Source organism: Streptomyces olivochromogenes (assembly GCF_001514115.1).
GTDB classification, from domain to species: domain Bacteria; phylum Actinomycetota; class Actinomycetes; order Streptomycetales; family Streptomycetaceae; genus Streptomyces; species Streptomyces olivochromogenes.
On sequence record NZ_KQ948460.1, the window covers coordinates 1 to 56,830 of the forward strand.

Annotated in this window: 50 protein-coding genes (1 of these 50 cut by a window edge); 19 read left to right on the plus strand and 31 right to left on the minus strand. The window is 70.9% G+C overall.

Annotation, left to right across the window (positions count from 1 at the left end):
• The first annotated feature begins 415 nt into the window (after positions 1-415).
• Positions 416-1,414 (plus strand): tryptophan--tRNA ligase, encoded by a 999-nt coding sequence (trpS, locus tag AQJ27_RS25830; RefSeq protein WP_067373580.1) that lies wholly within the window; start codon positions 416-418, stop codon positions 1,412-1,414.
• A gap of 63 nt (positions 1,415-1,477) precedes the next feature.
• Here the strand turns inward: trpS and proC are convergent, their stop codons facing one another.
• From proC to AQJ27_RS25845, 3 genes are all read right to left on the minus strand, one after another.
• A complete protein-coding gene (gene proC, locus AQJ27_RS25835) occupies positions 1,478-2,287 on the minus strand; it encodes a pyrroline-5-carboxylate reductase (protein WP_067373583.1) in 810 nt (269 codons plus the stop codon).
• 251 nt (positions 2,288-2,538) lie between these two features.
• On the minus strand, positions 2,539-3,339 hold the full coding sequence (locus AQJ27_RS25840) for an ABC transporter permease (RefSeq protein ID WP_067373585.1): 801 nt from the start codon (positions 3,337-3,339) through the stop codon (positions 2,539-2,541).
• Positions 3,336-4,187 (minus strand): ABC transporter ATP-binding protein, encoded by an 852-nt coding sequence (locus AQJ27_RS25845; RefSeq protein WP_067373588.1) that lies wholly within the window; start codon positions 4,185-4,187, stop codon positions 3,336-3,338. The genes AQJ27_RS25840 and AQJ27_RS25845 overlap by 4 nt, the downstream gene beginning before the upstream one ends.
• 294 nt (positions 4,188-4,481) lie before the next feature.
• Between AQJ27_RS25845 and AQJ27_RS25850 the strand changes: the two genes are divergently transcribed.
• Positions 4,482-5,918 carry a SulP family inorganic anion transporter gene (locus AQJ27_RS25850; protein ID WP_067373590.1) on the plus strand — a complete coding sequence of 479 codons (1,437 nt, stop codon included), beginning with the start codon at positions 4,482-4,484 and terminating at the stop codon, positions 5,916-5,918.
• Here AQJ27_RS25850 and AQJ27_RS25855 read toward each other — a convergent pair.
• The 3 genes from AQJ27_RS25855 to AQJ27_RS25865 form a co-directional block, all read right to left on the minus strand.
• Entirely contained in the window at positions 5,882-6,757 is an 876-nt protein-coding gene (locus AQJ27_RS25855) for a class I SAM-dependent methyltransferase (RefSeq protein ID WP_067373592.1), read from the minus strand. The two genes, AQJ27_RS25850 and AQJ27_RS25855, sit on opposite strands and share 37 nt — an antisense overlap.
• A 225-nt stretch (positions 6,758-6,982) precedes the next feature.
• Positions 6,983-7,462, minus strand: coding sequence for a hypothetical protein (locus AQJ27_RS25860; protein WP_067373595.1), 480 nt, complete (start codon positions 7,460-7,462; stop codon positions 6,983-6,985).
• A gap of 48 nt (positions 7,463-7,510) precedes the next feature.
• Positions 7,511-7,819, minus strand: coding sequence for an SH3 domain-containing protein (locus AQJ27_RS25865; RefSeq protein WP_425275228.1), 309 nt, complete (start codon positions 7,817-7,819; stop codon positions 7,511-7,513).
• Positions 7,820-8,047: 228 nt separating this feature from the next.
• On the opposite strand from AQJ27_RS25865, the gene AQJ27_RS25870 reads away from it, so the two are divergent.
• Positions 8,048-10,177, plus strand: a complete 2,130-nt coding sequence (locus tag AQJ27_RS25870) for a protein kinase domain-containing protein (protein ID WP_067373601.1) — start codon at positions 8,048-8,050, stop codon at positions 10,175-10,177.
• Positions 10,178-10,296: 119 nt separating this feature from the next.
• Here AQJ27_RS25870 and ilvD read toward each other — a convergent pair whose 3' ends face one another.
• The 4 genes from ilvD to AQJ27_RS25890 form a co-directional block, all read right to left on the minus strand.
• Entirely contained in the window at positions 10,297-12,150 is a 1,854-nt protein-coding gene (gene ilvD, locus AQJ27_RS25875; protein ID WP_067373604.1) for a dihydroxy-acid dehydratase, read from the minus strand.
• Positions 12,151-12,421: 271 nt separating this feature from the next.
• A complete protein-coding gene (locus AQJ27_RS25880) occupies positions 12,422-13,039 on the minus strand; it encodes a TetR/AcrR family transcriptional regulator (protein ID WP_067373607.1) in 618 nt (205 codons plus the stop codon).
• A complete protein-coding gene (locus AQJ27_RS25885) occupies positions 13,036-13,860 on the minus strand; it encodes a sugar phosphate isomerase/epimerase family protein (protein WP_067373610.1) in 825 nt (274 codons plus the stop codon). The genes AQJ27_RS25880 and AQJ27_RS25885 overlap by 4 nt, the downstream gene beginning before the upstream one ends.
• 256 nt (positions 13,861-14,116) lie before the next feature.
• Positions 14,117-15,049, minus strand: a complete 933-nt coding sequence (locus AQJ27_RS25890; protein WP_067373613.1) for a Ppx/GppA family phosphatase — start codon at positions 15,047-15,049, stop codon at positions 14,117-14,119.
• A gap of 71 nt (positions 15,050-15,120) precedes the next feature.
• Between AQJ27_RS25890 and AQJ27_RS25895 the strand changes: the two genes are divergently transcribed.
• Positions 15,121-15,981: a DUF3109 family protein gene (locus tag AQJ27_RS25895; RefSeq protein WP_067373616.1), complete on the plus strand. Its 861-nt coding sequence runs from the start codon at positions 15,121-15,123 to the stop codon at positions 15,979-15,981.
• 45 nt (positions 15,982-16,026) lie between these two features.
• On the opposite strand, the gene AQJ27_RS25900 is transcribed toward AQJ27_RS25895, so the two are convergent.
• Positions 16,027-17,817 carry a BACON domain-containing protein gene (locus tag AQJ27_RS25900; protein WP_067373620.1) on the minus strand — a complete coding sequence of 597 codons (1,791 nt, stop codon included), beginning with the start codon at positions 17,815-17,817 and terminating at the stop codon, positions 16,027-16,029.
• A gap of 204 nt (positions 17,818-18,021) precedes the next feature.
• Here AQJ27_RS25900 and radA point away from each other — a divergent pair, with 204 nt between their 5' ends.
• Both radA and disA read left to right on the plus strand, forming a co-directional pair.
• Complete coding sequence (gene radA / locus AQJ27_RS25905; RefSeq protein WP_067373622.1) at positions 18,022-19,431, plus strand: DNA repair protein RadA; 1,410 nt, start codon at positions 18,022-18,024, stop codon at positions 19,429-19,431.
• Positions 19,432-19,510: 79 nt separating this feature from the next.
• Entirely contained in the window at positions 19,511-20,635 is a 1,125-nt protein-coding gene (gene disA, locus AQJ27_RS25910) for a DNA integrity scanning diadenylate cyclase DisA (RefSeq protein WP_067373625.1), read from the plus strand.
• A 176-nt stretch (positions 20,636-20,811) separates the two neighbouring features.
• On the opposite strand, the gene AQJ27_RS25915 is transcribed toward disA, so the two are convergent.
• Positions 20,812-21,624: a hypothetical protein gene (locus AQJ27_RS25915; protein WP_067373626.1), complete on the minus strand. Its 813-nt coding sequence runs from the start codon at positions 21,622-21,624 to the stop codon at positions 20,812-20,814.
• A gap of 358 nt (positions 21,625-21,982) precedes the next feature.
• Between AQJ27_RS25915 and AQJ27_RS25920 the strand changes: the two genes are divergently transcribed.
• From AQJ27_RS25920 to cseC, 5 genes are all read left to right on the plus strand, one after another.
• Positions 21,983-22,906: an HhH-GPD family protein gene (locus AQJ27_RS25920; protein WP_067373629.1), complete on the plus strand. Its 924-nt coding sequence runs from the start codon at positions 21,983-21,985 to the stop codon at positions 22,904-22,906.
• A gap of 268 nt (positions 22,907-23,174) precedes the next feature.
• Positions 23,175-23,714: a SigE family RNA polymerase sigma factor gene (locus AQJ27_RS25925; protein ID WP_060898668.1), complete on the plus strand. Its 540-nt coding sequence runs from the start codon at positions 23,175-23,177 to the stop codon at positions 23,712-23,714.
• The gene (locus tag AQJ27_RS25930) at positions 23,702-24,352 is read left to right on the plus strand and encodes a hypothetical protein (RefSeq protein WP_425275229.1); all 651 of its coding nucleotides are present in this window, start codon (positions 23,702-23,704) and stop codon (positions 24,350-24,352) included. The genes AQJ27_RS25925 and AQJ27_RS25930 overlap by 13 nt, the downstream gene beginning before the upstream one ends.
• 19 nt (positions 24,353-24,371) lie before the next feature.
• The gene (cseB, locus tag AQJ27_RS25935; RefSeq protein WP_067373632.1) at positions 24,372-25,076 is read left to right on the plus strand and encodes a two-component system response regulator CseB; all 705 of its coding nucleotides are present in this window, start codon (positions 24,372-24,374) and stop codon (positions 25,074-25,076) included.
• A 341-nt stretch (positions 25,077-25,417) separates the two neighbouring features.
• Positions 25,418-26,737 (plus strand): two-component system sensor histidine kinase CseC, encoded by a 1,320-nt coding sequence (gene cseC, locus AQJ27_RS25940; protein ID WP_067373635.1) that lies wholly within the window; start codon positions 25,418-25,420, stop codon positions 26,735-26,737.
• 369 nt (positions 26,738-27,106) lie between these two features.
• Here cseC and AQJ27_RS25945 read toward each other — a convergent pair whose 3' ends face one another.
• On the minus strand, positions 27,107-28,693 hold the full coding sequence (locus AQJ27_RS25945; protein WP_067373638.1) for an MDR family MFS transporter: 1,587 nt from the start codon (positions 28,691-28,693) through the stop codon (positions 27,107-27,109).
• Positions 28,694-28,843: 150 nt separating this feature from the next.
• On the opposite strand from AQJ27_RS25945, the gene AQJ27_RS25950 reads away from it, so the two are divergent.
• Complete coding sequence (locus AQJ27_RS25950) at positions 28,844-29,455, plus strand: TetR/AcrR family transcriptional regulator (RefSeq protein ID WP_067373641.1); 612 nt, start codon at positions 28,844-28,846, stop codon at positions 29,453-29,455.
• Here AQJ27_RS25950 and AQJ27_RS25955 read toward each other — a convergent pair.
• Positions 29,452-30,042 carry a M23 family metallopeptidase gene (locus AQJ27_RS25955; protein ID WP_067373643.1) on the minus strand — a complete coding sequence of 197 codons (591 nt, stop codon included), beginning with the start codon at positions 30,040-30,042 and terminating at the stop codon, positions 29,452-29,454. The two genes, AQJ27_RS25950 and AQJ27_RS25955, sit on opposite strands and share 4 nt — an antisense overlap.
• 494 nt (positions 30,043-30,536) lie before the next feature.
• On the opposite strand from AQJ27_RS25955, the gene AQJ27_RS25960 reads away from it, so the two are divergent.
• Positions 30,537-33,677 (plus strand): NACHT domain-containing protein, encoded by a 3,141-nt coding sequence (locus AQJ27_RS25960; RefSeq protein WP_067373647.1) that lies wholly within the window; start codon positions 30,537-30,539, stop codon positions 33,675-33,677.
• A 64-nt stretch (positions 33,678-33,741) separates the two neighbouring features.
• Here AQJ27_RS25960 and AQJ27_RS25965 read toward each other — a convergent pair whose 3' ends face one another.
• Positions 33,742-36,267, minus strand: coding sequence for an ATP-dependent Clp protease ATP-binding subunit (locus AQJ27_RS25965; RefSeq protein ID WP_054237510.1), 2,526 nt, complete (start codon positions 36,265-36,267; stop codon positions 33,742-33,744).
• A gap of 430 nt (positions 36,268-36,697) precedes the next feature.
• Here AQJ27_RS25965 and AQJ27_RS25970 point away from each other — a divergent pair, with 430 nt between their 5' ends.
• Positions 36,698-37,366, plus strand: coding sequence for an SCO3374 family protein (locus AQJ27_RS25970; protein WP_067373650.1), 669 nt, complete (start codon positions 36,698-36,700; stop codon positions 37,364-37,366).
• A gap of 34 nt (positions 37,367-37,400) precedes the next feature.
• Here the strand turns inward: AQJ27_RS25970 and AQJ27_RS25975 are convergent, their stop codons facing one another.
• From AQJ27_RS25975 to AQJ27_RS26020, 10 genes are all read right to left on the minus strand, one after another.
• On the minus strand, positions 37,401-37,736 hold the full coding sequence (locus tag AQJ27_RS25975) for a histone-like nucleoid-structuring protein Lsr2 (protein WP_067373651.1): 336 nt from the start codon (positions 37,734-37,736) through the stop codon (positions 37,401-37,403).
• A gap of 227 nt (positions 37,737-37,963) precedes the next feature.
• A complete protein-coding gene (locus tag AQJ27_RS25980; RefSeq protein WP_054237507.1) occupies positions 37,964-38,509 on the minus strand; it encodes an amino-acid N-acetyltransferase in 546 nt (181 codons plus the stop codon).
• Positions 38,510-38,518: 9 nt separating this feature from the next.
• Positions 38,519-39,016 carry a BlaI/MecI/CopY family transcriptional regulator gene (locus tag AQJ27_RS25985; RefSeq protein ID WP_235613634.1) on the minus strand — a complete coding sequence of 166 codons (498 nt, stop codon included), beginning with the start codon at positions 39,014-39,016 and terminating at the stop codon, positions 38,519-38,521.
• Between the two features lie 178 nt (positions 39,017-39,194).
• On the minus strand, positions 39,195-39,374 hold the full coding sequence (locus AQJ27_RS25990) for a hypothetical protein (protein ID WP_067373657.1): 180 nt from the start codon (positions 39,372-39,374) through the stop codon (positions 39,195-39,197).
• A gap of 13 nt (positions 39,375-39,387) precedes the next feature.
• Positions 39,388-40,011, minus strand: coding sequence for a hypothetical protein (locus tag AQJ27_RS25995; protein ID WP_067373661.1), 624 nt, complete (start codon positions 40,009-40,011; stop codon positions 39,388-39,390).
• A 674-nt stretch (positions 40,012-40,685) separates the two neighbouring features.
• The gene (locus AQJ27_RS26000; protein ID WP_067373665.1) at positions 40,686-41,483 is read right to left on the minus strand and encodes a type III pantothenate kinase; all 798 of its coding nucleotides are present in this window, start codon (positions 41,481-41,483) and stop codon (positions 40,686-40,688) included.
• Positions 41,484-41,488: 5 nt separating this feature from the next.
• Positions 41,489-42,499: a carboxylating nicotinate-nucleotide diphosphorylase gene (gene nadC / locus AQJ27_RS26005; RefSeq protein WP_067373667.1), complete on the minus strand. Its 1,011-nt coding sequence runs from the start codon at positions 42,497-42,499 to the stop codon at positions 41,489-41,491.
• 5 nt (positions 42,500-42,504) lie between these two features.
• Positions 42,505-44,289, minus strand: coding sequence for an L-aspartate oxidase (locus AQJ27_RS26010; RefSeq protein WP_067373670.1), 1,785 nt, complete (start codon positions 44,287-44,289; stop codon positions 42,505-42,507).
• A complete protein-coding gene (gene panC, locus AQJ27_RS26015) occupies positions 44,286-45,278 on the minus strand; it encodes a pantoate--beta-alanine ligase (protein ID WP_067373672.1) in 993 nt (330 codons plus the stop codon). The genes AQJ27_RS26010 and panC overlap by 4 nt, the downstream gene beginning before the upstream one ends.
• Positions 45,275-46,207 carry a Rossmann-like and DUF2520 domain-containing protein gene (locus AQJ27_RS26020; protein WP_067373674.1) on the minus strand — a complete coding sequence of 311 codons (933 nt, stop codon included), beginning with the start codon at positions 46,205-46,207 and terminating at the stop codon, positions 45,275-45,277. Before AQJ27_RS26020 ends, panC begins: the two co-directional genes overlap by 4 nt.
• Positions 46,208-46,419: 212 nt before the next feature.
• On the opposite strand from AQJ27_RS26020, the gene AQJ27_RS26025 reads away from it, so the two are divergent.
• Positions 46,420-47,598, plus strand: a complete 1,179-nt coding sequence (locus AQJ27_RS26025; protein ID WP_067374344.1) for a threonine aldolase family protein — start codon at positions 46,420-46,422, stop codon at positions 47,596-47,598.
• Between the two features lie 62 nt (positions 47,599-47,660).
• Here AQJ27_RS26025 and AQJ27_RS58815 read toward each other — a convergent pair whose 3' ends face one another.
• On the minus strand, positions 47,661-47,846 hold the full coding sequence (locus AQJ27_RS58815) for a hypothetical protein (protein ID WP_079065259.1): 186 nt from the start codon (positions 47,844-47,846) through the stop codon (positions 47,661-47,663).
• A gap of 160 nt (positions 47,847-48,006) precedes the next feature.
• Between AQJ27_RS58815 and AQJ27_RS26030 the strand changes: the two genes are divergently transcribed.
• Complete coding sequence (locus AQJ27_RS26030; protein ID WP_067373677.1) at positions 48,007-49,113, plus strand: DUF5937 family protein; 1,107 nt, start codon at positions 48,007-48,009, stop codon at positions 49,111-49,113.
• A gap of 153 nt (positions 49,114-49,266) precedes the next feature.
• On the opposite strand, the gene AQJ27_RS26035 is transcribed toward AQJ27_RS26030, so the two are convergent.
• From AQJ27_RS26035 to AQJ27_RS26045, 3 genes are all read right to left on the minus strand, one after another.
• On the minus strand, positions 49,267-49,899 hold the full coding sequence (locus AQJ27_RS26035) for an AAA family ATPase (protein ID WP_067373679.1): 633 nt from the start codon (positions 49,897-49,899) through the stop codon (positions 49,267-49,269).
• 110 nt (positions 49,900-50,009) lie between these two features.
• Positions 50,010-50,681: a response regulator transcription factor gene (locus tag AQJ27_RS26040; RefSeq protein ID WP_054237494.1), complete on the minus strand. Its 672-nt coding sequence runs from the start codon at positions 50,679-50,681 to the stop codon at positions 50,010-50,012.
• A gap of 70 nt (positions 50,682-50,751) precedes the next feature.
• Complete coding sequence (locus AQJ27_RS26045) at positions 50,752-51,957, minus strand: sensor histidine kinase (RefSeq protein WP_067373681.1); 1,206 nt, start codon at positions 51,955-51,957, stop codon at positions 50,752-50,754.
• A gap of 330 nt (positions 51,958-52,287) precedes the next feature.
• Between AQJ27_RS26045 and AQJ27_RS26050 the strand changes: the two genes are divergently transcribed.
• The gene (locus AQJ27_RS26050) at positions 52,288-53,352 is read left to right on the plus strand and encodes an SAM-dependent methyltransferase (RefSeq protein WP_067373683.1); all 1,065 of its coding nucleotides are present in this window, start codon (positions 52,288-52,290) and stop codon (positions 53,350-53,352) included.
• A 72-nt stretch (positions 53,353-53,424) separates the two neighbouring features.
• Here the strand turns inward: AQJ27_RS26050 and AQJ27_RS26055 are convergent, their stop codons facing one another.
• Positions 53,425-54,576 (minus strand): NADH-quinone oxidoreductase subunit D, encoded by a 1,152-nt coding sequence (locus tag AQJ27_RS26055; protein WP_067373688.1) that lies wholly within the window; start codon positions 54,574-54,576, stop codon positions 53,425-53,427.
• Between the two features lie 31 nt (positions 54,577-54,607).
• Here AQJ27_RS26055 and AQJ27_RS26060 point away from each other — a divergent pair, with 31 nt between their 5' ends.
• Together AQJ27_RS26060 and AQJ27_RS26065 are read left to right on the plus strand one after the other, a co-directional pair.
• Complete coding sequence (locus AQJ27_RS26060) at positions 54,608-55,123, plus strand: PH domain-containing protein (RefSeq protein WP_067373691.1); 516 nt, start codon at positions 54,608-54,610, stop codon at positions 55,121-55,123.
• Positions 55,120-56,454 (plus strand): PH domain-containing protein, encoded by a 1,335-nt coding sequence (locus tag AQJ27_RS26065; RefSeq protein ID WP_067373694.1) that lies wholly within the window; start codon positions 55,120-55,122, stop codon positions 56,452-56,454. Before AQJ27_RS26060 ends, AQJ27_RS26065 begins: the two co-directional genes overlap by 4 nt.
• Before the next feature lie 75 nt (positions 56,455-56,529).
• On the opposite strand, the gene AQJ27_RS26070 is transcribed toward AQJ27_RS26065, so the two are convergent.
• On the minus strand, positions 56,530-56,830 hold the 3' end of the coding sequence (locus tag AQJ27_RS26070; protein ID WP_079065260.1) for a hypothetical protein. Its footprint extends 1,229 nt past the window's final position; 301 of the gene's 1,530 nt are visible here — the last part of the coding sequence; its start codon lies beyond the right edge, outside the window; it ends in the stop codon at positions 56,530-56,532.

Sequence of the window (56,830 nt, forward strand, 5' to 3'; positions counted from 1 at the left end):
CCAGTGAGACTTTAGCGGATTCCTGACTCCCGAGCTAATCGGGGTGGCGCCCTTTCGAACGCGGAATCCTCATTTCGCAAACACGCATGAAAACGAGTCGACGACGAGTCGCCGTTCGCTGAGTGCTTGTTGCGGAATGGCTGTCCGGGGACCGACCGGGGTCGGCGCTCACGTCGGACAACTCGGAGAACAGTACGTACGGGGTGGGGGCGTGTCAAATCCGCCCCGGGCTGCCCTCCGGAGGCGTAGCCTCGGGGCCATGACTACGCATACGTGCACCCAGCAGTGGTGGGCCGCCTGACGGCGGCCGTACTCACGTATGTACTCAACGGCCGCCGCCTCGGCGGCCGTTTTTGTGTCTCCCTCCTGGGAAGCCGGCCGGCGGGTGCGGCGGCCTCGACCAGGAGGTGGAGAGATGACGCGGGTCTTCAGTGGGGTCAAGCCGACCGGGCATCTGACGCTGGGGAACTATCTCGGGGCCATGCGACGGTGGGTTGATGTCGATCAGCACCAGGCCGACGCCCTGTTCTGTGTCGTCGACCTGCACGCGCTGACCGTGGACCACGATCCGGGGCGGGTGCGCAGGCTCAGTAGGCAGGCGGCGACGTTGTTGCTGGCCTCGGGGCTCGATCCGGAGCTGTGCACCGTCTTCGTACAGAGTCATGTGGACGAGCACGCGCGGCTGTCGTATCTGCTGGAGTGCGTCGCGACCGACGGGGAGATGCGGCGGATGATCCAGTACAAGGAGAAGGCCGCGCGCGAGCGGGAGCGGGGCGGGAGTGTGCGGCTGTCCCTGCTGACGTATCCCGTGCTGATGGCGGCGGACATCCTGGCGTACGGGACCGACGAGGTGCCGGTCGGGGACGACCAGACGCAGCATGGGGAGCTGACCCGGGATCTCGCGGTGCGGTTCAACCAGCGCTACGGCCATACCTTCGTGGTGCCCCGGGCCACGCGGCCGCAGATCGCGGCGCGGGTCATGAATCTGCAGGAGCCGACGTCGAAGATGGGCAAGAGCGATGACGTGGGGCCGGGTGTCGTCTATCTGCTCGATGAGCCGGATGCCGTACGGAAGAAGATCATGCGGGCCATGACCGACAGCGGGCAGGACGTCGTGTACGACCCCGAGGCGCGGCCGGGGGTCTCGAACCTGCTGGAGATTCTCGCCGCCTGTGAGGGTGGGGATCCGGAAACCCTGGGCGGCGCCTATGAGTCGTACGGCGCTTTGAAGAAGGACACCGCCGAGGCCGTGATCGAACTCCTCAGGCCCGTGCAGGAGAGGCACAAGCGGTTGTGCGCGGATCCCTCGTACGTGGAGGCGGTCTTGCGCGACGGCGCCGTGAAGGCCCGGGAGATGGCGCGTCCTCGGGTGGACGCGGCGTATCGGGCGATCGGGCTGCTGGCCGCCGGCTGAAGTCCCGGAGGGGAGAGCGGTTATCGGCGGCGGGCCGGGGCGATCGCCCCGGCCCCGCTCTCTCTAGCTGTTGCCGGAGGCCAGTTCGCGGCTGCGGTCGCGGGCTGCCTCCAGTGCGGCGATGAGAGCCGCGCGGACGCCGTGGTTCTCGAGTTCGCGGATCGCGTTGATCGTGGTGCCCGCGGGAGAGGTGACGGCCTCGCGGAGTTTCACGGGGTGCTCCCCGCTGTCGCGGAGCATCACGGCGGCGCCGATCGCGGACTGGACGATCAGGTCGTGGGCCTTGTCGCGGGGCAGGCCCAGCAGGATGCCCGCGTCCGTCATGGCCTCGACCAGGTAGAAGAAGTACGCCGGTCCCGAGCCGGAGAGCGCGGTGCAGGCGTCCTGCTGGGACTCGGGGACGCGGAGCGTCTTGCCGACGGCGCCGAAGATCTCCTCGGCGTGGGCCAGGTGCGCTTCGGTGGCATGGCTGCCGGCGGAGATGACGGACATCGCCTCGTCGACGAGGGCGGGGGTGTTCGTCATGACCCGGACGACGGGGGTGCCCGCGGCCAGGCGCTCCTCGAAGAAGGAGGTGGGGATGCCGGCCGCGCCGCTGATGACCAGGCGGTCGGCGGGGACGTGGGGGGCGAGTTCGTCGAGGAGGGTGCCCATGTCCTGCGGCTTGACCGTGAGGATCAGGGTGTCGGCGTTCTTGGCGGCCTCGGCGTTGGTGACGGCGGTGACGCCGTAGCGCTCCTGGAGTTCCCTGGCGCGCTCGGGGCGGCGGGCCGTGACCAGCAGGTCGGTGGGGGCCCAACCGGATCGGATCACTCCGCTGAGCAGGGCTTCGCCGATCTTGCCGGTGCCGAGGACTGCGACTTTCTGGGTCATGGTGCGGGTGCCCTCCGGGGGTGCGTCGTCCTGGGGTCATCCTCGCACTTGGGGGGTTGGGCGGGGCGGGGTGTCCGTTGGGCGGACGGGGGTGGGTCTGCCGCCGTGGGGGGTTTCTCGCCCCCGCCGCCCCTACCCGTCCCATCCCGTTTCTGCGGGGTCCGCCCCCAGACCCCCGGGCGGGTTCTTCGACTGCGGGCCGGTGGGGCTGGTCGCGCAGTTCCCCGCGCCCCTGGAGGAGCGGGGATTCGTCATGCGGTGCGGCGCCTCAGGGTTGCCGCACCCAGGGCCAGGACCAGGAGGGCGCAGCCCGCCACGATGAACGCGTCGCGGACGAAGTCGGTCGTCATGTCGGTGTGCTTGAGGACTTCGTTCATGCCGTCGACGGCGTAGGACATGGGGAGGACGTCGGAGAGGGCTTCGAGGACGGGGTGCATGGTGGAGCGGGCCGTGAAGAGGCCGCAGAGGAGGAGCTGGGGGAAGATCACCGCCGGCATGAACTGGACCGCCTGGAATTCCGAGGCCGCGAAGGCCGAGACGAAGAGGCCGAGCGCCGTGCCGAGCAGGGCGTCGAGGAGGGCCACGAGCAGCAGGAGCCAGGGGGAGCCCGTGACGTCGAGGCCGAGGAACCAGACCGCGAGGCCCGTGGCCAGGGCCGACTGGACGACGGCGACGGCGCCGAAGGCCAGGGCGTAGCCGGCGATCAGGTCGCCCTTGCCGAGGGGCATGGCCAGGAGTCGTTCCAGGGTGCCCGAGGTGCGTTCGCGCAGCGTGGCGATGGAGGTGACCAGGAACATCGTGATCAGCGGGAAGATCCCGAGGAGGGAGGCCCCGATGGAGTCGAAGGTGCGCGCGCTGCCGTCGAAGACGTAGCGGAGCAGGACGAGCATCAGGCACGGGATGAGGATCATCAGCGCGATGGTGCGCGGGTCGTGGCGGAGCTGGCGCAGGACGCGGGTCGCGGTGGCGGTCGTACGGGAGTAGTTGATCGCGCTCGGGCGGACGGGGGCCGTCGTGCCCGCGTGCGGGGTCGCGTTCGTGGGCGTGGTCATCGGACGGTCTCCTTGCGGGCATTGCCGGTCGCGGTGGCCTCGTCGACCAGGTGGAGGAAGGCGGCCTCGACGGTGTCGCGGCCGGTGCGTTCGCGCAGGGCGTCGGGCGTGTCGTCGGCGAGGATCCCGCCCTCGCGCATCAGGAGCAGGCGGTGGCAGCGCTCGGCCTCGTCCATGACGTGGGAGGAGACCAGCAGCGTCGCCTTCCGTTCCGTGGCGATGGCGTGGAAGAGGTTCCACAGGTCGCGGCGCAGGACCGGGTCGAGGCCGACGGTGGGCTCGTCGAGGACCAGGAGTTCGGGGGTGCCGAGCAGGGCGACCGCGAGGGAGACGCGGTTGCGCTGGCCGCCGGAGAGGTTGCCGGCGAGGGAGTCGGCGTGGGTGGTGAGGTCGACGTCGGCGATGGCCTGGGTGACATGGGCGTCGCGGCGGTCGGCGGCGGCGCGGCCGGGGTCGAGGATCGCGGCGAAGTAGTCGAGGTTCTGGCGGATGGTCAGGTCGTCGTAGACCGAGGGGGCCTGGGTGACGTATCCGATGCGGGAGCGCAGTGCGGCGTCGCCGGCGGGGCGGCCGAGGACTTCGAGGGTGCCGGTGACTTTGGCCTGGGTGCCGACGATGGTGCGCATGAGGGTGGACTTGCCGCAGCCGGAGGGGCCGAGGAGTCCGGTGATCTGGCCGCGGGGTACGGCGAAGTCGAGGCCGCGCAGGACGGTGCGGGGGCCGCGTACGACGGTGAGGCCTTCGGCGTGGATGGCGGTGGCCGGGGACTGGGAGGACTGGGAGGACTGGGGGGTGGTGGTGGCCGTGGCCGCGGGGCGGTCGGGGGGCCGGGGGGAGAAATTCATCATGCGATGAATATTGCGCGGGAGCGGTGGCGTCGTCAAGCCCGGTCGCGTTCGACGGCGCAGGCGCGCGGGGGCGTGATCGGAAGGGGGCGCTCCGGCGTGCGGTGGGGTGGTGCGCTTCCGTGTTCACTCGGCGGTTACGCCGAAGGGCTGCGCGATCAACTGCCTTTACCGACAATGGATTTCAGTGCGCGGTCATATGCCCACCGGCCTAGGTGCCGCGCCGTTGGATCCGCCGTGCCCTCCCCCGGCTCGGCACCCACGCATCTTCCGCTCTCAACCGGAGGTGCCGTTGCCATGCGTAAAGCCGATCTGCGTCGAGCCGATCTGTCCGCGTCTCTCGTCGTGTTTCTCGTCGCGTTGCCGTTGTGTGTAGGGGTCGCCATCGCCTCGGGCGTACCGGCCGAGTTGGGACTGGTGACCGGGATAGTCGGCGGGCTGGTCGCCGGGATGCTGCCCGGGAGCAGCCTGCAGGTGAGCGGGCCCGCGGCCGGGCTGACCGTGCTGGTGTACGAGGCGGTGCAGACGTACGGGCTGCGGGCCCTGGGTGTGCTGGTGCTCGGCGCCGGGCTGGTGCAGCTCACGCTCGGGGCGCTGCGGCTCGGGCGGTGGTTCCGGGCCGTGTCCGTGGCGGTGGTGCAGGGGATGCTCGCCGGGATCGGGCTCGTGCTGATCGCGGGCCAGGTCTACGCGATGGGTGACGCGTCCGCGCCCACGAGCGGGCTCGGGAAGATCGCCGGGCTGGTGTCGCTGCCCGGGGACGCGGACCCGGTGGCCCTCGCGGTCGGGGGCGCCACCGTGGTCGTCCTGCTGCTGTGGCCGCGTTGGCGGCGCGGGGCGCGGGTGGTGCCGGCGCCGTTGCTGGCGGTGGCGCTCGCGGCGGGTGCGACCGGGGTGTTCGATCTGTCCGTGCGGCGGGTCGAGGTGCGCGGGCTGCTCGATGCCGTGCAGCCGCCGTCCTTCGCGGACCTCGGGCGGCTCACGGAAGTGGGCATGCTCGGGACGGTGGTCGCCTTCGCGCTGATCGCCTCCGCCGAGTCGCTGTTCAGCGCGGCTGCGGTGGATCGTCTGCACCGGGGGCCGCGGACCGACTACGACCGTGAGCTCATCGCACAGGGTGCCGGGAACGCCGTGTGCGGAGCGCTCGGGGCGCTGCCGATGACCGCGGTGATCGTGCGGAGCGCGGCAAATGTGCAGGCCGGGGCGGAGACCAAGGTCTCGCGTGTACTGCACGGGGTGTGGCTGCTGGTCTTCACGGTGGTGGTGCCCGGGGTCCTCGGGATCATTCCGGTGGCGGCGCTGGCGGGGTTGCTGGTGCACGCGGGCTGCAAGTTGGTGCCGGTGCGGGACGTGCGGGTGCTGTGGCGCGGGCATCGCGGGGAGGTGGTCGTGCTGGGTGTGACGGCGGTGGCGATCGTGGTGGGGAATCTGTTTGAAGGGGTGCTGGTCGGGCTTGCGCTCGCCGTAGCCAAGACCGCGTGGGACATCAGCCATGTGCATGTGGAGACCGAGGACCGGGGGGCCTCGGGGATGGTCGTACGGGTGATGGGGAACGCCACGTTCCTACGGCTGCCGAAGCTGCTGGACGCCTTGGAGGCGTTGCCGCACGACCGTGACGTACGGCTGGAGTTGGGCGGGTTGCGGCATGTGGACCACGCGTGTGCGGCGGCCCTGGAGCGGTGGGCCGCCGCGCGGGATCATGAGCGGGTGGCCACGATCACCAGTACGTCGTAGACCTCCTCGACCCTGCCGTCCGGGAAGGTCTCCAGGAGGCGGGTGCGCTCCTCGGCGAGGAAGGCGTCGGTGTCTTCCTTGCCGATGACCAGGAAGGCCGAGTGGCTGCCGATGTTGGCGAGGTGGGTGTCCACGGGGACGTGGCGGCTCCAGCGGACGACGCGGTGGGTGTGGGGCGGGGGTTCGGGGGCGCCTTTGAAGGCGCGTTCGGCGAGGAAGCCCGGAGTTCGCTGGCGGGATTCGGTGTCTTTTCTGGTCTTGGTGGCGGTGCCTTCGTCGGGTTTCGTGGCGGTGCCTTCGTCGGTTTTCGTGGCGGTGCCTTGTTCGGTGGGGTGGGCGTCCTCGAAGTACTGATCGATGCGCCGGGCCTGGGCGGCGATCCACGGGACGTCGAGGGCGGACGTGTTCCACCAGAGCGCGAGGGCGCCGCCGGGGCGCAGGACGCGGAAGGCCTCCGGGAGGGAGTGGGCCGGGTTCGTCCAGTGCCAGGACTGGGCGTAGGTGAGGAAGTCCGCGGAGGCGGTGGCAAGGGGGAGGGAGTCGCCGGTACCCCGGACCAGGGGGATGCCGGGGTGGGCGCGGCGGAACTCGGCGGCCATGCCCTCCCCGGGTTCCACGGCGATGACGTCCGCGCCTCGGGCGTGCAGGAGGGTGGTGGAGATGCCGGTGCCCGCGCCCACGTCGATGACCTTCGCGCCCTTGAGGGGGCGGGCGGCCAGGTCTTCGAGGGTGGTGAAGAGGGCGGGTGGGTAGGAGGGGCGGTTCGCGGCGTACTGGGCTGCGGCCGTGTTGAAGGAGTGGGCCCGGGTGGTGTGGGAGAAGCGCGGGTGGGTGGTCATGAGGGAATGGTGGTGCGGGTCGGGGGTGGAGAACAGTGGTTTTCGCCCCCGCCGCCCCTACCCTCCCCCAAGCTCTCGACTTCGCTCGAGCAGGGGGGACCCCCATCATCCCCATCTGGGGGCTCCGCCCCCAGACCCCCCGGGTGGGTTCTTTGGGTGCGGGTGAGTGGGGGCTTGGCGCGCAGTTCCCCGCGCCCCTGAAGGGACGGGGCTGCGCCCCTGCCTTCAGGGGTGGCGGCGTTTTTTGGAGGGGTTGCGGGAGCGGCGCTCGTACTGGCGGCGTGCCTCCTCGTACTCCTCGCGGGCGAGCTTCTCGCCCGGGGCCTCGGTGAGGGTGCGGAAGGCGTAGGCGAGGAGGGAGCCGATGAAGCCGATGGCCAGGAGGCCGCGGAGGGAGGCCTGGCGGTCGGGGTCGGGGCGCTTGGAGAAGGCGTCCCAGGTGTGGCGGAACGCGAGCGCGCTGCACACCGCGAACATCACCACGACCAGGAGGGTCACCGGTTTGCCGACGTCCGCGATCGCCAGGCCCTGGTAGGCGAAGCGAAGCACGAAACAGGCGGCGACCGCGGCGGCCAGCGAGCCGACGGCCACGGCGACGCGGCGGGCCGTGTAGCCGCCGTCCTGGGCCACCCAGGTCGTCCCGAAGAAACGGAGGGGTTCGGGCTGGGGTCCCGCGGGGGTACCGGACTGGTTCTCGTCACTCACCCAACGATTATCGCTCCGGCCGGCCGCGGGGCCCCAGGCCTCCTTCGGTCAGGAGCAGCGCGGCGCGACGTAGCCGTCGCTGCCGGTCTTCACGTAGGCGTCGGAGATGTACTCGCCGTTGGCGATGTTGTCCCAGATGCTGGTGGTGCCGTACGGGCCGCTCACGGAGTCGCCCGGGCGCTGGCAGGAGATCGACACGCGTGAGCCCTCGGGCAGGACTCGCACGATGCGGTAGCCGGTGCCGGGGCCGCTGCGGACGTTCACCGCGTAGCCGGGTGCGATGGGGTAGGTGACCTGTGCTGCGGTCGCGCTCGCGGTCGCCGTCGTCGACACCGCTTCCCCGTCACTGCTTTCCATGTTTTCAATTCGCTCAACAGCCATTGAGGACTCCCCCGTTGAATCAGATGGAACAGATCCAGCAGTTCGAGCAGTTCGAGCTGATGGATCAGTGGACCGATGGATTCAGGCAGTGCACATGTGTACGCCTGTCGCACGCGGAGGCTAGCAAGCCGCCTCGGTCTCGTACGAGGAATCGACTAGGCTCCGTGCGTCGCGCGCGCGGACGAACAGCACGGGGGTGGGTCCATGGCGCCACAGCGGAACTCCGGAGCGGATCCGGAAGCGGAACTTCCCGAGTACGCGGGGCAGTACCGCCTTGACGAGCGCCTCGGATCCGGTGGCATGGGCGTGGTCCATCTGGCCCGCAGCGGCTCGGGACTGCGGCTCGCGGTGAAGGTCGTGCATGCCGCCTTTGCCATGGATCCCGAGTTCAGGGGGCGTTTCCGGCAGGAGATCGCCGCGGCGCGGCGGGTGAGCGGTGCGTTCACCGCCCCCGTGGTCGACGCCGACCCGGAGGCCGAGCGCCCCTGGATGGCCACCCTGTTCATACCCGGACCGACCCTCGCCGAGCAGGTGAAACGGAACGGACCCATGCCCGCCTCCCAGCTGCGCCGGCTGATGGCCGGGTTGGCCGAGGCACTGCGCGACATCCATCGGGTGGGCGTCGTACACCGGGATCTCAAGCCCAGCAACGTCCTGCTCGCCGAGGACGGCCCGAAGGTCATCGACTTCGGCATTTCACGGCCGTCGGACAGTGAACTGCGGACCGAGACGGGCAAATTGATCGGAACGCCGCCGTTCATGGCACCCGAGCAGTTCCGCCGTCCGCGGGAGGTGGGACCGGCCGCCGACATCTTCGCCCTGGGCTCGGTGATGGTGCACGCGGCGACGGGCCGTGGCCCCTTCGACTCCGACAGCCCCTACGTCGTCGCCTACCAAGTCGTCCACGACGAGCCGGACCTGACCGACGTGCCCGGCAACCTCGCCCCGCTCATCACCCGCTGCCTCGCCAAAGAGCCCGAGGACCGGCCGACGCCCGACGAGCTGATGCGGGAGCTGCGCTCGTTGGCGGCCTCGTACGACACGCAGGCGTTCATTCCGGCTCAGCGCACCAACCAGGCCGACGCCCCGGCCACTCCGTCCGCCCCCGCCGCTCCCGCCGACGCGCAGTCCCCGCGGCCCGCGCGACGGTCCAAGGGCCGAGCGCTCAGGCGTGTCGCCCTCGCCGTCGGCGCTCTCGTCCTTGTCGCGGGCGGGACGCTGGCCACGACCCGGCTGCTCGGACAGGACGGCTCCGGCACCGCTCCGCCGGACCGTCAGCACCGGTCGGCGCCGGCCGCCTTCAGCGGGTGGGACACGAAGCCCGTGGCCCGAGCCGACGGGGCGCCCCAATGCTCGTACGGCGGTGGGAAGTTGTTCTGTGCCCAGCCGGGACTGGTCTCCGCCCTCGACCCGGTCGACGGCAAGGTGCTGTGGCGTCATGCCTCGGCCGAGCAGGGTCTCCCGGACGGGGCGCCCGTGATTTCGGGCGGTCTGGTACATGCGGTGACTCACGCCGGTCAGCTCCTGGAGGCGCTCGATCCTGCCTCGGGCAAGGTGCGCTGGAAGATGGACCTCACGGTGTACGGCCGATGGCAGCAGGTGGGGGGCTTGGTGCTGCTCACCCGTGCCGACGGGAGGGCCAGCGGGGTGGACGGCGCCACGGGAGAGGGCCGTTGGAGCCGCCGGCTGCCGGGACAGACCACGCCGAACATTGCCGCGTTCGCCGGGGACGGACTCGCCTACGCCACGAGCACGACGGGCGACGGAACGCGTACGCAGGTGACCGCGGTGGACCCGGAGACCGGCGACGTGCGGTGGAACACCGGTCTGAAGGGGACGCTGTATCCGGTCGGCGCGTGGCGGGGCACCGTGTTCTTCACATCGGTCGACAAGAGCAACCAGACCGTCGCCCTGGTCCAGTACGACCCGAAGAGCAGGACCTCGCACCGGGTGGGGCTCGATGTGGCGCTGCCGGACGCTCAGACCACCGTCCGCGGGAGCACCGTCTACATGATGAGCACCCTGGGCGCGCTGGTGGCCGTCGACATGGACGCCCGGGAGCAGCTCTGGCGCCTCGAGACCTCCGTGAGCCGGGGCTCGGCACCGGCCGCCGACGCCAAGCACGTGTACTTCACCGCGGCCGACGGGCGGCTGCTCGCCGTGGACGCCGTTCGGGGCAAGCTCGTCGGCCAGACCCGGACAAGACTCGCAACGGAGTCGGACCGGGTCGCGGCCGGACTGCAGAAGCCGATGATCGCCGATGGCCACGTCTACACGAGCGCGCCCGACGGGACCGTGTTCGGTGTGGCGGGTGACGATCCGGCGGCCTGGTGAGCCAAGGGGGCGGAACAACAAGGTGAGCCAGGGGGCAGAACGACAAGCGGGCAGATCACGGGCAGATCAAAGGGGCCGCTTGCGAAGAAGCGGCCCCTTAGTGAGCTTGCGGGGTCGGGTCAGCCCAGCTTGGAGACGTCTCGTACCGCGCCCTTGTCGGCGCTCGTCGCCATCGCGGCGTAGGCGCGGAGGGCGGCGGAGACCTTGCGGTCGCGGTTCGCGGGGGCGTAGACGCCGTTCAGGGCGTCGCGGCGGGTGGCGAGTTCCTCGTCGGAGACCAGGAGTTCGACCGAGCGGTTCGGGATGTCGATGCGGATGCGGTCGCCGTCCTGGACCAGGGCGATGGTGCCGCCGGAGGCCGCCTCGGGGGAGGCGTGGCCGATGGACAGGCCCGAGGTTCCGCCGGAGAAGCGGCCGTCGGTGATCAGGGCGCAGGTCTTGCCGAGGCCGCGGCCCTTGAGGAAGGACGTCGGGTAGAGCATCTCCTGCATGCCGGGGCCGCCCTTGGGGCCCTCGTAGCGGATGACGACGACGTCGCCGTGCGTGATCTCCTTGCGGAGGATCTTGTCGACGGCCTCGTCCTGCGACTCGCAGACGACCGCGGGGCCCTCGAAGGTCCAGATGGACTCGTCGACGCCCGCCGTCTTCACGACGCAGCCGTCGACCGCCAGGTTGCCCTTGAGGACCGCCAGGCCGCCGTCCTTGGAGTAGGCGTGCTCGGCGGAGCGGATGCAGCCGCCCTCGGCGTCCTCGTCCAGGGCCTCCCAGCGCTCCGACTGGGAGAAGGCTTCGGAGGAGCGGACGCCGCCGGGGGCCGCGTGCCACAGTTCGATCGCCTCGGGGGAAGGGGATCCGGCGCGCACGTCCCAGGTCTTCAGCCAGTCGGAGAGGGACGGGCTGTGGACCGAGTGGACGTCCTCGTTCAGGAGGCCCGCGCGGTGCAGTTCGCCCAGCAGGGCGGGGATGCCGCCGGCGCGGTGCACGTCCTCCATGTAGTACGTGCGGTCCTTGGCGACGTTCGGGGCGACCTTGGCGAGGCACGGCACGCGGCGCGAGACCTCGTTGATCTCGTCCAGACCGAAGGGGACGCCCGCCTCCTGGGCGGCGGCCAGCAGGTGCAGGATCGTGTTGGTGGAGCCGCCCATGGCGATGTCGAGGGCCATGGCGTTCTCGAACGCGGCGTGCGTGGCGATGTTGCGGGGCAGGACCGACTCGTCGTCCTGGTCGTAGTAGCGGCGCGTGATGTCGACCACCGTGCGGGCCGCGTCCTCGTACAGGCCCTTGCGGGCCGTGTGGGTGGCGAGCACCGAGCCGTTGCCGGGGAGGGACAGGCCGATGGCCTCGGTCAGGCAGTTCATCGAGTTGGCCGTGAACATGCCGGAGCAGGAGCCGCAGGTCGGACAGGCGTTCTCCTCGATACGGAGGATGTCCTCGTCCGAGATCTTGTCGTTCACGGCGTCGGAGATCGCGTCGACCAGGTCGAGCGTACGGACCGTGCCGTCGACCAGGGTGGCGCGGCCGGACTCCATGGGGCCGCCGGAGACGAAGACCGTCGGGATGTTCAGGCGCAGCGCCGCCATGAGCATGCCGGGGGTGATCTTGTCGCAGTTCGAGATGCAGATCAGGGCGTCGGCGCAGTGCGCCTCGACCATGTACTCGACCGAGTCCGCGATCAGGTCGCGGGAGGGCAGCGAGTACAGCATGCCGCCGTGGCCCATCGCGATGCCGTCGTCGACCGCGATCGTGTTGAACTCGCGCGCGATGCCCCCGGCCGCGGTGATCGCCTCGCTGACGATGCGGCCGACGGGCTGGAGGTGGGTGTGGCCCGGCACGAACTCCGTGAAGGAGTTGGCGACCGCGATGATCGGCTTCCGTCCGATGTCCGCGCCCGGTACACCGGAGGCACGCATAAGGGCGCGTGCGCCCGCCATATTGCGGCCGTGGGTGACTGTGCGGGACCTCAGCTCGGGCATCGTCGCTCGCTCCTTCGGAGAGTAATGACTGAGGTCGAGCCTACGCCGGTGCGCCAGGATTCGGACGGGGCGTCCGGAATGCGGGATGCCTGTCTCGGTGAGCGAGTGCCGAGTGCCGGGGGCTGTTGGCGGGCTTCGGGGCACCGCGGGCGCTGTTCCGGGTGGGTGCGGGCGCTGTTCCGGGTGGGTGCGGGCGCCGTTCTGGGTGGATGAGCGCGGGTCGGATGTGGCTGAGAGCGCAGTTCCCCGCGCCCCTGAAGGAGCGCTCACCTTACGGGGCTGTCAGGTGCCCCTGTACCACCGGCGCCACCCGCTCGACGATGCGTTCCACGTCCGCCGATGCCAGCGGCTCGACCTTGATGACGTAGCGGAGCATCGCCACCCCCACCAGCTGGGCCGCCGCCAGTTCGGCGCGCAGTTCCGCGTCGGGGAGGTCGAGGCGGCCCGCGACGCGGCGCAGCAGCTGGGCCGCGACGAGGCGGCGGAAGACGGCGGCCGCGGTGTCGTTGTTCACGGCGGAACGGACGATGGCCAGCAGCGGGGTCCGAGTGGTGGGGTTCTCCCAGATACCGAGGAGGAAGCGGGTCAGGCGCTCACCGACCGTGTCGAGGGGCCCGTCCTCGACCGCGGTCGGCGCGGCCAGGGCGGGCGCGAACGCGACCTCGATGGCCGCCTCGAAGACCTGCTCCTTGGTGCCGAAGTAGTGGTGCACGAGGGCGGAGTCGACCCCGGCGGCCTTGGCGATGCCGCGCACCGACGTCTTCTCGTAGCCGCGCTCGGAGAACTCCTCGCGGGCCGCGTGCAGGATGCGGTCGCGGGTGGCGGGGGCCGCCTCCGTCTCCGTACGGGAAGGCCGTCCCCTACGACGGGGGGTGGCGGCGTCCGTCACCGACGGGGCACCTTCACCGCGGAGGCCAGGTGCAGGCGGGTGTAGGCCAGCGCCTCCGCGAGGTCCGCCTCGCGTTCGGCGCTGGACATGGCACGGCGGGTGTTGACCTCGATGACGACGTGGCCGTCGAAGCCGGAGAGGGCGAGGCGCTCCAGCAGTTCGGCGCAGGGCTGGGTGCCGCGGCCCGGAACGAGGTGCTCGTCCTTGTTGGAGCCGTTGCCGTCGGCGAGGTGGACGTGGCCGAGGCGGTCGCCCATGCGGTCGATCATCTGCAGGGCGTCGCTGCGGGCCGTCGAGGTGTGGCTGAGGTCGATCGTGAAGTGGCGGTAGTCGTCCTTCGTCACGTCCCAGTCGGGGGCGTACGCGAGCATCTCGCGGTCGCGGTAGCGCCAGGGGTACATGTTTTCGACGGCGAACCGTACGTCCGTCTCGTTCGCCATGCGCCACATCCCCGTGACGAAGTCGCGCGCGTACTGGCGCTGCCAGCGGAAGGGGGGATGTACGACGACCGTCGACGCGCCCAGCTTCTCCGCGGCCGCCTGGGCGCGCTGGAGCTTGGTCCAGGGGTCGGTGGACCAGACCCGCTGGGTGATCAGCAGGCAGGGGGCGTGAACGGCGAGGATCGGGATCTGGTGGTAGTCGCTGAGGCGGCGGAGGGCTTCGATGTCCTGGCTGACCGGGTCGGTCCAGACCATCACCTCTACACCGTCGTAACCGAGGCGCGCGGCGATCTCGAAGGCCGTCGCCGTCGACTCCGGATACACGGACGCCGTGGACAGCGCGACCTTCGCATCCGGGATGCGCACGACTGGTTCTGCCACGAGGGACAGCGTAAGCCTCCGGCGGTTGGGCGGGGGGTGGTGGGGGTTCGCTGGGGGTGGGCGTCGGGTGGGGGCGCCCTGTCGCCGTTGTGGGGGTCACCGTGGGCGGGTGCGGGTGGTTTGTGGCTGGTCGCGCCGTTCCCCGCGCCCCTGATGGGGGCGGGCGTCCGTCGGTGGGTGCGGGTGGTGCGTGGCTGGGCGCGCAGTTCCCCGCGCCCCTGGTGGGGCGTGGGACACGTGGCGTCGGGCTACTCGGTCACTCTGATGCCATCTGGTCCAGGCGGCGGAGGATGACGCCCTCTCGTAGGGCCCAGGGGCAGATTTCCAGGGTTTCCACGGCGAAGAGGTCCATGGCGCCCTCGGCGACGATGGCGCCGGCGAGGAGTTGGCTGGAGCGGCCAGGGGAGACGCCGGGGAGTTCCGCGCGTTCGTCGGCGGTCATGGAGGCCAGGCGGGGGACCCAGTCCTCCAGGGAGCGGCGCTTGAGTTCGCGCTGGACGTAGAGGCCGTCCGTGGAGCGGGCGGCGCCGGCCAGCCGGGCGAGCTGCTTGAAGGTCTTGGAGGTGGCGACCACGTGGTCGGGGGCGCCGAAGCGGCTGAATTCGCCGACGGTACGGGCGATCTCGGCCCGGACGTGGCGGCGCAGGGCCTTGATGTCCGCCGGGTCGGCGGGGTCGGTGGGCAGCCAGCCCGCGGTCAGCCGTCCGGCACCGAGTGGCAGCGACGCCGCCGCGTCCGGCTCCTCGTCCATGCCGTACGCGATCTCCAGCGAGCCGCCGCCGATGTCGAGGACCAGCAGCTTCCCCGACGACCAGCCGAACCAGCGGCGGGCCGCCAGGAAGGTCAGCCGGGCCTCTTCCGCCCCGGTCAGGACCTGGAGCTCGACACCGGTCTCGGCCTGCACCCGGGCCAGTACGTCGTCGGCGTTGCTGGCCTCGCGCACGGCGGAGGTCGCGAACGGCAGCAGGGCCTGGACGCCCTTGTCCTCGGCGGCCTCCAGCGCGTCCCGGACGGTCGCGATCAGTTTTTCGACACCGTCGAGGCCGATCGCCCCGCTCTCGTCGAGCAGTTGGGCGAGCCGCAATTCGGCCTTGTGCGAGTGCGCGGGCAGCGGGCGCGCGCCGGGGTGTGCATCCACCACCAGCAGGTGCACCGTGTTCGAACCCACGTCGAGGACACCGAGTCTCATATACGGAACGCTACTGCGAGTACGGCGATCGACCGTCCCCGGAGTTGGCTGAAGCGACTTACCCTGGACGGGTGCCAAAGACGAAAAAGGCGAAGCCCGACAAATCGACCAAGGGTTCTTCGCAGGCGAAGGCCTCCGCGTCCAAGAAGTCCCCGACGAAGTCCCCGAAGAAGGCCACCGTGTCCGACGAGAAGGGGCTCGACTTCGCTCGGGCATGGGTGGAGTTTCCGGATCCAGCCGACGACGAGCAGGTCTTCCGGTGCGATCTGACATGGCTGACCTCTCGCTGGAACTGCATCTTCGGAAGCGGCTGTCAGGGCATCCAGGCCGGTCGCGCCGACGACGGCTGCTGCACCCTCGGGGCCCACTTCTCCGACGAGGACGACGAGAAGCGGGTGGCCGAGCACGTGGCACGGCTCACGCCGGACGTCTGGCAGCACCATGACGTGGGGCTGAAGACCGGCTGGGTCTCCGAGGACGAGGACGGCGATCGCCAGACCCGCCCCTACCAGGGCTCGTGCATCTTCCAGAACCGGCCCGGCTTCGCCGGCGGCGCGGGCTGCTCGTTGCACATCCTGGCGATCAAGGAGGGGCGCGAGCCCCTGGAGACCAAGCCGGACGTCTGCTGGCAGCTGCCCGTGCGCCGGACGTACGAGTGGATCGACCGGCCCGACGACACGCGCGTGCTCCAGGTCTCCATCGGCGAGTACGACCGCCGGGGCTGGGGTCCGGGCGGCCACGACCTGCACTGGTGGTGCACGTCGGCGACCTCGGCACACGGCGCGGGCGACCCGGTGTACGTCTCGTACCGCCCGGAACTGATCGAGCTGATGGGCAAGGCGGGGTACGGCCGGCTGGTCGAGCTCTGCGAGGAGCGGCTGGCCTCGCAGCTGCCGTTGCTGGCGCCGCATCCCGCGGATCCGGTCGCCTGAGACCCCCCGTCCATCCCCTTCCCGCCCCTTCCCGCCCAGCGGGCGTTACGAGGACGGGGTCGGGGCGGAGCTGTCGCCGGGCGGCGACGTCGAACCGCCCGGGTCCGACGGGTCGGACGGGTCCGTCGGGTCCGACGAAGGGGGCGGGGACGACGTGTCCGTGGGCGTCGGCTGGGGGTCGCTGGGCGTCGGTGGCGGGTCCGAGGCGGGCGGGGTCGGGCCGGGGGCGGACGGGGTGGGACGGCCGGGCGTCGGGCCGGAGCCGGCCGGGGCGGAGGGACCCGCTGTTCCGTACCCCCCGATCGTGACCACCGCTCCCGCCGGTGCGATCGCCACCCGCGCGCCCCAGGGGCCCACCGGCTCGCGAAGATGGTCGACGTACACCTTGATCGTGAACGTTTCTCCGGGGGCCAGCGTTCCCGACGACTGGCTGAAGTAGAGCCAGGACGCTCCCGTCTCGGCGGACCAGTGGACCGGTGAGTTCCCGGAGGCGGCGAGTGTGACAAGGGTCGTGTCGCCGCTGCCCGAGGCCCGGACCGAGAGGTGTCCGGCGCCGCTTCCCGCACCGGAGGCGCTGATGACCTCCACGGAGACGTCGGGCGAGCGGTTCCCCTTGGCGAAACGGGCGTCGGGTCTGGCACTGGCGTTGCCGGCGTTCTCGTAGCCGCCCGCCTCCTCGCCGGTGATGCCGTCGGGCCCGTGCGCCTCGCTCGCGGTGATCGAGCGGCCGTCGGCGCCCTCGCCGGTGAGGGGCGCGCCACGGTAGGCCGCCCAGAGGGCCAGGACGGGTGCGGCGACGACGGTGGCGACGACGGTCGTCGTGACGGCACGCGCGCGAAGGCGGTCCCGGCGGGCGGCGTGGTCCTTGGGATCCACGGGGAAGCCGCGCCGGTCGAAGCGCGGAGCGGCACCCCGCGCGCGCGGGACGTGTGCCATCGCGATGTGCAGGGCCGCGCGCGGGGCCTCGAGGACGGGGAGCGCGGCGGGCGTGACGGTGGTGCCGGGCCAGGCGCCGGGCGCGGCGCGCTCGGCGGTACGGCGGCAGCGCGGACAGTCGTCGACGTGCCGGACCAGTTCCCGGCGCAGGGTGGTGCTCAGGACGAGCTGGTTGTCGCCGGTGAGGAGGCCGACGCTCGGACAGGTGCCGGTCTCCACGACGGCGAGGGCGGCGCGGGTGCGTTCGACCTCGCAGGCGGCGGTGGCGAGCAGTTCGCGCGCCTTGACGAGGTCCAGGCCGAGGACGGCGGCGACCTCGGCGGCGGCGAGCTGGTGGCGCACCGCGAGCTCGAGCGCCTCGCGCTGCTCGGGGGTGGTGCCGGCCGCCTCCGGCCAGGCCAGCAGGGCGAGTTCGTGCCGACGCCGGTCCTGCGCCTCCTCGGAGACCGGGGCGCTCAGTGCCTCGGCCGCATGCCGGGCGGCGGCTTCCTTGTGCCCCTTGAAGAGGGCCTTGTGGCCCTTGGCGGGCGTACGCCGACCGGAGGCGTGGGCCGCCTGGCGCCTGCGCCGGGCCTCGGTGAGCTTGCGCAGACAGGACCAGCGGGCGAGGGCGTACAGCCAGGCCCTGCGGTCGTCCGCGGACACCGGCCCACGCTGGCCACGGCGCTCGGCCAGCGCGAGGGCGTCCCCGAGGGCGGCGGTGGCCTCGTCGTGGTCGCACAGCACGGACAGGCAGTAGGTGAAAAGGCCGTCCAAGTAGGGCTCGTAGCGCGCGGGAGGGCGCTGAGCCAGGGTGCGGGTGTGCGCGCCACGGGGCGCGGTCACCCGCTTGCGCGCATCTCCGTGCGCCCGGTGTGCACCGGTGGTGTGCGTGGAGGTCTCCGGACTGCTGCTCATCACCCGTGCGACCGTAGGTGCCCCGGGGTGGCCCCTTCTGCCCCCTTGAGCACATTTAATCCGTACGGGTGAAACGATCCCTCAAAAGGGGACAGGACCCTCCGATTCCGTGGCCCACACCGTCACAGGCGGCAACGGCAGGCCATGGCAGATGCCTCGCCGAGCGGGCCCGCCCGTGCTGTCAGTCCTCTCGGCTACGGTTCCGTCATGGCTGCCCGTACGAAAACCGCGAAGGACCGGCCGTCCTACCGCTGCACCGAGTGCGGATGGCAGACGGCCAAATGGCTGGGCCGCTGCCCCGAGTGCCAGGCGTGGGGCACGGTCGAGGAGTACGGCGCACCCGCGGTCCGTACGACGACACCGGGCCGCGTCACCACCTCCGCGGTGCCGATCGGGCAGGTCGACGGCCGCCAGGCCACGGCCCGCTCCACCGGCGTACCCGAGCTGGACCGCGTCCTCGGCGGCGGTCTCGTGCCCGGCGCGGTCGTCCTGATCGCGGGCGAGCCCGGTGTGGGCAAGTCCACGCTCCTCCTGGACGTGGCGGCGAAGGCGGCGAGCGACGAGCACCGCACGTTGTACGTGACGGGTGAGGAGTCGGCCAGCCAGGTCCGTCTGCGCGCCGACCGCATCAAGGCGATCGACGACCACCTGTATCTGGCGGCGGAGACCGACCTGGCCGCCGTGCTCGGCCACCTGGACGCGGTGAAGCCCTCGCTCCTCATCCTGGACTCGGTCCAGACCGTCGCCTCTCCGGAGATCGACGGGGCGCCCGGCGGCATGGCCCAGGTCCGGGAGGTCGCCGGGGCGCTCATCCGTGCCTCCAAGGAGCGCGGCATGTCCACGCTCCTTGTGGGCCATGTCACCAAGGACGGCGCGATCGCGGGCCCCCGCCTGCTCGAACACCTCGTGGACGTCGTCCTGAGCTTCGAGGGCGACCGCCACGCGCGCCTGCGTCTCGTCCGAGGGGTCAAGAACCGGTACGGGACGACGGACGAGGTCGGCTGCTTCGAGCTGCACGACGAGGGCATCACGGGCCTCGCGGACCCCTCCGGCCTCTTCCTCACCCGCCGTGCCGAGCCCGTCCCCGGCACCTGCCTGACCGTCACCCTGGAGGGCCGCCGCCCGCTGGTGGCCGAGGTGCAGGCCCTCACGGTCGACTCCCAGATCCCCTCCCCCCGTCGTACGACGTCCGGCCTGGAGACCTCCCGGGTCTCGATGATGCTGGCGGTCCTGGAACAGCGGGGCCGGATCAGCGCCCTCGGGAAGCGGGACATCTACTCGGCGACGGTGGGCGGTGTGAAGCTCTCCGAGCCCGCCGCGGACCTCGCGATCGCCCTCGCGCTCGCGTCGGCGGCGAGTGACACCCCTCTCCCCAAGAACCTCGTGGCGATCGGTGAAGTAGGGCTCGCGGGCGAGGTCAGACGGGTCACGGGCGTGCAGCGGAGGCTCGCCGAAGCCCACCGTCTGGGCTTCACTCACGCCCTCGTTCCCAGCGATCCGGGCAAGATCCCCGCCGGTATGAAGGTCCTGGAAGTCGCCGACATGGGCGAGGCGCTGCGGGTCCTTCCACGCTCCCGTCGCAGAGAGGCCCCACGGGACGAGGAGCAGCGCCGGTAGACTTTGCCCTGGTCTTGCCCGTCCGTACGAACCCTGGACGAATCTTGGGCGACCGGAAACCCGCGACCGGAGGAGTGCAGTGGCAGCCAACGACCGGGCAGCAGCTCCCGGAAAGTCCGGTGGGAGCTCCGGTGCCGATGGCCTGATGCGCGCCTCATTGAGCGCCGTGGCACCTGGCACGGCCCTGCGCGACGGGCTCGAGCGGATCCTCCGCGGGAACACCGGCGGACTCATCGTGCTCGGCTGGGACAAGACCGTCGAGTCGATGTGCACGGGCGGCTTCGTCCTGGACGTCGACTTCACGGCGACCCGGTTGCGTGAGCTGTGCAAGCTCGACGGCGGCATCGTCGTCGACAAGGACATCACCAAGATCCTTCGGGCGGGCGTCCAACTCGTGCCCGACCCGACGATCCCGACGGAGGAGACCGGCACCCGGCACCGCACGGCGGACCGGGTGAGCAAGCAGGTTGGCTTCCCCGTCGTCTCGGTCTCCCAGTCGATGCGTCTGATCGCGCTGTACGTCGACGGTCAGCGCCGCGTCCTGGAGGACTCCGCCGCGATCCTCTCCCGCGCCAACCAGGCCCTCGCGACCCTTGAGCGCTACAAACTCCGCCTCGACGAGGTCGCGGGCACGCTCTCCGCGCTGGAGATCGAGGACCTGGTCACCGTCCGGGACGTGTCGGCGGTGGCGCAGCGCCTGGAGATGGTGCGGCGCATCGCCACGGAGATCGCCGAGTACGTGGTGGAGTTGGGCACGGACGGGCGTCTGCTCGCCCTCCAGCTGGACGAGTTGATCGCGGGCGTGGAGCCCGAGCGGGAACTGGTGGTCCGGGACTACGTGCCGGAGCCGACCGCGAAGCGCTCCCGCACGGTCGACGAGGCCCTCTCCGACCTGAACGCCCTGCCCCACTCCGAGCTGCTCGAACTGCCCACGGTGGCAAGGGCCTTGGGCTACACCGGCTCCCCCGAGGCGCTCGACTCCGCGGTCTCCCCGCGCGGCTTCCGCCTCCTGGCGAAGGTCCCGCGTCTGCCCGGCGCGATCATCGACCGCCTCGTGGAGCACTTCGGTGGTCTGCAGAAGCTCCTCGCCGCGAGCGTCGACGAGCTTCAGGCGGTCGACGGGGTGGGCGAGGCGCGGGCCCGCAGCGTCCGTGAGGGACTGTCGCGACTGGCGGAGTCGTCGATCCTGGAGCGCTACGTCTGACGCGCTGCGTCTGACGCGCTGCGTCTTACGCCCTATGTCTGACGCGCTATGTCTTACGCGCCACGTCTACGGGGCCGGGCGTGCTTCCAGGGCGCGTGCGGGCCGTGCGGGCGTGACGCCGGGCGCGGCCCTCGGGGGCTTCATGCCCGCCCCTCCGAGGGCTCCCGTCCCCGCGCTCAGTCCTGGGACAGCACGAACGACGTCGTCGCCTTCGCCAGGCCCGGTGCCTTCGCCTCCACCAGGTAGGTGCCCGCGGTCGCCGAACCCGCCGGAGGTGTGGCGCACTGGGCGGCGCTGGCCGTGCGGTCCCAGTCGACCGTGTAGGTCACCTGGTCGCCGGCCGGAATGCGGAAGAAGAGACTGGCCGCGTCCTTGGGGCAGTCGCTGGAGGACCAGAAGCTCTTGTCGCCGCCCGCCTGAGTGATCGTCAGGACCGCGCTCTTCGGGCCGAGATCGACCTTGCAGTCACTGGCGGAGGAGTTCTTCGCGATCAGCTCGATCGAGGGCTTGTCGCCGGGGGCATACGTGTTGTGCACGCTGCGCAGGGTCAACTTGACGGCGCCCGCAGTGCAGTTGGGGAGGGTGGAGCCGGCCGGGACCTGATCCCCGGAGCTGGTGCCGGCGCTGGAACCGCCGTCCGAGCCACTGCCGCCCGCGCTGCCGGTCCCGCCGGACCCGTCCCCGCTGCCACCACCACTGCCACCGCTGCCGCCACTTGCCGCGCCGGCACTCGCACCGGGGCTGGACTCGTCGCGGCCGCCCGGGTGTTGGCTGATCGCGGGGCCGGAACCGGAGGGGCCCGGGGTGATCGTCTGCACGGGGTTCTTCCCGTTGGACCCGTCCGCGTTCTTCTTGCCGCCCCCGCCGCCACTACTGACGACCCAGGCGATCAGCAGCGCCAACAGCGCTACCAGGGACAGCAGAACGGCCCTCCGACGCCAGTAGATGGTGGAGGGAAGTGGCCCGACCGGATTGCGCATAGATCCCACGGCGCAAACTGTACGAGAGATCCACGCCGGCGCTCGCCCCACCCGCCGCCCTGAGCGCCAACTTTTCCGGATCATCATTCCGGCACACCGGCCGAGTTGCCCCCACACCGCCCCTTCCCGTCCTCCGGGGGCTGCCGGGCCCGGCGCTCCGGCCGACCGGAGCGCCCCCCTCAGGGGCGCGGGGAACTGCTCAGGGGCGCGGGGCTGTGACATTGTGCGGCTCCGCCGCGTGGGCGCGACCAGCCCCCATCACCCCGCGGGCAAAGGAGCCCGTGTGGGGCCGGGGCGAAAAGCCACTCCTCCGCGCCTCGGAGGAAACCGCGTAGTCCCACCCCCGCATGGCAGGATCGGAACCGCCATGACTGCACCCACCATGCCCACACCCAGCCCCCAGCCCGACGCCCACGGCAAGACCCTGCACGAACCGGTGATCACCTGGTTCGACGAGCACGCCCGCGACCTCCCCTGGCGCCGCCCCGACGCCGGCCCCTGGGGCGTGATGGTCAGTGAGTTCATGTTGCAGCAGACCCCGGTGAGCCGTGTCCTGCCCGTGTACGAGCAGTGGGTCGCCCGCTGGCCCCGCCCCGCCGACCTGGCCAAGGAGGCTCCGGGCGAAGCCGTCCGGGCCTGGGGCCGGCTCGGCTACCCCCGCCGTGCGCTCCGGCTGCACGGCGCCGCGGTCGCCATAACGGAACGGCACGGCGGCGACGTACCCACGGAGCACGCTCAGCTGCTCGCGCTGCCCGGCATCGGGGAGTACACGGCCGCAGCCGTCGCCTCGTTCGCGTACGGGCAGCGGCATGCGGTGCTGGACACGAATGTCCGAAGGGTGTTCGCACGGGCCGTCAGCGGCGTGCAGTACCCGCCGAACGCCACCACCGCCGCCGAGCGCAAGCTCGCCCGTGCCCTCCTGCCCGAGAACGAGGGCACCGCCTCCCACTGGGCCGCCGCCTCCATGGAGCTCGGCGCACTGATCTGCACGGCGAAGAACGAGGCCTGCCACCGCTGCCCGATCGCCGCGCAGTGCGCCTGGCGGCTGGCGGGCAAGCCGGCGCACGACGGCCCGCCACGGCGCGGCCAGACGTACGCGGGCACGGACCGCCAGGTGCGCGGCAAACTCCTCGCCGTACTCAGGGAGGCCGTCGAGGGCCCGGTCCCCCAGTCCGTACTCGATCGCGTGTGGGACGAGCCCGTACAGCGGGCCCGCGCCCTCGACGGACTCGTCGCCGACGGGCTCGTGGAGCCGCTCCCGGGTGGTTTGTATCGGCTGCCCTTGACCTAGTCACCGTCCCCACGGCACCCGTCACACCCGCAAAACCACCCCAACCGGGACTTGTAACCACACCGCCTTACCCACCTCATACATCCGTTACACAACCGACGTACAGCCGAGCGCTCACCGAAGGCTGCCTCGGACAACCCCGTGACAACGCCTCCGTAGCTTCATTTCCGTACCGCACACAGCAGAACGACAGCGGGACACAGGAAACGGACAACCGGCAGCAGGCGCGAGCCAGGCACGTCGGAAACGGGGATGGAGGCGGTTGATCATGGCGCACGGCGAGGTGCTCGAATTCGAGGAGTACGTCCGCACTCGGCAGGACGCGCTGCTGCGCAGTGCCCGTCGCCTGGTCCCCGACCCCGTCGACGCCCAGGACCTCCTGCAGACCGCGCTCGTACGGACGTACGGCCGCTGGGACGGCATCGCGGACAAGCGGCTCGCGGACGCCTATCTGCGCCGCGTGATGATCAACACGCGGACCGAGTGGTGGCGGGCGCGGAAACTCGAAGAGGTGCCCACCGAGCAGCTCCCCGACGCCTGCGTCGACGACTCGACCGAGCAGCACGCGGACCGGGCGCTCCTTATGGACATCATGAAGGTTCTCGCTCCCAAGCAACGCAGCGTCGTGGTGCTGCGACACTGGGAGCAGATGTCCACGGAGGAGACGGCCGCCGCCCTCGGCATGTCGGCCGGAACGGTCAAGAGCACGCTGCACCGGGCGCTCGCCCGGCTCCGCGAGGAGCTGGAGAGCCGCGACCTGGACGCACGCGCGCTCGAACGTGAGGAGCGGGAGCGTTGCGCGGCCTAGGAACTCGGGCCAGGCAGGTCCTGAAGGCGGGGAGCGCGGTGACGGCCGCGCTCGCCGCCCTCGGCCTTTTCCTGACCGCCTGCGCCACGGGCGGCACGGGCGCCCGCGACGAGGGCCCGGCGAGCAGTGAGGCGGTGGCGAAGGGGGCCCCGAGTCCCGCCGCCTCCGCACCCCCGTCCAAGACGCCCAAGCGCGTGGACGCGGTCAAGCTCGTCAAGGACGACCCGGAGGTCAGCGACTCGGTCAAGAGCGCGCTGACGAAACCGTGCGTCGCCGACGAGTACCCGGTCGACGTGTCGTACGGGGATCTGACCGGAGGAACCACCGAAGACGTCGTGGTCAACGTCATGACCTGCGGGGATGCCGTGGGGATCGGCTCGTACGTCTACCGCGAGGAAAGCGGCAGGTACGAGAATGTCTTCAAGGCCGAGGAGCCGCCGGTCTACGCGGAGATCGACCGGGGCGACCTGGTGATCACCCAGCAGTTGTACAAGAAGGGCGATCCCGTGGAATACCCCTCCAGCGAAGAAGTGATCACCTACGGGTGGGCCGCTACCCGCTTCACCGAGAGGTCCCGGACGCACAACGACTACAGCAACGCGGTGGGCGGCGTCGATACGCCCGCTCCCGCGAACTGAGCGCAGACGGAGCAGCCGGATGGCAGAGCAGACCCACGTCCTGTTCGTCGAGGACGACGACGTCATCCGCGAGGCCACGCAGCTCGCTCTCGAGCGCGACGGCTTCGCGGTGACGGCCATGCCCGACGGGCTGTCGGGCCTGGAGGCGTTCCGCGCCGACCGTCCCGACATCGCCCTGCTGGACGTGATGGTCCCCGGACTCGACGGCGTCTCGCTGTGCCGCCGCATCCGTGACGAGTCCACCGTCCCCGTGATCATGCTGTCCGCGCGTGCCGACTCGATCGACGTCGTACTGGGCCTGGAGGCGGGCGCCGACGACTACGTGACCAAGCCCTTCGACGGGGCCGTGCTGGTCGCCCGGATCCGCGCCGTGCTGCGCCGTTTCGGACACGCGAGCGGTCCGAACGGAGCCCCCGAAGAGGCCTCGTCCGTCGACGGCGGGGTGCTCTCCTTCGGTGACCTGGAGATCGACACCGAGGGCATGGAGGTGCTCAGGGGCGGTACGCCGGTGGCTCTGACGCCCACCGAGATGCGGCTGCTGCTGGAGTTCTCCTCCGCGCCGGGTACGGTGCTGAGCCGCGACAAGCTGCTCGAACGCGTGTGGGACTACGGCTGGGGCGGGGACACCCGTGTCGTCGACGTCCACGTACAGCGGCTGCGGACGAAGATCGGCCAGGACCGGATCGAGACGGTCCGTGGCTTCGGCTACAAGTTGAAGGCCTGAGCAGGGGTATGCGGGGGATATTTCGGCGCCGGACTCCGGCGGGCGGCGACGGCCCGACCGGCCGCACCAGACCGGCCGACGAGCGCGACGGGGGCGCCGGGCGCGGGCCGGTCAACGGGTACGGTCCCGCCGACGGGCGCGGGCCGGTCAACGGATACGGCTCTGTGACGGGGAGCGGTCCGGTGACCGGGAGCGGTCGGACCGGCTGGAACACACCTGCCGGCGGCCGGGGCACGCCCATCGACCGAGGCACGCCCATCGACCGGGGCACGCCCGTTCGTCGCGGCACGCCCGTCGGCCGGGGCCCATCCGCCCGCCGCGGCGCGCCTGTGGGCCTGCGCATGGCGGCCGCCGCCGGGAACTCCGGCATTCGCACGGGTATCCGGTGGAAGCTCAGCGCGGCGATCGCCATGGTCGGCGCGCTGGTCGCGGTCGCGCTCAGCCTCGTCGTGCACAACGCGGCACGCGTCTCGATGCTCGACAACTCGCGCGACCTGGCGGACGAGCGCATCACGGTCGCCGAGCGCATGTACGAGTCCGGGCGGACCCAGGCCTTCGGGGTCAAGGTCGACGACCCGGCCATCCCGAAGGACCTGCTGGCGAAGGTCATGCAGGGCCGGCGGGCCACCTTTGTGGCCGACCGTCCGAACGGGGTCCCCGACATCTGGGCGGCCGTACCCCTCAAGGACGGCCGTGTCCTCTCGCTCCACACCGGTTTCACGGACCGCAACACCGACGTCATGAAGGACCTCGACCAGGCGCTGATCATCGGCTCGATCGCGGTCGTCTTCGGCGGCAGCGCGCTCGGCGTGCTGATCGGCGGCCAGCTCTCGCGCCGGCTGCGCAAGGCCGCCGCCGCGGCGAACCAGGTCGCCAAGGGGGAGACCGACGTACGGGTACGGGAAGCGATCGGCGGGGTCGTACGGGACGAGACCGACGACCTCGCGCGCGCGGTGGACGCCATGGCGGACGCGCTCCAGCAGCGCATCGAGGCCGAGCGCCGGGTGACCGCCGACATCGCCCACGAACTGCGCACGCCGGTGACCGGCCTGCTGACGGCGGCGGAGCTCCTTCCCCCCGGCCGCCCCACGGAACTCGTCCGCGACCGTGCCCAGGCGATGCGGACCCTCGTCGAGGACGTCCTCGAAGTGGCGCGGCTGGACGGCGCCTCCGAGCGGGCCGAACTCCAGGACATCCTGCTCGGCGAGTTCGTGTCGCGGCGGGTGGCCGCCAAGGACGCGGACGTCGACGTACGTGTGATCCACGAGTCGGAGGTCACGACGGATCCGCGTCGACTGGAGCGCGTGCTGTTCAATCTGCTGGCCAACGCGGCACGGCACGGCAAGCCGCCGATCGAGGTCTCGGTCGAGGGCCGGGTCATCCGGGTCCGCGATCACGGTCCCGGCTTCCCCGAGGAGCTTCTCGCCGAGGGCCCCAGCCGTTTCCGCACCGGCAGCAGCGACCGCTCGGGCCACGGTCACGGTCTCGGCCTCACCATCGCGGCCGGTCAGGCCCGGGTGCTCGGTGCCCGGCTGACGTTCCGCAACGTCCGGCCGGCGGGAGCCCCGGAGCACGTGCCCGCGGAGGGTGCGGTCGCGGTGCTGTGGCTGCCGGAACACGCGCCGACGAACACCGGCAGTTATCCGATGCTGCCGACCTGACCCTGGTGACCGAGTACCGGTTGCCGTTGCTGTTGCCGTTGCTGTTGCCGTAGTCGTTGCCGTTGCCGTAGTCGTTGCTGTTGCCGTAGTCGTTGCTGTTGCCGTAGTCGTCGCGGGAGCCGTCACTGTCGGCCGGGCCCGGCTCGGCCCGATCCCCCGCCCGCCCACCCGATTCGTTTCGGCTGCGGGCCGGTGGGGGCTGGGCGCGCAGTTCCCCGCGCCCCTCAAAACCTCGGCGCTCCCGGCGTTGTGAAGACAAGGCCGAACGCGTACAGGAGAAGACCCCCGGGGCGGACACTCCGGGGGTCTTCGGATCAAGCGGGGTTGGGTCGGGCGAGGCCGGGTCAGGTGATGTCGGGTCGGGCGACTTCAGACGGTCTCGGCGACGGTCGGCTTCGGCGCCGAGTCGCTCACCGCACCCTCGCCCGAACCCTCCGGCGCTCCCGCCCCCCGCAGCGGAACCTCCTTCACGAACACCGCAGCCACCAGCGCCCCCAGCGACACCACCGCACCCAGCAGGAACGCGGAGTGCGTTCCGGAGGACACCGCGAACTGGTACGCCTCCCGCGCCGCGGCCGGCAACTTGGCCAGGCTCGCCGCGTCCAGCTGTGCCGACTGCTCGGTGACCTTGGACCCCAACGCCCCGGCCCGCTCGGTCATCACGTCCTGGACCCGCTGGTTGAACAGCGCACCCATGATCGCGACGCCGAAGGAGGAGCCGAGCGTACGGAAGAGGGTGGTGGACGAGGACGCGACGCCCATGTCCTTCATCTCGACACTGTTCTGCGCGACCAGCATGGTGATCTGCATCAGGCAGCCCATGCCGAGGCCGAGTACGGCCATGTACAGCCCGGAGGTGAACCGGGTCGTGCTGGTGTCCATCTGGGACAGCAGGAACAGGCCGACCGCCATGAGGACGCCGCCGACGATCGGGAAGGCCTTGTAGCGCCCGGTGCCGGTGGTGACCCGACCGGCGACCATCGAGGTCACCAGCATCGCGCCGAGCATCGGCAGCAGGAGCAGCCCGGAGTTGGTCGCGGACGCGCCCTGCACGGACTGCTGGTACAGCGGCAGGAAGAGCGTGGCGCCGAACATCACGAAGCCGGTGATGAAGCCGATGATCGACATCAGCGTGAAGTTGCGGCTGCGGAAGATGTGCAGCGGCATGATCGGCGCGGCGGCCTTGGTCTGCACGAAGACGAAGCCGACCAGCGCGGCGACACCGATGCCGATGAGCTCCATGATCCTGGCCGAGCCCCAGGCGTACTCGCTGCCGCCCCAGGTGGTGACCAGCACGATGGACGAGATACCGAGGGCCAGCAGTCCGGCACCGAGGTAGTCGATCTTCGCCTGGACGCGCTTCTTCGGCAGGTGCAGTACGGCACTGATGGCGAGGAGCGCGACGATGCCGAGCGGCAGGTTGATGTAGAAGGACCAGCGCCAGCCCCAGTGGTCGGTGATGGTGCCGCCGATGAGCGGTCCGCCGATCATGGCGAGCGCCATGATGCCGGCCATCATGCCCTGGTACTTGCCGCGCTCCCGCGGCGGAATCAGGTCACCGATGATCGCCATGACACCGACCATCAGACCACCGGCGCCCAGGCCCTGAACGGCGCGGAAGCCGATGAGCTGCCCCATGTCCTGGGCCATACCGCTGAGCGCGGAGCCGACCAGGAAGATCACGATCGAGGTCATGAAGGCGCCCTTGCGCCCGTACATGTCGCCGAGCTTGCCCCAGATGGGGGTGGAGGCGGCGGTCGCGAGGGTGTACGCGGTGACGACCCATGACAGGTGCTGGAGGCCGCCCAGCTCGCCCACGATCGTCGGCATAGCCGTGCCCACGATCATGTTGTCGAGCATGGCCAGCATCATTGTGATCATGAGCGCGAGCAGCACGACGCGTACGCTGCGCGGTTGTTTCTCGGTCTCTATGACCGCTTCCTTGTTGTCCGCCACGGTTCCACTCCCCTGGGTACTTACTTGCCGCCCGGCAAGTTGACTACACTGAGGGAAGTTAGACCGGTAACTAGCCGGGCGTCAAGTAAGTTTTCCTGGATTTGCCAGTCGGACGACACGTACGTTTCAGGGAGTGCGAGGAGTACAGGGATGGGCGGCGACACCATGGACGGCACCAAGCGACAGCGCCGCGGGGACACCCGCCAGCGCATCCAGGACGTCGCCCTCGAACTCTTCTCCGAGCACGGCTACGAGAAGACCTCGCTGCGCGAGATCGCCGAGCACCTCGACGTCACGAAGGCCGCGCTGTACTACCACTTCAAGACCAAGGAAGACATCCTCATCAGTCTCTTCCAGGACCTGTCCAGGCCCATGGACGAGCTGATCGAGTGGGCGCGGCAGCAGCCTCGCACGCTGGAGACGAAGCAGGAGATCCTGCGCCGCTACAGCAACGCGCTCGCCGAGGCGGCCCCGCTCTTCCGCTTCATGCAGGAGAACCAGGCGGCCGTCCGCGAGCTGCGCACGGGCGAGGACTTCAAGGACCGCATGATCCGGATGGTCGGCCTGCTCAAGGAGCCGGACGCCGATCTGACGGACCAGGTGCGTTGCATCAGCGCGCTGTTCTCGATGCACGCCGGGATGTTCTTGCTCAAGGACGTCGAAGGCGACCCCGAGGAGAAGCGCAAGGCCGTCCTCGAGGTCGCGATCGACTTGGTGACGCAGGCGCACGGTGGCACCGTCGTCACCCCTGAAGCGTCTTAGACGGTCACGCCCTGGCCGCGCAGGAAGGCGACCGGGTTGACCGCGGAACCGTAGTTCGGGGTCGTGCGGATCTCGAAGTGCAGGTGCGGGCCGGTGGAGTTGCCCGTGCTGCCGGAGAGCGCGATGTGCTGGCCGGTCGCGACGACCTGACCGATCCGCACGTCTATCCGGGACAGGTGGGCGTACTGCGAGTAGGTCCCGTTGCCGTGCTTGATGACGACGGCGTTGCCGTACGCGGGACCGTCACCGGCGCCGTTGCCGCCGGCCTTGACGACGGTGCCGCCGTGCGCGGCGACGACCTCGGTGCCGGTGGGCACGGCGAAGTCCTGGCCGGAGTGGTTGTGCTGCCACAGGTTGCCGGCCTGGTTGAAGCCCGCGGAGAGCGTGTACCTCTTCACCGGGTCGACCCAGGAGGCGGTCGCCTTGGTGGCGGCCGTCTTCACGGCGGCCTGCGGGGCCGCCTCGGTGGCGGCGGCCGCGACCCCGGCGCCCAGTACGGCCGTGGCACCCACGCCGACGGCCAGGACGGCCGCCCTGGAGCGGAGCAGGGACATACGGGAGTGGCGGGACGTGACGCGCTTCGACATGCGGAACCTCATGGGAACGGAGACGGGGGTCAGGTCCACCCGACGGACACGTTGTCGCCGAGTGGGCCATCCCTTGGTAACCCGAGTCCTGGCCGTCCCACAAAGTCCCCATCTACGACGCCAGGTCGTAGTTCACCCTAAAATTTCCAGCTTCTTGACAGACGCCCCAGCCCGTATCGAATACGCCCGATTTTTCAGAGTAGAGACGTTTAAACCCACTTACGGGCGTTGCGTTCCGGCGCGATACAGCCCTCGCCGCACCGCCGACCACGACACCGCACACCCCACGGGGGTTGTGCACCATTACGTCCGTTTTGCCCAACGCCGGTTGCCTACTACCCGCCCTAGTAAGGGAAAAATCGCCTGTGCGTCATGTCACCGCGAGGGCGTGTCACAAGGCTGTGCGGGACCCTCGGCACCGACCGCACTCCCCCGACCTGCGACAGGCCCTACTGTGGTCTCGCAGCCGTCACCGTGCCGTCCGGGGGAGCGTCATGGAACCAGCAGCCATAGGCGCCAAACTGGCCTCGAGCGTGGTCGCGCCGCTCGTCAGAAAGCTGTTCGTGGCGGACGGGCCGGGCGCCGGGCTGGTCGAGAAGCCACTGCGGATCTCCGGGTTCGTCTCCTTCAGGGGAGAGAAGCGAACCCTCGGGGAGAAGGAGCTGACCACGCTGGCCGCCGAGCTGGTCGCACGAGCCCTGCGCACCGGCGAACGCCCGCCGGCCCCCGACGAGGAGCAGGCCGTCGTCCACGCCCTCGCCGACACCCTGCACGCCCTCGGCGACCTCACCATGACCGACGTACAGGCCGTGGAACTCGGTCACGAGGCGCTCGCCCTGCGGCTGCGCGCCGCGAGCGGCAACCCCGAGCGGGACCTCTCCTTCGACGCGACCCTGTTCTACGAGCGGATCCTGAGCGCCGCCTGCCTGCACATCCTGCACTTCTTCACCCAGCGCTCGGCCTTCGTGGCCCGCACGCTGGTGGAGCAGAGCCGCAGGCAGAGCGAACTCATCGCCAAGGTGGACCAGCTGATCGCGCGGACTCCGCCGCCCGGCGGCACGGATCCCGCCTTCGAACAGCGGTACCTCGCGTACGTCGCGACCAAGCACAGCCGGCTCACCATCTACGGCATCGATCTCGTCAACTCCCCCGAGCGCTGGCCCCTCGACGCCGCCTACCTCAGCCTGCAAGCCGTACGGGCCACCGAGGACGCGGAGGCGACCGGCCCGAGCGGGACGCACATCGCGGCCGCCGGCAGCACCCTCCCCGCCGACCAGGCCCTCGCCGAACAGGACCTGGTGCTGCTGCGCGGAGTGGCCGGCTCCGGAAAGACCACCCTCGTGCAGTGGCTGGCCGTGACCGCGGCCCGGGGCGAGCGCGGCGACCGGATCCCGTTCGTCCTGCCCCTGCGCACGCTCGTACGCCGCCCCGACGGACTCCCGGCACCCGACGGTTTCCTCGCCGCCGCCCGCGTGCCCTTCCACGCCACCCAGCCGGACGGCTGGAGCGACCGCGTCCTCGGCGCCGGGCGCGGGCTGCTCCTCGTCGACGGCATCGACGAGATCCCCGAACGCGACCGCGAGCGGACCCGCCGCTGGCTGCGCGAGCTGCTGGACGTCTATCCCGGCAACCAGTGGCTGGTGACCTCCCGCCCCTCGGCCGTCCGCGAGGACTGGCTCACCCCCGACGGCTTCACCGAGCTCGCCCTCACCCCCATGAGCCGCGACGACGTCACCGCCTTCATCCGCCGCTGGCACACGGCGGCCCGGCTCGACGCCCCGGACACCGACCGCCTCGACGGCTACGAACACTCCCTCCTCACCGCCGTCGGCACCAAGCCCGACCTCGGCCGGCTCGCCACCAACCCGCTGATGTGCGGGCTGATCTGCGCGCTGCACCGCGACCGGCGGGGCTATCTGCCGCACGGCCGGCAGGAGCTGTACGACGCCGCCCTGTCCATGCTGCTGTCGCGCCGCGACGAGGAGCGCGACATGTTCGCACCCGAACGCACCGGCGGCATCCACCTCACGGAACTCCCGCAGGTCCAGCTCCTCCAGCGCCTGGCCTACTGGCTCATCCGCAACAACCAGTCCGAGATGGACCGCGACCGTGCCGAACGCATCGTCGCCGACGTCCTGCCGTCCCTCCCGTCCGCCGCCGCGCAGGGCGACGCCCCGGCGATCCTGCGCCACCTTCTCGTCCGCAGCGGCCTGCTCCGCGAACCCACCCTCGGCACCGTCGAGTTCGTCCACCGCACCTTCCAGGACTACCTGGGCGCACGGGCGGCGGTGGAGGACGGGGACTTCGGACTGCTGGCGCGAGGCGCCTTCGACTCCCAGTGGTCGGACGTGATCCGGATGGCGGTCGCCCACGCCCGCCCCCGCGAACGGGCCGACCTCCTGGCCGACTTGACCAAGTCCGCCGAGGAGACGTCCGGAGCGGCGGGTACGCGGATACGACTTCTCGCCCTGGCCGCGCTGGAACACGCCACGGAACTCGACCCCCAAGTCCGCGCGGCCGTGGAGCGGAACGCCGCCTCGCTCATCCCGCCCCGTACGACCGAGGAGGCCCGCACCCTCGCCGACGCGGGCCCGCTCGTCCTGGAGCTGCTGCCCGGACCCGAGGGGCTCACCGACGATCAGGCCCGGGCCGTGGTCATCACCGCGTCACTCATCGGCACGGACGCGGCGCTCCCGGTCCTGTCCCGCTTCCGGTCGCATCCGTCGCTGCCCGTACGGGCCCAACTCACCTGGACCGCCCACCGCTTCGACACCCGGCGCTACACGGCCGACGTGATCGCCCATCTGCCGTCGGACGACCTGTACTTCTGCGCGCACACCGCCGACCAGCTGCGCGCCCTGCGCGACCTCGGCGGCCGCCCCATGCTCCAGGTCGTCGGGGACATCGACGCGGACGACCTACGCGAGGGCCTGCTGCCGGACCAGCTGTGTGAACTCGTCGTACGCGACAACCGGATCCTGCGCGACATGACGTTCCTGTCGGAGCAGGGGCGCCTCACGCACCTGGACATCAGCGGCAGCAACCCGAACATCGACGACCTCACCCCGCTCGCCGGACTGCCCCTGAAATGGCTTTCGATGGATGCCGTGCCAGGACTCGAGAAGCCGGGTGCCCTGACGCCACTCTCCGTCTCCCGGACTCTACGGATGCTCGACATCGGTTTTCCGCTGTACGGCGACTCCCTCGACGCCGCTCTCCCCCGGAATCTGCCACTGACGTATCTGCGGTTCACCAGGAACGCTCTGCGGCACACCGGATTGCGCGGCCTGAGGCATATGCACTCGCTGAAGCAGCTGAGTCTGGCCACACTCCCCGAAAACCTCACCTCCGAGGACTTCGAGGAGATCACCAGGCTTCCCGCTCTACAAGAACTTCGTGTGAACTGGAATGCCGTCGGGTGGAGCGCGGGTCCGGTACTGCCGAACGTGACGATCCTGCGGCTCAACAAGTTCACAGGAAACGAAGACCTCTCAAATGTCCCGGCCCTCTTTCCCGGCCTGCGCAGGGTCACGTTCCATCTCGCCCCGGACGTGACCGACGTACCGGAACATCTCCTGGCGTTCTTCCCGGACACCGCGGCCGTCACCATCGAGAAAACGGACAGCGTGGTGTGAAAAAAGGGGCTGCCCCGGGACCGAGGTCCCGGGGCAGCCCCTTCGTTCAGGCGAGCGCCGAGCGCTACGCCTCCTTGCTCAGGTTGGGTCCTGCCCCACCAGCGGCCTGCTCGATCGGCGGGACGTCGGGCAGCGCCGACTTCTCCTCACCGCGGAAGGTGAAGGTCTTGGTGTCGCCCTCGCCCTCCGTGTCGACGACCACGATGTGACCGGGGCGCAGCTCACCGAAGAGGATCTTCTCCGAGAGCGTGTCCTCGATCTCGCGCTGGATCGTGCGACGCAGCGGCCGCGCGCCCAGGACGGGGTCGTAACCCTTCTTGGACAGCAGTTCCTTGGCGGACTGGGAGAGCTCGATGCCCATGTCCCGGTCCTTGAGGCGCTCGTCGACCTTGCCGACCATCAGGTCGACGATCTTGAGGATGTCCTCCTGCGTCAGCTGCGGGAAGACGACCACGTCGTCGACGCGGTTGAGGAACTCGGGGCGGAAGTGCTGCTTGAGCTCGTCCGACACCTTGTTCTTCATGCGCTCGTAGTTCGACTTCGTGTCACCCGTGGCCGCGAAGCCCAGGTTGAAGCCCTTCGAGATGTCCCGCGTGCCGAGGTTGGTCGTCATGATGATGACCGTGTTCTTGAAGTCCACGACCCGGCCCTGGGAGTCGGTCAGGCGACCGTCCTCCAGGATCTGCAGCAGCGAGTTGAAGATGTCCGGGTGGGCCTTCTCGACCTCGTCGAAGAGGACCACCGAGAACGGCTTGCGCCGCACCTTCTCCGTCAGCTGACCGCCCTCTTCGTAGCCCACGTATCCGGGGGGCGAACCGAAGAGACGCGACACCGTGTGCTTCTCGCTGAACTCCGACATGTCGAGGGAGATCAGCGCGTCCTCGTCACCGAAGAGGAACTCGGCGAGGGCCTTGGACAGCTCGGTCTTACCGACACCGGACGGGCCCGCGAAGATGAACGAACCACCCGGACGCTTCGGGTCCTTCAGACCGGCCCGCGTACGACGGATCGCCTTCGAGAGCGCCTTGACGGCGTCCTTCTGGCCGATGACCCGCTTGTGGAGCTCGTCCTCCATGCGCAGCAGACGCGAGGACTCCTCCTCGGTCAGCTTGAAGACGGGGATGCCGGTCGCGGTCGCGAGGACCTCGGCGATCAGCTCGCCGTCGACCTCGGCGACGACGTCCATGTCGCCGGCCTTCCACTCCTTCTCGCGCTTGGCCTTCGCAGCCAGCAGCTGCTTCTCCTTGTCGCGGAGAGAGGCCGCCTTCTCGAAGTCCTGGGAGTCGATGGCCGACTCCTTGTCGCGGCGGACGCCCGCGATCTTCTCGTCGAACTCGCGGAGGTCCGGCGGCGCGGTCATCCGGCGGATGCGCATCCGGGACCCGGCCTCGTCGATGAGGTCGATCGCCTTGTCCGGCAGGAAGCGGTCCGAGATGTACCGGTCGGCCAGGGTGGCGGCCTGGACCAGCGCCTCGTCCGTGATGGAGACCCGGTGGTGCGCCTCGTAGCGGTCGCGCAGGCCCTTGAGGATCTCGATCGTGTGGGGGAGGGAAGGCTCCGCCACCTGGATCGGCTGGAAGCGGCGCTCGAGGGCCGCGTCCTTCTCGAGGTGCTTGCGGTACTCGTCCAGGGTCGTCGCACCGATGGTCTGGAGCTCACCGCGCGCCAGCATCGGCTTCAGGATCGACGCCGCGTCGATGGCGCCCTCGGCGGCACCCGCACCCACGAGCGTGTGCAGCTCGTCGATGAACAGGATGATGTCGCCGCGGGTGCGGATCTCCTTGAGGACCTTCTTCAGCCGCTCCTCGAAGTCACCGCGGTAGCGGGAACCGGCGACCAGCGCGCCCAGGTCGAGGGTGTAGAGGTGCTTGTCCTTGAGGGTCTCGGGCACCTCGCCCTTGACGATGGCCTGCGCCAGGCCCTCGACGACGGCGGTCTTGCCGACGCCGGGCTCGCCGATGAGGACCGGGTTGTTCTTGGTACGGCGGGACAGCACCTGCATGACCCGCTCGATCTCCTTCTCGCGCCCGATGACCGGGTCGAGCTTAGACTCACGAGCGGCCTGGGTGAGGTTCCGGCCGAACTGATCGAGGACCAGGGACGTGGAGGGGGTGCCCTCGGCAGGACCGCCGGCGGTGGCGGTCTCCTTGCCCTGGTAGCCGGAGAGCAGCTGGATGACCTGCTGCCGCACCCGGTTGAGGTCTGCGCCCAGCTTGACCAGGACCTGGGCGGCGACGCCCTCGCCCTCTCGGATCAGGCCGAGCAGGATGTGCTCCGTGCCGATGTAGTTGTGGCCCAGCTGAAGGGCCTCGCGGAGCGAGAGCTCCAGGACCTTCTTGGCACGGGGGGTGAAGGGGATGTGCCCGGACGGGGCCTGCTGCCCCTGCCCGATGATCTCCTCCACCTGCTGGCGGACCGCCTCGAGCGAAATCCCGAGGCTCTCCAGGGCCTTAGCGGCGACACCCTCACCCTCGTGGATCAGGCCCAGGAGGATGTGCTCGGTGCCGATGTAGTTGTGGTTGAGCATCCGGGCTTCTTCCTGAGCCAGGACGACAACCCGCCGCGCGCGGTCGGTGAACCTCTCGAACATCGTTAATCGCTCCTCAGAGCGGTCAGGCAGTGAGGGGACGCTCCCCTCGCTGTCCTTCCGCAGCTTAGTCCCGCAAGCGGGGACCGCTCATTCCAACTGCCGACACCGTCCTTGGCCTCCTGACCCCGAACGCCGACATCTGCTCCAACCTGATGGTGCGAGACGATGTTCCCGCAGGCCAGGCAGATACCCTCACGAGCTGTACGCCGATGGCGAACGTGAGATGCCCGAGCCATGCGTGTCGCCCCTCTCATTAGGGATGTCTTACCCGTACGCACTGACACTCCATGCCACGCGCACCGGTTCCCTCCGCTACGGGCGAACATCCTTGCGCCATCGATCGCCCCCACACGCCCTTTCTTTCGACACTCAGCGCACATGACGAAACACCCAGCGTAACTCTGGAGCCCTTCTGACGGTTGCTCCTGACATGCTTCCCACTGTCCCCCTCCCCCGCCGCCCGCTCCACCCGAGCGACCCGGTGCGCCAGTGGTACGAGAACGAACTCGGCTGGGCGACAGTGCCCGGTTCGCCGCTACGACTGGCCGCCGGCCTGCGCTTCGACGTCCTGGACGTCCCTGCGGAGGCGGGTGTCAGGGCCTTGCGACACCTGGGACCGGCCTCTCCGGTGGCACTGCACGCAAGCCGATCGGCGCCGTGCGAGGATCCGGCGGCTCGGCGTGAGAAGTGGCCGGCCCGGCACGGAAAGCGGATGTGGCTACTGGTGGCCGCGGGAAGCGCGGAGGAGCTGCCGGGGCTGCTCGACTGGCTGGAGTGGGGCGCTCTGGCGCTCGATCTCACGGCGATCGGCGCGGGCGGGAGCATCGAGGCTCCGCTGCCGCCGGGGGTGCCCGAGGGGCCACTCACCGCGGACGGGGCCGGGACGTACGGGCCCGGCGGGTCCGGTCCACAGGGGGCCGCCGTCTGGCTGCGGCCCCCCGAGCCGGGGTGCGAGGTGGAACCCACGTTGCCGACTCTGTCGGCCGTGGGGGGCGGTGGGGGCGCCCCCGATCTCGTACGACTCGTGGACACGGTGGCGACGCAGTGCCACCGGGTCCGGCTGCGACGCGCGTGCGCCCAGCCGCCGGCCTACTCGTAGGCCTTGGCTGGGCAACTGGGCCATGGGCCTCGACTCAGCCGTTGGCCTTCTCGTAGGCCTCGCGAATGGACGCCGGAACGCGGCCACGGTCGTTGACCTCGTAACCGTTCTCCTTCGCCCACGCGCGGATCTGTGCGGTGTCCTGGCTGCCGCCGGTGGCGACACGCGCCTTTCCACGCCCCCCTGCAGCGCGACCTCCGGTACGACGACCACCCTTCACGTAGGGCTCGAGAAGGCCACGGAGCTTGTCCGCATTGGCGGTCGTGAGATCGATTTCGTACGTCTTGCCGTCCAGCGCGAACGTCACGGTCTCGTCCGCCTCGCCACCGTCGAGGTCGTCGACAAGAAGGACCTGAACCTTCTGTGCCACCGGATTTCCTTTCATCGATAACTTGAGGGTCGAGGGCCTGCGGCGTCTGCCGCTGTTTCACGTCCCCTGTTATATGCAGTACTGCAGTACGTCGGAAAGCAAACCGCTTTTGCTGGAAAAACACAAACCCCTGGGTGAGACTCGGGGGCCGCGGGAAGACCGGAAACGTGCGCGTTTCGGACATAGGGAACGCGGGCAAGGCGGTCGGACGGAATAGTCGCCGGCGATCACAGATGCAGAAGCATCCGGCTGTTGCCCAAGGTGTTCGGTTTCACTCGTTCGAGACCGAGGAACTCTGCCACGCCCTCGTCATAGGAACGCAGCAGCTCGGCGTAGACATCCCTGTCGACGGGCGTCTCGCCGATCTCCACGAAGCCGTGCTTCGCGAAGAAGTCGACTTCGAAGGTCAGACAGAAAACCCGGCGAACGCCGAGCCAGCGGGCGGTCTGCAGCAACTTCTCCAGCAACTGATGACCGACGCCGACACCCTTGACCGCGGGGTTCACCGCGAGAGTGCGGACTTCCGCGAGGTCTTCCCACATGACGTGCAGCGCACCACAGCCGACCACCTCGGCGTTGTCGTCGCGTTCCGCGACCCAGAACTCCTGGATGTCCTCGTAAAGCGTCACCGTCGCTTTGTCGAGCAGGATGCTACGACGGACGTTCGCGTCGAGGAGGCGGCGCACGGCCGGGACATCACTGGTCCTGGCCCGCCGGACGGTGACGGCTTTTGCGGTGTCTTCGGGACGCGGTGCTGGATGCTCTGCTGGCATGGGCGGACGCTATCGCCCGGTGCCGCCCGGGCCGGAGTCGGGGTTCTCGCCCGGCTTCTCACCCTGCTTCTCACCGGACGCCTCGACGGGCTTCTCGTCGGGCTTCTCGACCCGCTTCTCGTCGGCGGCGTCGGGGGTTACACGTGTTTCGCCGCCGCCCTCGCCTTGTTCGGGGCCTTCTTCAGGCCCTTGCACGATGCGTACGGCATCCCGCAGCGCGCGCCGCTGTTCCTGACTCATCATGCCGAAGAAGGCGACGAGAGCGGCGGCGGGGTTGTCGCTCTGGGACCACGCGTCGTTCATCAGTGCGGCCGAGTAGGCGGCACGCGTGGAGACCGCCTCATATCGATAGGCCCGGCCTTCCGCCTCCCTGCGCACCCAGCCCTTCTGATGGAGATTGTCCAAAACGGTCATCACCGTGGTGTACGCGATGGACCGTTCCTGCTGAAGGTCTTCCAGGACTTCTCGAACGGTCACCGGGCGGTTCCACTTCCACACCCGCGTCATGACCGCGTCTTCGAGTTCTCCCAATGGGCGAGGCACAGCTCAGAACAATAGTGGGAGATCAGCAACAAAAAGGGCGTACGACTCGAAAAACGTATGAGAACGTATGAGTCGTACGCCGATGAGTGCCCCGGCGGGGACGCGGGCCGCGTCGGCCGGGGCAGGTGAGCCTGGTGTCGCCTCAGGCCTTGAGGTCTGGGGAGGCCTGGCGGGCGCTCTCCGCGCGCGCGAGGGCGGCGTCGACGACCGCGTCCTCCTTGGACTTGTTGGCCCCGCCCTGGGTCTTCACGATCGTCACGATCAACCCGATGAAGAACACGGCCATCACTACGGGGGGCACCAGCGCGGAGACATAGTCCATGCCCCCAGAGTAGCTAGCCCGCGGCGAGCTGTTGCGGCGGGTTCGCCGGTGGCGGCGCGGGCTTGCGCTTCGGCGGGAAGACCTCTCCCGGGGTCGGGATCGGACGGTCCGGGCGCGGGCTCCTGGCCGGGGACTGCGGCCGCGGCTCGGCGGCGGGGCTGCCCGCGGGCTTCTTCACGGGTTCCTCCGCGGCCGAGATCGCGGCCAGGCCGCCGGGCAGGGCCGTCAGGCGGGTACGGGAGGCGGGGACCGTGGGTGTGGTGCCGCGGCCCGCGAGGCGGGTGCGGACGTCCTGCTCGGCGAGGGTGCGGCAGCGGTCCAGGAGGGCGGCGGCGATGGGGTTGCCGCGCAGCGCCCGGAGCGCGGAAAGGTCGTCCGGGTCCGGATGGTAGCCCGAGCCGAGTGCCTCCTCCAGGAGGACGAGATAGCCCGCGGCGGTGCCGGGCAGGGCGGCCCGGTAGCGGGCGAGGTCGGCCAGCAGGAAGGCCCTGAGCCTGGCTCCCTCGCGGGCCGCCTCGTCGACGGACTCGGCGAGACGGAGGCAGTCCTGGACGTCTTCGGCCGAGGCGGGGGTGGGGTGGAGGGCGAGGGCGAGAGCGCGACGGAGCACACGCAGCTCCTGTGCTCCGAACGCCATGCCGCCGCGGGATCCGTAGGGCGTGGGCATGCGGTGACGATACGCGCTAATCAGACAAAATCCGCATAGGGTCTGCGCGTGTCCCTCCGGGGGTCGGCGGGAGTTCGACCGCGGGTGAGTGTCCCCCGACGCCGCCCCTGCCGGGGCCCCGCCCACCCGATCCCTTCGCCTGCGGACGGCGGGGGTTGCCCGCGCCCCAGGGCGGGGCTACGCCCCGCATTCCCCGCCCGCCGGGTTCGTTCGACTGACGGCCGGTGGGGGCTTGGCGCGCGGTTCCCCGCGCCCCTGACGGGGGGCTGCCCACGCGAGTTTTGCGGCTGCGGGACGGTGGGGGCCGGGCGCGCAGTTCCCCGCGCCCCTAAGAGCCTCGGCTCGGCCGGCGTTTGAAGGCGAGGCCGAAGGTCGCATCGCAGCCCCCGCCCGCGTCCATGCAGCCCGTCCGGCGTTCGAGGACGAGAACTCGCGGACCGATCCCCGCCCACCCCGGCCCGCGTCCTTCAGCCCGTCCGGCGATTGAGGACGAGGCCGGAGGCCGATGCCCCCGGTCCACCCACCACCCCGGCCCGTATCACTCAGCCCGTCCGGCGTTTGAGGACGAGCCGTTCGGGCGATGCGGGGGGCCGGGGGCGGAGCCCCTGGGATGGGACGGGTAGGGGCGGCGGGGGCGAGGGAAACTAGGTGCGGGACACGTTGCGTTCGTAGACCAGGCGCAAGCCGATCAGCGTGAGCCACGGCTCGTGCTCGTCGATGACGGAGGACTCGCCGAGAACCATCGGCGCCAGCCCACCCGTAGCGATGACGGTGACGTCGTCGGGATCCTCCGCCAGCTCGCGCACCATCCGGTTGACGACCCCGTCGACCTGCCCCGCGAACCCGTAGATGATCCCGGACTGCATCGCCTCGACGGTGTTCTTGCCGATGACCGCCCGCGGCCGAGCCAGCTCGATCTTGCGCAGCTGTGCCCCCCGCACTCCGAGCGCCTCGACGGAGATCTCGATGCCGGGTGCGATCACGCCCCCCGCGTACTCCCCGCGAGCGGAAACCGCGTCGAACGTCGTCGCCGTACCGAAGTCGACGACGATGGCCGGTCCCCCGTAGAGCTCGACGGCCGCCACCGCGTTGATGATGCGGTCGGCGCCCACCTCCTTGGGGTTGTCCATGAGGATCGGCACGCCCGTCTTGATACCGGGTTCCACCAGCACGGCAGGGACGTCGCCGTAGTAGCGGCGTGTCACCTCACGCAGCTCGTGCAGGACGGACGGGACCGTCGAACAGATCGCGATGCCGTCGATGCCGTCGCCCAGTTCCTCGCCGAGCAGCGGATGCATGCCCATCAGGCCCTGGAGAAGCACGGCGAGTTCGTCGGCGGTGCGGCGGGCGTCCGTGGAGATGCGCCAGTGCTCGACGATCTCCTCGCCGTCGAAGAGACCGAGGACGGTGTGCGTGTTGCCGACATCGATGGTGAGCAGCATGGGTCCTACTCCGCCTCGTCCGTCGAGGCCTGCTCCGTCGACGCCTCGCGCAGGTCGAGGCCGATGTCCAGGATCGGCGAGGAGTGGGTCAGCGCGCCCACGGCCAGGAAGTCGACGCCGGTCTTCGCGTACACCCCGGCGCCCGCGAGCGTGAGCCGCCCCGAGGCTTCGAGGAGCGCCCGGCCCTCCACGATGGCCACCGCCTCCTCGCACTCGACGGGCGTGAAGTTGTCGAGAAGGATCAGGTCGGCGCCCGCGTCCACGACCTCGCGCAGCTGGTGCAGCGTGTCGACCTCGACCTCGATCGGCACCTCCGGGAAGGCCTCACGGACGGCCTCGAAGGCCTGGGCGACGCCCCCGGCGGCGACCACGTGGTTGTCCTTGACCAGCGCCGCGTCCGACAACGACATGCGGTGGTTGACGCCACCGCCCATGCGTACCGCGAACTTCTCCAGGGCGCGCAGGCCCGGCGTCGTCTTGCGGGTGTCGCGCACGCGGGTGCTGGTGCCTTCCAGGGCGTCCGCCCACGCGCGTGTGGCGGTCGCGATGCCGGACAGCCGGCACAGCAGGTTCAGCGCGCTGCGCTCGGCGGTGAGGAGGTCACGGGTTCGGGTGGTGACGCTGAGGAGCTTCTGGCCCTCCTCGACCCGGTCGCCGTCCTCGACGTGCCGCTCCACCTCGAACTCGTCGGTGCAGACCACGGAGATGACCGCCTCGGCCACCCGCAGGCCCGCGACGACGCCCGCGTCACGGGCGACGAAGTCGGCGGTGGAGACGGCGTCCTCGGGGATGGTCGCGACGGTCGTCACGTCCACGCCGTGGTCGAGGTCCTCCTGGATGGCGACGTTCGCGATGTCCTCGACCTCCAGCGGGTCGAGTCCGGCGTCGGCGAGAAGCTGGGCGAGCGCGGGGTCGAGGCCGCACTCCATGTACGCGTCGTCGTCCGCTTCGGCGCCGCAGCCGCAGCCGTCGCCGCAGCCGCCGCTCTGGGCGAGGGGAAGGTCGGGGGTGCTCACTGCTGTCACTGCTCCTGAAGGCGCTGGGGCACGGGGGTCCCCCCTGGTCGGGGGGAGCCGGGGGTCTGCTGGAGGGTCGGGGGGAAGTCTGCGGTGTCCGTGGTGTGTACGGCCAGCGTGCGGTCGGGATTCAGCCGTACGACGATGTGGCGGCGCCAGGCGGCGTCGTCGCGGTCGGCGTGGTCCTCGCGCCAGTGGCAGCCACGAGTCTCCTCGCGCAGGCGCGCGGCCGCGACCAGGACCCGGGCCACGCACAGGAGGTTGGTGGCCTCCCAGGTGTCGACGCCGGGCTCGGAGGTCTTGCCGTTCTCGTCGAGGGCGTCGCGGGCGTCGGTGTGGAGCTGCTGGAGCCGGCCGGTGGCGGTCTCGAGGGACTCGGCGGAGCGCAGTACACCGGCGCCCTCCGTCATGATCCGCTGGATCGCGAACCGGGCCTCGGGGGCGAGCAGGGGGTGCGCGGGCTTCTCGGGGTGCGGGACCGGTACGGGCACGCGCGCGTGCAGGCCGTTCTCCGAGCGGCTCCGCGCGATGTCCGCGGCGATGCGCTCGGCGTAGACGAGGCCTTCCAGGAGGGAGTTGGAGGCGAGCCGGTTGGCGCCGTGGACGCCGGTGCAGGCGACCTCGCCGCACGCGTAGAGGCCGGGCACCGTGGTGCGGCCGCGGGCGTCCGTGCGGACGCCTCCGGAGGCGTAGTGGGCGGCCGGGGCGACCGGGACGGGCTCGGTGACCGGGTCGATGCCGTGGGCGCGGCAGGCGGCGAGGATGGTCGGGAAGCGGTGCGCCCACATGTCGGCGCCGAAGTGCCGGGCGTCGAGGTACATGTGCTCGGCGTCCTGCTCCTGCATGCGCCGCGTGATGCCCTTGGCGACGACGTCCCGGGGCGCCAGTTCGGCCAGCTCGTGCTGGCCGACCATGAAGCGCACGCCGTCCGCGTCGACCAGGTGGGCGCCCTCACCGCGTACCGCCTCCGACACCAGCGGCTGCTGGCCCTCGGCGTCCGGGCCGAGGAAGAGCACGGTCGGGTGGAACTGGACGAATTCGAGGTCGCTGACCTCGGCTCCGGCGCGCAGCGCGAGTGCCACGCCGTCGCCCGTGGAGACCGACGGGTTGGTGGTCGCGGAGAAGACCTGCCCCATGCCGCCGGTGGCGAGGACCACGTTGGGGGCGTGGACGGCTCCCACGCCGTCGTGCTGGCCCTCTCCCATGACGTGGAGGGTCACACCCGCGGTGCGGCCGTCGGAGTCCGTGAGGAGGTCCAGGACGAGCGCGTTCTCGACCGTACGCAGGCCACGCGCGCGTACCGCCTCGACGAGGGCCCGGGAGATCTCGGCGCCCGTCGCGTCGCCGCCCGCGTGCGCGATGCGGCGGCGGTGATGACCGCCCTCGCGGGCGAGTGCCAGCTCGCCTTCGGTGGACTCGTCGAAGTGGGCGCCGGTCTCGATCAGGCGGCGTACGGCGTCGGGGCCCTCGGTGACGAGGATGCGTACGGCGTCCTCGTCGCACAGGCCCGCGCCCGCGACGAGGGTGTCCTCGAGGTGCTGCTCCGGGGTGTCGCCCTCGCCGAGGGCCGCGGCGATGCCGCCCTGCGCCCAGCGCGTGGAGCCGTCGTCGAGGCGGGCCTTGGTGACGACGACGGTCCTCAGGCCCGCGGCCTCGCAGCGCAGCGCCGCGGTGAGGCCCGCGACGCCGGAGCCGACGACCACCACGTCCGCGGTGAGGGCCCAGCCGGGGGCGGGTGCGTGCAGTCGTATGCCAGTACCCGTAGGTGTACCTGTGCCTGTGGCGGTCACGAGGCGGCTCCGAAGGTGAGGGGGAGGTTGTCGATGAGGCGGGTCGTCCCGACCCGGGCGGCGACGGCGAGGACCGCCTCGCCGGTGAAGTCGTCCTCGATCTCGGTGAAGTCGGACGGATCGACCAGCGCCAGGTAGTCCAGGACCAGCGGCGGCTGGAGGCGGGCGGCCTCGTCCAGGACGAGGCGGGCGGCGGCGCGGACGGCGGCGGGGGCGCCGGGTACGGCCTTGGCGACCGCGTGCGCGTCGGCGGCGGCGCGGGATTCGCCGATCGCGCTGAGCGCCTCGGCACGCGCGCGCGTGGCGGGCACTTCGCGGGCCCGGGCGCGCAGGGCCTCCTGGGCGGCGTGCCGGTCGCGGCCCGCGAAGAGGGCCTGCGAGAGGGCGAGCGCGGTGCGCCGCTCCTCGGTCGAGAGGAAGCGGTTGCGGCTGGAGAGGGCGAGCCCGTCCTCCTCGCGCACGGTGGGCACGCCGACGATCTCCACGCCGAAGTTCAGGTCGCGCACCATGCGGCGGATCAGGGCGAGCTGCTGGGCGTCCTTCTGCCCGAACAGCGCCGCGTCGGGCCGGGTGAGGTGCAGCAGCTTGGCGACGACGGTGAGCATGCCGTCGAAGTGACCGGGGCGCACTGCACCCTCCAGGCGCCCGCCCATGGGGCCCGCGGTGAGGCGGACCTGGGGGTCGCCGCCGGGGTAGACCTCGTCCACGGAGGGGGCGAACACGGCGTCCGCGCCCGCCTCCTCGGCGATCTTGAGGTCGGCGTCGAGGGTGCGCGGGTAGCGGTCGAGGTCCTCGCCCGCGCCGAACTGGAGCGGGTTCACGAAGACCGTGACGACGACCTCGCCCTCGGGCCCGGCGATCTCGCGGGCGGCGCGGATCAGCGTGGCGTGGCCCTCGTGCAGGGCGCCCATGGTCATCACGACGGCCCGGCTGCCGCGCCGTACGCGCGCGTGGAGCTCGTCGGCGGTGCGCAGCAGGGTGGTGGTCATCGGTCGCTCCCGTCGTCGGGCAGGGTCGCGCCGTCGGCGAGTACCCCGAGGAGGTCCTCGGCGAGTTCCGGCTTCAGCAGGCCGTGGGCCAGCGCCCGGTCGGCGGTCGCGCGGGCCATCGCGAGATAACCAGCGACGGTCCCCGGGGCGTGCTTGCGCAGTTCGGCGACGTGCGCGGCGACCGTGCCGGCGTCCCCGCGCGCGACGGGCCCGGTGAGGGCGGCGTCGCCCGACCTGAGGGCGTTGTCGAGGGCGGCGCCGAGGAGCGGGCCGAGCATCCGGTCCGGAGCCTCCACGCCGGCGGTGCGCAGCAGTTCCATGGACTCGGCTACCAGGGTCACCAGGTGGTTGGCGCCGAGCGCGAGGGCCGCGTGGTAGAGCGGGCGGGACTCCTCGGCGATCCACTCGGGCTCGCCGCCCATCTCGATCACCAGGGCCTCGGCGGCCAGACGCAGCTGTTCGGGCGCGGTGACCCCGAAGGAGCATCCGGCGAGCCGCTGCACGTCCACGGGGGTGCCGGTGAACGTCATGGCGGGGTGCAGCGCGAGCGGCAGGGCGCCCGCCCTGAGCGCCGGGTCGAGCACCCGCGCGCCGTACCGCCCGGAGGTGTGCACGAGCAGTTGTCCGGGCCGGATGGCACCCGTCTCGGCGAGCCCCTCGACGAGCCCGGGCAGGGCGTCGTCCGGGACGGTCAGCAGGACGAGGTCGGAGCGCTCCAGGACCTGCGCCGGGGAGAGCAGCGGCACGTCGGGCAGGAGCAGCGCGGCCCGCCGCCTGGAGGCGTCGGAGACCCCGGAGACGGCCACCGGGCGGTGCCCGGCGAGCTGGAGCGCCGCGGCGAGGGCGGGGCCGACCCGGCCCGCGCCGACAACGCCGACGGTGAGCCGCGCGGGGCGGTCCTTGGGGTCTGGCTGGGAGAATGTACTCACTCGACGGCGGCCTTCCGTTCCAGTCCGCTCGGGGTACCGGACGATTTCTCGTCATGTTAACGCGATTGGTTCGAGCGTCGTTTTAGTTGTCCACAGGCTGTGGGTTTCCGCAGGTCGCGTGGGGTGCGGAAAACGAGGATGCCAAGGCGGGGCGCGCGCGACATCATCCGGGGATGAGCGATGCGGCGGAAGCGACGGCGGGACGGGACCCGATGACGGTGGGACAGGACCCCGAGAGTGCGGGCCAGGATCCGGAGGAGGCGGCCGAGCGGCTGCGGGAGCGGCGGGGTGCCGCGCTGCGGGAGGCCCGCCGCGTGCTGTGGCGGCCCAGCCACCAGCACACGGTCCGGGAACGGCTGGCCTGGCTGAACGACGGCGCCGAGGGCGTGTACGACCTCGACCGGCCCGTCGACATGTACGGCGGGCAGATCGTCGAAACCCTGGAGGAGCGGGTCGCGGGCCTGCTCGGCAAGGAGGCGGCCGCCTTCTTCCCCACCGGCACCATGGCCCAGCAGGTCGCCCTGCGCTGCTGGGCGGGCCGTACCGGGAACCCGACCGTCGCGCTCCATGCGCTCAGCCACCCCGAGGTCCATGAACGGCAGGCGTTCAGCCAGGTCAGCGGCTTGCGCCCGGTGCGGGTGACCGACGAGCCCCGGCTGCCCACGGCCCAGGAGATACGGGACTTCGAGGAACCCTTCGGGGCGCTGCTGCTCGAACTGCCGCTGAGGGACGCCGGTTTTGTGCTGCCCTCCTGGGAGGAACTCTCCGAGGTCGTGGAGGCCGCCCGTGATCGTGACGCGGTGGTCCACTTCGACGGGGCCCGCCTGTGGGAGTGCACCTCGCACTTCGGCCGACCGCTGGACGAGATCGCGGGCCTCGCGGACAGCGTCTACGTGTCGTTCTACAAGTCGCTCGGAGGCTTTGGCGGGGCGGTGATCGCGGGCCCGAAGACGCTGGTCGACGAGGCGAAGACCTGGCGGCACCGGTACGGCGGCATGATCCTCCAGCAGTTCCCCACGGTGCTCGCCGCGCTCATCGGCCTGGACCAGGAGCTGCCCCGGCTGCCGGAGTACGTGGCCCACGCGCGCGTGGTCGCCGCCGCCCTGCGCGAGGGTTTCACGGAGGCCAAGGTCCCCTGGGTGCGCGTCCACCCGGAAGAGCCGCACACCCACCAGTTCCAGGTCTGGCTGCCGTACGACCCGGACGTCGTGACGGACGCGGCGCTGCGGCAGACCGAGGAGACGAAGACCTCGCTCTTCTCCCAGAGCTGGATGCGGGGCGGTCCTGGGCTCGCGCTCACCGAGGTCACGGTGGCGGCGCCCGGTCTGGAGTGGACGGCGCAGGACGTACGGGCGGCCGTCCGGGAGTTCGTCGAGCGACTGCCCGGCTGACCGCACACGGCGACCGGCGCCCGGCCGACCCCGCACGCAAACCTGCGCGCTCCGCACGGAGGTCAGCAGCCCGGGTGCGGCCGCCGTCCGCGCAACCACCGGCCCAGGGCCTGACGTATGCGCCCGTGGGCCGGGCGGCCGGCCACGACCGCCCGGAACCGCCGGAGGTCGCGCAGCTCGCGGGCGACCTGCCAGTCGTGCGCGCCGGGCGCCGGAGGGGCGGGCTCGCCGTGCCGACGGGCCCTCATTGCCTCTCGGGACGGGAAACACGCGACGGGAGGGAGATCCGAAGGCCCGCGGTTGCCCCGGTCGTCCCAGATTGCGTCCGTCCTCGGCGGCTGTCGCCCCGATTGACGGTCGCCGTCAATCGACGACGGCGTTGTCAGTGGCGGGGTGCACCATGAGGTCATGAGCGTGCACATCGACGTCACCGGGCTGCGGCAGGAGCGGATCTCCGTCGTGCCGTCGCCCCTGGCCGAGCTCTGCATGGCGCTGCACGCGCTGTCCGAGCCGGGTCACCACCCCGGGCTGCAGGGCTGGGCGACCGGCGTGACCGCCCGGCTCGACTCGCATCTCGCGGACCGGATGTGCGAGGCCGACTTCCTGTGGCGGACGACGTTCTCGGACCTGTTCCTGCCGTACGCGGGGATTCCCGGCAGGACCACACTCCCGGGCGCCACGCTCGCCGAGGAGCTGGACCTGCTGGACAAGCTGACCGACGAGCAGTTCGTTGACGCCGCCCTGGAGTTCACCTGCGCGCTTCCGTACGCGGCGCCGGGCCGGGACACGCTCTCCGACCCCGAGCTGCAGCAGCGCGCGCTGGAGCTGGCCGCCGCGCGCGGACCTCAGCAGGTGCGGTTCAGCAAGCGGCTGCTGGACGATCCGCCGCAGATCCGGGCATGGCTCCGGCAGTTCCTGGAGGAATGCGACGAGGCCTTCTTCGCCGAGACCTGGTCCCGGCTGCGCCACCAGCTCGCGGCGGACGCCCGCCACAAGACGGACCTCCTGCGGCACAAGGGCCTGGCCGAGGCCATGGCCTCGGTGTCCCCGGCGGTGACGCTCGACGAGACCGGCCGGACGATCACGGTCGACAAGCTGGGCCAGGGCCAGACGGCCACCGGGGAGGGCGGACTCCTCCTCGTGCCGACCAGTCTCGGCTGGCCGCACCTGATGGTGCTGCATCGCTACGGCTGGCAGCCGGTGCTGCACTACCCGGTCGGTTCCCCGGAGCTCGCGGCACCGTTCTCGCTGGAGCTGCTGACCCTGCGGATGACCGCCCTGTCCCATCCGGTCCGGATGCGGATCTGCCGCAGCCTGGCCCGCAGCGCGTTCACCACGGGGGAGCTGGCGCAGGTGAACGGGATGACGGCCCCGGAGATATCCCGGCACCTGGGCGTGCTCAAGAAGGCGGGCCTGATCACCACGAGACGCCGCGGCCGGTACGTGATGCACCAGCTGGACGTCAGCGTCGTGGCCCGGCTGGGCAGCGACTTCCTGGAGGGCATCCTGCGCTGAGCCCACCGGGCCCATGCGAAACCTGGCGGATCCACATCGAGCCCGCCGGCCCCGTGTCGAGCTCGTCAGCCCCGTGTCGAGCCCGGCGGCCCCACGTCCAGCTCGTCAACCCCTTGCCGAACCCGGCGGCCCCACGTCCGGCGCTCCGGAGGCTCAGTCGAACCGGATGTGCTTGGTGCCGGTCCACGCCCGCCGCAGCCGCCCCCGCACCGCCCCGTCCTTGTTGGGCGTCAATGTCAGCCCCGCGAGCACGGCGATCCGGTCGGCCGTCTTGGCTACCGTCGTGTGATCGGTCCACAGGTGCTCCGCGAACTCCGGCTCGCGCAGCCGCTCCAGGCAGTCGTCGAGCTGCCGCACGGCCCAACTCTCGCGCCGCAGCGGGGCGTCCCTCCCGGCGACGTACTGAAGGAGGTGTCCGAAGCCACGCTCGCGCAGCCGTTTCAGTACGGTCTCGCGCTCGGCGAGGAGCGCGAAGTGCCGTACGTCGTGGCCCAGTTCGGTCAGTCGCCCGACCGTCTCCTCGAAATAGCGGGCGTTGGTGACCGTCATGGGGGCGATGACCACGCCGTCGTGTTTACCGAGGGCGAGGTCGAGCACCTCCACCACACCCTGCCGCCAGGACGCCAAGTCCTGGAAGTCCCCGCGCAGTTCGGGCGGCAGCATGCGGCGCAGACCGAAGCCGGCGTGTTCCGGGTCGCAGACGACGCTGCCGGGCAGTCGTCGCTGGATCTCGTGTGCGGTCTGTGTCTTGCCGCCCCCGAAGGGGCCGTTGATCCACAGGAGCATGCGCAGACCCTAGTGGGCCCCGGTTACGCCCCGGTCACGCACCCACGATCGCCCCGTCGGCCCGTCAGCCCGTCGCCCCGTCGGCCCGGATCAGCGGTGCCCGCCCCGGCTCAACGCTGCCCGCCCGCCCGTACGAGCCCCGTCTCATAGGCGAGGACCACCACCTGCACCCGGTCCCGCAGCCCCAGCTTGGTCAGGATGCGCCCCACATGGGTCTTCACGGTGGCCTCGGACAGCACGAGACGGGCCGCGATCTCGCCGTTCGACAGACCCTGCGCGACCAGCACCATCACCTCGCGCTCACGGTCGGTGAGCCGCTCCAGCTCCTTGTGCTGGGGCTCCTTGCCGGCGTGGGGCAGCATCGGCGCGAACCGGTCGAGCAGGCGCCGGGTGGTGGAGGGCGCGACCACGGCGTCACCGCTGTGCACGGAGCGGATGGCGGTGAGCAGCTCGCCGGGCGGCACGTCCTTGAGCATGAAGCCGGAGGCACCCGCCTTCAGCCCGGAGAAGGCGTACTCGTCGAGGTCGAAGGTGGTGAGGATCAGCACCTTCGGAGGGTTGGGGTCCGAGCAGATGCGGCGGGTGGTCTCCACACCGTCCAGCTTCGGCATACGTACGTCCATCAGCACCACGTCGACCGCCGTCGACCGCAGGACCTGGAGTGCCTCGACGCCGTCGCCCGCCTCGGCCACGACCTCCATGTCCGGCTGGGCATCGAGCACCATCCGGAAGCCGGTGCGCAGCAGCACCTGGTCGTCGACGAGCATCACGCGGATCGCCATCGGGGTCTCTTCCCTCTCCATCAACGGTCAAAAAGCTCTTGGAACCGACCAAAAGGTGTCGTTACAGGTGTCAGTGAGCCGACTTGAGCGGCAGCAGGGCGCTGATGCGGAAGCCTCCACCGGGGCGCGGCCCCGCGTCCAGAGTGCCTCCGACCATACCGACGCGCTCGCGCATCCCGATCAGGCCGTGCCCCTGGCCGTCGGCGCCGCCCTCCTCGTACAGCTCGTGGGGCGCGCCCTTGCCGTCGTCCTCGACGAGCAGCCCGAGCCCGTCGTCGAAGTAGACCAGGCGCACGCTCGCGCCCGTGTTCGGGCCACCGTGCTTGCGCGTGTTGGTGAGCGCCTCCTGGACGATGCGGTACGCCGTGAGCTCCACCCCGCTGGGCAGCGGGCGCGGGGTGCCCTCGACCTTGAAGTCGACGGGCAGGCCCGAGGTGCGGCACTGCTCGATGAGGTCGTCGAGCTGCTCGACGTCGGGCTGCGGCACGTACTCACCGCTCTCCTGGTGCTCGCCGGTGCGCAGCACGCCGAGCAGGCGGCGCATCTCGGCGAGGGCCTGGCGACCGGTCCCGGAGATGGTCTCCAGGGCCTTCCTGGCCTGCTCGGGGGCGGCGTCCATGACGTACGCGGCACCGTCTGCCTGGACCACCATCACCGAGACGTTGTGCGCGACCACGTCATGCAGTTCGCGGGCGATCCGGGCGCGCTCGGCTGCGACGGCCACCTTGGCCTGCGCCTCGCGCTCCTTCTCCAGGCGGGCGGCGCGCTCCTCCAGCTGGGCGAGGTAGGCGCGGCGGGTGCGGATGGAGTCGCCGAGCACCCAGGCGAGCGCGAACGGAACCGTCTGGAAGATCACTATCAGGACCGCGCCGAGCGGGCCCTCATCCCGCAGGGGCCAGCGGAGCTGCCCGACGGTCGCCGCGCAGAGGCCGCCGATCAGCCCGAGGCGCGAAGCCCAGCGGGCACCGTCCGCGGCGACGGTATAGATGATCACCAACATCGCGAAGTCCGCGGGCGCCGGCGGGACATCCAGGACGACCTGTGCGATACCCGTCACCGCGGCCACGACCAGCATCTTCTCGGGCATGAGACGGCGCAGGGCGACGACGGCACTCAGTACGACGGCGATCGGGAGCGCGGCGGCGAGCGACCCGCGCTGTTCGGCGGCGCCGTTGACATTGGTCAGGCTCACGCCGGAGATCCCGAGCAGGACGACGGCCCAGAAGCTGTCGACCCACGTCGGGTGCCTGCGGAGAAAGTCATAAAGGCGCTGCACGTAACCCAGCGTAGGGAAGCATGCAGTGTGCAGGGGTCAACCGGAGGATCGATCCGCGAGGGGCGCTCGTACTCCCCAAGGTGGATGCTCCCCCGCCCGAGACGGCTAGGACCTGTCCGGCGGATCAGGTCGCAGAGCAGCAACGGCGCCTCTTGAGCGCCGGTGAGCGGGGTCTGGTGCGTGCAGCTGCAAGGCGGAGGAGGAAGTCATGGCGGAGCCATGGCGACCGATGACAACGCCGCAGATGTGCGTGCCAGACCCCGCGTCTGCGACATGATCCGCCGGGCAGGTCCTAGGGACCTGTCTTTCGGTAGGGCCTAGCCTGGCTCGGTGAGGCGTGTGGGGACGGGTGAGTGGCGAGGTTGGCGCGAGGCGACGGAGGAGGCCCTGTACGGGCCCTCCGGCTTCTATCGCGGGCCCGAGGGGCCGGCGGGCCACTTCCGTACGTCGGTGCACGCGTCCCCGCTGTTCGCGGCGGCCGTGGCCCGGCTGCTGTGCCGGGTCGACGAGGCCCTCGGCCGCCCTGCCGAGCTCGCCTTCGTCGACATGGCGGCGGGCCGCGGTGAGCTGGTGACCGGTGTCCTCGCCGCGCTCCCCGCCGAAGTGGCCTCCCGCGCGCGCGGGTACGCCGTCGAACGCGCCGACCGCCCCGCTGTTCTCGATCACCGGATCGAGTGGCTCACCCAGCCCCCGAAGGGGATCACCGGGCTGCTGTTCGCCAACGAGTGGCTGGACAACGTGCCGGTGGAGGTGGCGGAGGTGGACGCGGCGGGCGTACCCCGGCTGGTTCTCGTACGGGACGACGACGGGGCCGAGCGCCTGGGTGAGCCCGTGGCCGGGGCGGAGGCGCAGTGGCTGCGGAAGTGGTGGCCGCTGGTCTCCGAAGAGGTGCCGTCCCCAGAGGCGCTCTCCGAAGAGATGCTTTTCGATGAAAGGCCCTTCGAGGGGGCCCGCGCCGAGATCGGCCTCCCTAGAGACACCGCTTGGGCCGGTGCGGTCGCCTCCCTGGACCGGGGCCTCGCCGTCGCCGTCGACTACACGCACTTCGCCGCCGCGCGACCGCCTTTCGGGACACTCACCGGCTTCCGCGAGGGCAGGGAGACGGCGCCCGTGCCGGACGGTTCGTGCGACATCACGGCGCATGTGGCACTGGACGCGTGCGCGCTGCCCGGAGGGCGCGTGGTGACCCAGCGGGCGGCCCTGCGCGCGCTCGGCGTGAGCGGCGCCCGGCCGGCGCTCTCACTCGCCGCCACGGACCCCACCGCCTACGTACGCGCTCTGGCGGGCGCGGGACAGGCCGCCGAACTCACCGCGACCGGCGGCCTGGGCGACTTCGGCTGGCTGCTCCAGCCGGTTGGAATTCCGAACCCAATGCTGGAATTCCGAACCCAGTGATCGACGGCCTTCTTCGATCGACGGTCTCCTTCGATCGACGGTCTCCTTGCCGACGATCCACCGGCCGACGGCCTACTTGTCGATGTCCCCGACCACGAAGAACAGTGACCCCAGGATCGCCACCATGTCCGCGACCAGCGTCCCGGGCAGCAGCTCCACCAGCGCCTGGATGTTGTTGAACGAGGCCGAGCGCAGCTTCAGCCGGTACGGGGTCTTCTCACCCTTGCTGACCAGGTAGTAGCCGTTGATCCCGAGGGGGTTCTCGGTCCAGGCGTAGGTGTGTCCCTCGGGCGCCTTCAGGACCTTCGGGAGGCGCTGGTTGATCGGCCCGGGCGGAAGGTCCGCGAGCCGGTCGAGACAGGCGTCCGCGAGGTCGAGCGCGTTGTGGGTCTGTCCCAGGAGGCACTCGAAGCGGGCCAGGCAGTCGCCCTCCTGGCGGGTGACGACCTTCAGGGTGTCCTGGAGCTCCCCGTAGGCGAGGTACGGCTCGTCCCGGCGCAGGTCGAAGTCGACGCCCGAGGCGCGCGCGATCGGCCCGCTCACTCCGTAGGCGTGCACGGCCTCCGGCGCGAGGGCGCCCACGCCCCGCGTACGCCCCCGGAAGATCTCGTTGCCGAGCACCAGGTCGTCGTACACGCCCATCCGCGAGCGCAGGGCCGTGACGGTGTCGCGCGCGCGGGTGGTCCAGCCGGCCGGGAGGTCCTCCTTGAGACCGCCGACGCGGTTGAACATGTAGTGCATGCGCCCGCCGGAGATCTCCTCCATGACGTGCTGGAGTTCCTCGCGCTCCGTGAAGGCGTAGAAGATCGGGGTGATCCCGCCGAGCTCCAGGGGGTACGAGCCCAGGAACATCAAGTGGTTCAGGACCCGGTTGAGCTCCGCGAGGAGGGTCCGCATCCACACCGCACGCTCGGGGACCTCCATACCGAGCATCCGCTCCACGGCGAGGACCACGCCCAGCTCGTTCGAGAAGGCGGAGAGCCAGTCGTGACGGTTGGCGAGCATGACGATCTGGCGGTAGTCGCGCGCCTCGAAGAGTTTCTCCGCGCCGCGGTGCATATAGCCGATCACCGGCTCCGCGTGCTGGATCCGCTCACCGTCCAGGACCAGCTTCAGCCGCAGCACCCCGTGCGTGGACGGGTGCTGGGGCCCGATGTTGAGCACCATGTCGGTGCTCTCCGCGGCGCCGCCGATACCGACCATGGTCTCCGTCGTAGGAGTCATGGGGACAGTCTGTCGTACGTACCCTTGCGGCATGGATACGGGGAGCGCGGAGACCGCGGGAAACACCGTGGGAAGCACGGCGACGGAGCCGGTCTGGACCGGGCTGCCGCCTGGACTGCTGCGGATGCGCCGGCTGCTGCTGGTGGTGTGGCTGGGACTGCTGACGATCGTCCTGGGGGTGCTTCTCGCGGTGTTCGCGGGCGCCGTCTGGGCGGCCTTCGCGCTGCTGCCGTTCGCCCTGCTGGTGTGGGGCTGGGGGATGCTGGGGCGCAACTGGCGCTCCTGGCGGTACGCCGAGCGCGCGGACGACCTGCTGATCAGCCGGGGTGTGCTGTTCCGTGAGGAGACCGTGGTGCCGTACGGGCGGATGCAGCTGGTCGAGGTGACCTCCGGGCCCGTGGAGCGGCACTTCGGGCTGGCGAGCGTGCAGCTGCACACGGCGGCCGCCGCGACGGACGCGTGCATCCCGGGCCTGGACCCGACCGAGGCCGAGCGGCTGCGCGACCGGCTGACCGAGCTGGGCGAGGCCCGATCGGCGGGGCTGTGAACACGCCGGCGCCCGGCGCGGAGGACGCCATACGGGAGCAGAAGCCACTGGTGGAGCGGCGGCTGCACCCCGTGACACCGTTCCGGCGCGCCTGGGCGCCGGTTGCCGTGGTCGCCGGTTGGGCCGTGCACGACCCCAACCAGGCGCAGGAGCAGCTGACCAGGCTGACGACGACCGCGCTGCTCATCGGGCTCGCCGTCATCGTCCCGGCGGCCGCCCTCTACGGCTTTCTGAGCTGGTGGTTCACACACTTCGCGGTGACCGAGACCGAACTGCGCATCCGTACCGGCCTGTTGTTCCGGCGCACCGCGCACATCCGGCTGGACCGGCTGCAGGCCGTCGACGTCACCCAGCCGCTGCTGGCCCGCGTCGCGGGCGTCACCAAGCTCAAACTCGACGTCATAGGTACGGACAAGAAGGACGAACTCGCCTACCTCGGCGAGGACGAGGCCCGCGCCCTGCGCGCCGAGCTCCTCGCCCGCGCCGCCGGTCTCGCTCCCGAGACGGCTCACGAGGTCGGCGAGGCGCCGGTACGGCAGCTGCTGCACGTGCCGGCGGGCTTCCTCGCCGTCTCCCTCGTCCTCACCGGCGCCACCTGGGGTTCCCTGGCCGCCGCGCTCGTCGTGCCCCCGTTCCTGTGGTTCGCCACCCACAGCGTGTGGACGGTCCTCGCCACCGGGGTGCCGCTGCTCGGCGCCGCGGGCGCGAGCAGCGTGGGGCGGTTCGTCGGCGAGTACGACTGGACGGTGGGCGAGTCGCCCGACGGGCTCCGCATCGACCACGGCCTCCTCGACCGTACGCACGAGACGGTGCCGCCCGGACGCGTGCAGACCGTACGGATCGTCGAACCGCTGCTGTGGCGGCGACGCGGCTGGGTACGGGTGGAACTCGACGTGGCGGGATCCTCGAACTCCGTCCTCGTGCCCGTCGCTCCGCGCGAGGTCGCCGAGTCGGTGATCGCGAGGGTGCTGCCCGGGGTGACGGTGCCGTCCGCCCTGTCCCGGCCGCCGCGCCGGGCCTGGTGGTGCGTGCCGCTGTGGTGGCGGGGGTACGGGCTCGCCGTCACCGACACCGTCTTCGCGGCGCGTCACGGACTGCTGCGCCGCCGCCTGTCGCTCGTGCCGCACGCGAAGGTGCAGAGCGTACGGCTGACGCAGGGGCCCTGGGAGCGCTTCAGGGGCGTCGCCGACATCCATGTGGACACGGGGGCCAACCACACGGTGACGGCGCGGCTGCGGGACGCCGCGGAGGCCGCGGAGCTTCTTCAGGCGCAGGCCGACCGGTCCCGGACGGGGCGGCGCGAGGCCCGGCCGGACCGCTGGATGGCGTGAGACGACGAGAGGGCAGTGGCCCGAGCCACTGCCCTCGTCCGTGTGCGTGTGCGCCACGTACCCATGTACAGGCGCTCAGGAAGCCGCGGTCCGCAGCTCCGTCAGGTCGATGTGCTCGGTCTCGTCGTGCGCGGTCAGGTCGATGACCTGGCCGACACCGCGGGACCCCTCGTCGACGGGCTTGAAACCGGACTCGGCCTCGGCCTTGTGCAGGGCGAGCGCCTCCTGTCCGACCACGTCCGCGAGGTCCTCGTTCTGCATGGCGTCCATGGCGGCCGAGGACGCCCCCTTCTGCGTACCGAAGAAGTCGAACCCGCCCTCGACCGAGGGGCGCCGCACGGGCGCGGCCGGGGCGACGGCCACCGCGGTCGGCACG

What these genes read in the sequence shown, in the direction of transcription:
- trpS (WP_067373580.1), top strand. Translation starts at nt 416, where the DNA reads ATGACGCGGGTCTTCAGTGGGGTCAAGCCGACCGGGCATCTGACGCTG.
- proC (WP_067373583.1), bottom strand. Translation starts at nt 2,287, where the DNA reads ATGACCCAGAAAGTCGCAGTCCTCGGCACCGGCAAGATCGGCGAAGCC.
- AQJ27_RS25840 (WP_067373585.1), bottom strand. Translation starts at nt 3,339, where the DNA reads ATGACCACGCCCACGAACGCGACCCCGCACGCGGGCACGACGGCCCCC.
- AQJ27_RS25845 (WP_067373588.1), bottom strand. Translation starts at nt 4,187, where the DNA reads ATGATGAATTTCTCCCCCCGGCCCCCCGACCGCCCCGCGGCCACGGCC.
- AQJ27_RS25850 (WP_067373590.1), top strand. Translation starts at nt 4,482, where the DNA reads ATGCGTAAAGCCGATCTGCGTCGAGCCGATCTGTCCGCGTCTCTCGTC.
- AQJ27_RS25855 (WP_067373592.1), bottom strand. Translation starts at nt 6,757, where the DNA reads ATGACCACCCACCCGCGCTTCTCCCACACCACCCGGGCCCACTCCTTC.
- AQJ27_RS25865 (WP_425275228.1), bottom strand. Translation starts at nt 7,819, where the DNA reads ATGGAAAGCAGTGACGGGGAAGCGGTGTCGACGACGGCGACCGCGAGC.
- AQJ27_RS25870 (WP_067373601.1), top strand. Translation starts at nt 8,048, where the DNA reads ATGGCGCCACAGCGGAACTCCGGAGCGGATCCGGAAGCGGAACTTCCC.
- ilvD (WP_067373604.1), bottom strand. Translation starts at nt 12,150, where the DNA reads ATGCCCGAGCTGAGGTCCCGCACAGTCACCCACGGCCGCAATATGGCG.
- AQJ27_RS25890 (WP_067373613.1), bottom strand. Translation starts at nt 15,049, where the DNA reads ATGAGACTCGGTGTCCTCGACGTGGGTTCGAACACGGTGCACCTGCTG.
- radA (WP_067373622.1), top strand. Translation starts at nt 18,022, where the DNA reads ATGGCTGCCCGTACGAAAACCGCGAAGGACCGGCCGTCCTACCGCTGC.
- AQJ27_RS25920 (WP_067373629.1), top strand. Translation starts at nt 21,983, where the DNA reads ATGACTGCACCCACCATGCCCACACCCAGCCCCCAGCCCGACGCCCAC.
- AQJ27_RS25925 (WP_060898668.1), top strand. Translation starts at nt 23,175, where the DNA reads ATGGCGCACGGCGAGGTGCTCGAATTCGAGGAGTACGTCCGCACTCGG.
- cseB (WP_067373632.1), top strand. Translation starts at nt 24,372, where the DNA reads ATGGCAGAGCAGACCCACGTCCTGTTCGTCGAGGACGACGACGTCATC.
- cseC (WP_067373635.1), top strand. Translation starts at nt 25,418, where the DNA reads ATGGCGGCCGCCGCCGGGAACTCCGGCATTCGCACGGGTATCCGGTGG.
- AQJ27_RS25950 (WP_067373641.1), top strand. Translation starts at nt 28,844, where the DNA reads ATGGGCGGCGACACCATGGACGGCACCAAGCGACAGCGCCGCGGGGAC.
- AQJ27_RS25955 (WP_067373643.1), bottom strand. Translation starts at nt 30,042, where the DNA reads ATGTCGAAGCGCGTCACGTCCCGCCACTCCCGTATGTCCCTGCTCCGC.
- AQJ27_RS25960 (WP_067373647.1), top strand. Translation starts at nt 30,537, where the DNA reads ATGGAACCAGCAGCCATAGGCGCCAAACTGGCCTCGAGCGTGGTCGCG.
- AQJ27_RS25965 (WP_054237510.1), bottom strand. Translation starts at nt 36,267, where the DNA reads ATGTTCGAGAGGTTCACCGACCGCGCGCGGCGGGTTGTCGTCCTGGCT.
- AQJ27_RS25970 (WP_067373650.1), top strand. Translation starts at nt 36,698, where the DNA reads ATGCTTCCCACTGTCCCCCTCCCCCGCCGCCCGCTCCACCCGAGCGAC.
- AQJ27_RS25980 (WP_054237507.1), bottom strand. Translation starts at nt 38,509, where the DNA reads ATGCCAGCAGAGCATCCAGCACCGCGTCCCGAAGACACCGCAAAAGCC.
- AQJ27_RS25985 (WP_235613634.1), bottom strand. Translation starts at nt 39,016, where the DNA reads ATGACGCGGGTGTGGAAGTGGAACCGCCCGGTGACCGTTCGAGAAGTC.
- AQJ27_RS25990 (WP_067373657.1), bottom strand. Translation starts at nt 39,374, where the DNA reads ATGGACTATGTCTCCGCGCTGGTGCCCCCCGTAGTGATGGCCGTGTTC.
- AQJ27_RS25995 (WP_067373661.1), bottom strand. Translation starts at nt 40,011, where the DNA reads ATGGCGTTCGGAGCACAGGAGCTGCGTGTGCTCCGTCGCGCTCTCGCC.
- AQJ27_RS26000 (WP_067373665.1), bottom strand. Translation starts at nt 41,483, where the DNA reads ATGCTGCTCACCATCGATGTCGGCAACACGCACACCGTCCTCGGTCTC.
- panC (WP_067373672.1), bottom strand. Translation starts at nt 45,278, where the DNA reads ATGACCACCACCCTGCTGCGCACCGCCGACGAGCTCCACGCGCGCGTA.
- AQJ27_RS26025 (WP_067374344.1), top strand. Translation starts at nt 46,420, where the DNA reads ATGACGGTGGGACAGGACCCCGAGAGTGCGGGCCAGGATCCGGAGGAG.
- AQJ27_RS58815 (WP_079065259.1), bottom strand. Translation starts at nt 47,846, where the DNA reads ATGAGGGCCCGTCGGCACGGCGAGCCCGCCCCTCCGGCGCCCGGCGCG.
- AQJ27_RS26030 (WP_067373677.1), top strand. Translation starts at nt 48,007, where the DNA reads ATGAGCGTGCACATCGACGTCACCGGGCTGCGGCAGGAGCGGATCTCC.
- AQJ27_RS26035 (WP_067373679.1), bottom strand. Translation starts at nt 49,899, where the DNA reads ATGCTCCTGTGGATCAACGGCCCCTTCGGGGGCGGCAAGACACAGACC.
- AQJ27_RS26040 (WP_054237494.1), bottom strand. Translation starts at nt 50,681, where the DNA reads ATGGCGATCCGCGTGATGCTCGTCGACGACCAGGTGCTGCTGCGCACC.
- AQJ27_RS26055 (WP_067373688.1), bottom strand. Translation starts at nt 54,576, where the DNA reads ATGACTCCTACGACGGAGACCATGGTCGGTATCGGCGGCGCCGCGGAG.
- AQJ27_RS26060 (WP_067373691.1), top strand. Translation starts at nt 54,608, where the DNA reads ATGGATACGGGGAGCGCGGAGACCGCGGGAAACACCGTGGGAAGCACG.